The sequence below is a fragment of the Sorangium sp. So ce281 genome (assembly GCF_051527395.1).
Taxonomy (GTDB): Bacteria; Myxococcota_A; Polyangia; order Polyangiales; family Polyangiaceae; genus Sorangium; species Sorangium cellulosum_B.
In genome coordinates this window covers 3,818,871-3,876,541 of the sequence record NZ_CP150322.1, presented here as the reverse complement: position 1 = coordinate 3,876,541, position 57,671 = coordinate 3,818,871, and the positions used below count along the sequence as shown (strand labels likewise).

Here is a 57,671-nt window from a genome sequence, read left to right as displayed (position 1 = left end):
CTGCGCGGTCTGCGCCGGCTTCGCCCTGCCGTAGTTCTTGTTGAAGAGGTCGGCGTCCTTGATCGCCTGGTCCTCCTGACCGAGGCCGAGCCGCAGCACGACCGCGTCCTGGAGCGCCTCGGCGGCCTTGTCCCCCTTCGGGTTCTCGCGGGCGTAGCGCTCGTACCAGTTCGCCGCCTCGTCGTAGACCGCGATCGCCTGGTAGTTGCCGCCGATCTCGTAGATCGACGTCTTCGCCAGCTCGGTGTTGTGGAGGCCGTACCGCGGGTCGAGCAGGATCTTGCGGGCCGAGATCGACTTGGCGATGAGGCGGGCGGCCTGGAACGCCTTGGCCGCGTTGTAGAGGATCTCCTCGCTCTTCTCGCACGCGGACTGCTTCGCCTCGCAGGCAGCCTCGCCGTACTTCTTCCACATGTCCATGTAGGCGCCGGCGGCCTTCTCATAGTTCTTGAGGGCCTCGACGCCGCCGGCCGCGTCAGCAGCCTCGACGAGCTTCTGCGCGCGCAGGCGCTCGATGTCGCGCTGGATGCGGATCAGGATGCCGCACTGCTCGGCGTTCTCCTTCTCCTTGCCGCCCTTGCAGTAGAGGTCGATGAACTTGGGCACATCCGCGGCCATGTCGTCGTAACAAGACGGACGCGGCGGATCCATGTTCGCGCCGAGGACGTTGAGCGACTCGAGGTAGAGCTGAGACGCGTAGATGCCGACCTCCTTGTCGGCGTGGTTCAGCGCCACGTCGCGGAACGCGAGCGCGGCCTCCTCCCAGTGCTGCGCCTCGAAGTACGTGCGGCCGCGCGCGTACTTCACCTCGACGTACTGCTCCTGGGCCTCCTTGTCGTTGGCCGCGGGCTTGATGTAGCAGACGTACCGGTTGAAGGCGGTGATCATGCCCTTCTGGCTGTCACTGAAGTCCTTCGGCTGGAACTTCGCCTTCTCCGCCTTCTTGTCGCCCTTCTTGCCCGTCCCCCCGTCGGGGAGGTTGCCGGACCCCTTCTTGTCGGAGCCGTCCTTGTGGGTCTCGGTGTAGATGTTCTGGTAGCAGAGCACCGAGGCGTACGCGGCCTCAGCCGCCTGCGGGCCGTTCGGGTCCTCGGCCACGACCGAGTCGAACGCGGGACCGCACTTGGCCCAGTCCTTCTGGAAGTACAGAAGGTCGGCCATCGCGTACTTGATCTTGAAGATGTTCGGCCAGTCCTCCTTCAGGATGCGGGGGAACTCGAACTTGGCGAACTGCTCCTGCTTGAAGTTGTTGACGACCTTGTCGTAGAGCTGCGCGGCGAGCTGCATCGTCTTCTTGTCGCCGGTGCCGCGCACGCCGCCCGAGCCCACCGCCTCGAGGTGCCAGGCCATCGCCGTCTCGGTCAGCAGACCGGCGGTGATGTTCGAGCACTTCAGCTTGGCGTCCGCCGGGTGCCCCTCGCCCTGGAACTTGTTGTGGACGTCGAGCTGGCGCCCGAGCTCACCCATGATCTGGTCCTTGTTGCCAGACTTCATGGCGAGCGTCGCCTCCGCGATGTGCCCCTGGTAGACGCAGTACCTCGGGCCCCGATCGCGGGTCATCAGGTCGGTGTAGAGCTCGATGCCCTCCTTGTAGTGACCGGTGTCGAGGTAGTTCTGCCCGAGGTCGTCCATCATCTTGAACGTCTTCTCGGAGCTGCCGCTCGCGTCGCCGCTGAGCGGACGGAGGAAGTCGTGCGACTTGCGCGGGTCGCCCGCGAGCGCGTAGACGGGGATGATGTCGCGCCGCGCCGAGACCGCGAGCTGCGCCGCGTTCGGCATCTGCTGGAACTGCTGCCCGTACTCGATCGTCTTCTTGAACTCGCTGATGGCGCGGGCGAAGTCGCCCTTGTTCCAGTAGACGTACCCGAGCTTGTAGTGGGCGTAGCCCCAGACCTTGTTCTCGGGCGGCGGGTACTGGGTGACCTTGACGTACGACTGCTCCGCCAGGTCCCACTTGGACGGGTCGCCCTGCGCCTCGTTGAAGAAGAGCTCACCGAAGGCGAGGTACGCGTTCGGGATGTACTTCGAGTTCGGCCAGTTCTTGATGAGCTCGAAGTAGACCTTGCGGGCGTTCTCGAGCTGCTGCGCCTGCTCGTACTCGTAGGCGAGGTAGTAGAGGACCTCGTCCGTGCAGCCCGTGCTCTTCGCGGGGTCGGCCGCGTTGGTGCTCTGGCAGTACTTCGGATACTGCGTCTTCAGGTCCGTGTAGTACTTGATCGCCTGCTTCCGCGCGAGGACGAGGATCTTGTCGGCCTTGCCGATCTCGGCCCGGAGCCCGGCGACCGCCTTCGGGTTCTTCCGCTTGGCCTCGTCCGCCTTGATCTGCCCCTCGGTCTTGTCGCGGAACGCCGCCGACTCGAGCTCGACGTAGCCCTCGGCGAGGCGCCGCATCAGCTTCGGCCGGTCCGGAGCGTTCTTCGGCGTCGAGGAGTACAGTCCCTCGAGCCCCTGGATCTCCGTCACCAGCAGGCTCCTCACCTTCGGGGCGAGGCGATTTCGCCGCTCGTCGCGCTGCGCCGAGGCCTGTGAAGCCGTCGGATTGGTCGGCTTCGTCAAGTCCTCGCGCTTCTTCAGCTGGATCCCCTGCGGGGCAGACTTGAAGCTGACCTGCGGCTTCTTGCCCGCCGACACCTGGAGCTTGCCGCCCGGACAGGCGGCGATCGCATCCTTCGCCGGCTGCGTGATGCACGCGTCGGCCGCCGACGCGGGGCTCGTTGTGACCGCGCACGCCGCCACGGCCAACGTACCCGCCGCCGCGCGGAGCGCATGCAGTACACCGAACTTCGACTGCTTCATCTCCATCTCCGTCCCTCCGCCACGGACCCCCGTGAGGAAGCGCTGCCTGCCCCGCGACCTCTGGCCGCGGGGCCAACCATGATGAAATCGCTCACTTGCTGCACTTCGACGTCACGACCTGCCGGTAGAAGCCGAGCTCGTCGCGCCAGTACTCGCCGTCGAACGGCCAGAGCACGTGCTCGTCGTCGGGCTTGACGACGCCGTACGTGAGCGCGTCCTCCTTCGACAGCTGGCCGCTGACGACCTGCTGATCGAGCTTGTTCCTTTCGGCCGCGGTGATGTCGATGAGGATCTTCGACGAGTCGCGGAGGTGCTCGTTGAGCTCGTCGAGGTTGCGCTGGTAGCGCTCCCGGCCGAGCGTGCCGGCGTTCCGGACCGCGAGGCTCCTCGCGAACTCGAGCGCGTCGGTCACGTCGCTGCCGACCGGGGAGTTGCGGAAGTTGACGGGCGCCTTCTTGAACCGATCCGCCTCCTCATCGAGGATGCGCACGTACTCCATGTTGCGCCGGAGCTGGCGGTCGGAGAGCGCGTTCTCGACGATCGGCCGGACCCTCGGCGGGATGTCGCCCTTGCCGGCGCCCACGTCCTTCAGGAACTGGAAGAAGCGCTCCTCGTTCCCCTCCCCCTGGTACCGCACCAGGATCGACTCGAGGTCCTTCTTGATCGGCTCGTACTTCTTCTTCATCTTCGCGACGATCGTGGTCGCGTCGCCGTACTGGCAGATCGTGAACGAGACGACGGCCTTCAGGATGTCGGCCTCGGGATAGAACGAGTTCGGGAAGTAGGGCGACTCGATCGTGTGGATGTTGCCGAGCGCCTGCGGGTACAGCCCGGCCATGAAGTACGCCCAGGACTGCTCGAAGAGGCTGTCCAGCCAGTACTCGCTCGCGACGTCGACGCGGTTCCAGTACTTGACGGCGGCCGAGAGCTTCGCGGCGTCGATCGTCGGAACGTTGTTGTCGTCGAGGCGGACCGAGGCCGAGTAATAGGTGCGCGCCATCGAGAGGAACGCGAGGTCGCGCATGCGCGCCTCGTCCTCGAGGCCCTCGACGCCCTCGTCGATCGCCTGGACGATGCGCTGGAACGACTTGACAGCCGGCACCGACTTGCGCAGCTGCACGTACGAGATGCCGCTGAAGAACTGGGCCTGGACGTAGTACTTGCTGTTCGGGTCGACCTTGGCGAAGAGGCTGATGGCCTCCTCGTAGTTCCGGTTCCGGTACTTGTAGCGGCCGAGCAGGTAGTTGAGCTGCCAGTAGAGGTCGCGCTGCTGGGGGTTGTTGAACCGCGCGATCTGCTCGGTCTTGTACTTGCCGACGCGCTCGATGATGTCCGCCGGCTCCGGGAGCTGCGTCGCGAGCTTGGACAGCCAGAGCAGCGTCTCGTTGAACTTGAGGTGGTTCGGCTTGTCGGCGATCTGCGAGAAGATCGCGTAGCTCGCCTGGTAGAACTGCAGGCGGTAGAGCGCGATCGCGAGGTGGTACTGGGCGATCTGCTTGTTGCCATCGTCATCGCCGGTGTCGCCGTCGACGACGCGCTTCAGCTGCCGCGCGGCGTCGCTCCACCGCTCGCTGTCGAAGAGCCGCTTGCCCTGCGCCGCCTCCTCCGTCATCTGGCCCGCGGTCACGGGGCCGGCATCCTCGTCGAGGTTGACCTCTTTGCTGGGCTTCTTGTCGCCCTTGGCGTCCGCCTTTTCAGCCGCGACGGGCTTACCTTTGCCGGGCTGCGCATGCCCCACGGCGGGGGATAGCAACAGGGCAGAAGCTACAAGGCAGATACTCGCCACCCGGTTCCGCATCGTCGTTCCTCGCTTTCGGCGACGTAAAGATCGTGGCCCCTTCGCCCCGTTCGCGGCTCCACACACGGAGAACGCGCGCCGTAGACCCCCGAGGCAGCTCGGTCAGGAACCAAAAAGTTCAATGAGAATCAACGGATACTTGCGTGTGGCGGGGGATGGTAGGATTGTGGCGCGCAGCTTGTCAAGCGATGCCGGGCGAGGGGCGCCCTCTTGTATTCCCGTCCTGAGACACCGGGCGCCGGGTCGACCTTGGGGTTGCGCACCGCGTAGGAGTCGACGGTGGAATTATCGAACGGAGGCGCGCTCGCTTCCTTACAACGCGATCGTCGCGCCCTCGCCGCGCTGCTCCCTCCGCCGCCGCCCGGACGACGGTCTGACCGTCCGCTGCCAAGGGACCAGCGCGGGCAGGGTCGAACGCCTCGCACCGGCGGCACCCGCCCACCTCGGCGGCGTGGACGGGCGCGCCCCATCCGGCTGTTGACGCTCGAGGCGCGCTTCGTCTAGGGTCCAACCGCTGACGTTGTGCCTTTGAGCACCTCGACTTGAGCGTTTTCTTGCCTCCCGTCCGCGCGCCTCTGCCGAAGCGGTGGCGCGCACCGCCGCCGAAGGAGCACGTTCTGATGACCCGTTCCATTCTGTCCGGCCTGCTCGGCCTGCTCAGCGTCGTCGCAATGGCGAGCCTGCCCTCCGCGTGCGAGAGCGGCGGCGTCGGCGACCCGTGTCTGCCTGAAGACGAGTACGATTCGCAGTTCGCTGGCTTCAAGGTGACGGAAGAGAACATCGAATCGCGATCCTTCCAGTGCCAGACGCGGATCTGCCTGGTGAACCACTTCCAGGGGCGCGTGAGCTGCCCGCTCGGCCAGGAGGCGCCCGCGACGTGTACGCCCGGGCAGGGCGGGTGCACCACTTGCAAGGAGTCGGGGACGTACGCGCCCGACTGCGAACCGTCGAGCCCGGACGGCGGCGCGAGCCAGTGCCTCAGCGGCATGTGCGACCCCGCGGGCGCCTTCTGTCGCTGCGGCGTCAAGGAGGACTGCCCCGGCAACGGCTGGGAGTGCGAGGAGGGCGTCTGCAAGCTGTACCTCTGCCACGACAACTTCAAGGGCTGCCAGGACCCGACCAAGTCGGCAGCGGAGAACGAAGGCCTGTCCTGCTGCGTGCCAGGGACCGACGACCAGCCCGTCGCGTCGCCCGTGTGCGGCCAGTGCGCCGCCAACTCGAACCGGAACGCCCAGCAGGCGGTGTACTGCTCGTGCCGGTGCGGCGTGGCCGACGGCGAGCCGGACGACCCGAACTTCAACTTCTGCGAGTGCCCGCAGGGCTTCACCTGCTCGGAGATCCGGCCGAACGTCGGCCTCGGGGACCCGAACATCACCGGCAAGTACTGCATCAAGCAGAACACGGGGTTCGAGAACGAGGGGGCCTGCGGCGACGTGCAGGGCCGCGCCAACTCGGACCAGTGCGAAGGCTTCTAGGCGTCGGGTGACCGGCCGTCGCGGTTCGCGAAGCCCTCGCCCGACGGCGGCCGATCTGGCCGGCACCTCCCTCTCCCTCCCTCCCAGCGACGATTCGGGCTCACGCGACGGCCGGCCACCCGGGCGCGCCGCGACGCGCAGCGCGCCGGCGGCTTCGGCGACGAGCCGGACCGCGATCGGGCCCGCTGGCGCTCCGGCGGCCGACGCGCGGCGAGCGCTCGGTGCGCGCGCGGAGGACGCGGTGGTCGCTCACCTCGCCGCGCAGGGCGTGGAGATCGTCGCGCGCAACGCGCGGGTCGGGCGGCTGGAGATCGACGTGATCGCGCGCGACGGCCCCGTCATCGTGATCATCGAGGTGCGGACGCGCGGCGCCGGCTCGTACGTCCGCGCCCTCGACAGCATCGACGCGCGCAAGCGCGCCCGCGTGCGGCGAGCGGGCGAGCGGCTCTGGCGCGCCACGTTCTCGCGCGTGCGCGGCGTGGAGCGGATGCGCTTCGACGCCGCGTCCGTGACGTTCCTCCCGAGCGGAGAAGCGAGCGTCGAGATCATCAAGGCCGCCTTCTAGCGCGGTGCTCGCGCGCTGCGGATACGGGCCCATCTCGACGTTTTCGGTACTCGGCGTACTGAAGTACGCCTCCGTGCCGAAAACGCCGATCTGGACCCGTCTCCTGTGCGCGCGAGCACCGCGCGGCGACGGTAGGGGCCGGAGGGACCCGGAGCGCGCGGCCCGGCGTTCTCTTATTTTTGGCTTGATCTCGGGAGGGATTCGGACAGCGCGACCGTCGATCGACCGCGCGCGGGCTCGATCACGCGTCGAGCTGCTCCTGCATCTCGCTGCGCAGGCGCTTCAGCTGGGAGAGGCCCTCGGGGTCGATCTCCATCGTCCCCTTCTGGGCGCGCGCCCCCGCCTCGAGCTTCTCGAGGATCGCATCCATCGTCGCGATCTTGCCCTGCTGACGCGCCCTCAGGTCCTCGACCATCTTCTCGAACGCCTCGAAGAAGTGCTGGAGCTCGTCGCCCTTCCGGAGCTTCTCGCGCACGATCAGCTTGCCCTCGCCGACCTGACGGAGCAGCCGCTTCATCTTGAAGATCGGCCCGGCGATCCTGTGCGTGAAGACGATGCCCGCGATGCCGACGCCGAGGACGAGCAACGACAGGAGCGCGACGATGAGGCGCAGCAGCATCTGCTGGTTGTTCGCGACGTCGGCGGCCTGCCGCTCGAGCGCCTCCGCCCGCTGCTGCAGCGTGGCCGCGTCCCGCTCGAGCCGCGACTGCTCGTCCTTGAGCTTGCTCTCGTCGCGCTGCGCCGCCTCGCCGAACGTCTTCGCGAGCTCGGGGTCGTCCTTGTACTCCTTCGCGATGTTCATCGCGACGACCTCGCTGACCCGACGGCTCTGGACGAGCACCTCCTGGCCGCGCTTGACGGTCTCCTGACCCTGCCGGACGATCTCTTGCCCCTGCTGCACGGCGCTGCGGCTCTGCTCGATGATCTTCGAGCTCGCGTTCCAGAGGAGGACCCCGAGCGCCACGGAGAGCGCAAGGCTGATCCCCACGAGGAACCCCGTGTATTTCAGCTGAAAGTTCTGGTCGAGCAGGTAGTTCCGCGCGCTCCGCTGGTAGCGCGCTCTGACCTCCGGCGCGGAGGTCTGCGGGGCCGTGCTGGAAGCGTCGCTCATGGGATCCTCGAAGCTGGCTGGAGATGACAACGGTCGTGAGGCACTGGAGAAGCCAATATCGAGCGGCGAAGGTGCGTCACAACGAGGCGACGACCTTGTGGAAGGTCTCGACCGCGTTCTCGACGCACATCTTCATCAGGATGTTCTCGCTCTGGACGTCTTTCTTCGGGGTGCCGCTCTGCGTGAGCTTCGGCGCGAACTCACCCTGGAGCGACTTGGACGGATAGGTCCACATGCTGACGCGGACCACCTGCGTGAGGTTGCCGCCCTGGTACACGGCGGGCTCGACCGTGGCGAGGAGATAGAAGCCCTTCAGCTTCTTGCCGTTCAGAATCTTCTTGCCTTGCGCCGCCGTCTCGCCCTTGGGGGCGACCGCGTAGCCGGCCTTCGCGAGGAGCTTCGACTGTATCGCGGCGCGCACGAGCGGCTCGATCTCGGACTCGGGGCGGCCGCTCTTGTTCGTGATCTCGATGGCGACATAGTACTTCGTGTCCGCGCCCGGAGGCGGCGGCGCCGCCGAGCCGCCCCCGCCGCCGGCGGACAGCGCCGCGATCGACTTCTGCATCTGCGACTTGACGGCCGGCGTCTGCTCGCGGCCCTCGGCGCGCTCCAGGCACGCGAGCCCCGCGGGCTTGCCGAGCTTGCCGAGCGCCGCGGCCGCCGCGACCTTGACGGACGCGTTGCTGTCCGTGAGCGCGTCGCAGAGCGGCCTCGTGGCGGCGTCGTCTCCCGACGCGCCGAGCGCGAGCGCCGCCTGCGTGCGGACGCGATAGTCCTCGTTGGTCCTGAGCTGGTCGGCGAGGTAGCCCGTGCGCTGATCCGCGTAGAGCCTCGTGGGTATCAGCGAGAGTACAAGCGTCACAACCAGCAACACGAGCACTGAAAAGGGCCGACGCATTCCACGTTCGACGATACACGAGCGCATCGCCGCCGTGGCGATCGGATCAGCGGGTCTACGCCCGAAATTCGGTGCGCACACGCTCGCACTTTTGCCTTGCATTCGCTCGCTCCTCGCTGCGACCAGACTGGACGGTTTGACGCGGCCTGCCCGCGGCGCTTCAACGCGTGAACCATGTTGGGCTCACGGCGAACACGGCTTCACCATCCGCTTGTCTACCCACCGCTGCCGCCATCGACCCGACGCGCTGCCGCGAGCTCGCGTGCACGTCCGCTCACGTCCGCTTACGTCCGCACTCGCCGCTTGCTCGCTCGGTCGCGCCGCGGGCGCCGGGCGAGCGCGAGCTCGGCACGGCTCCGGATCGGCTTCCCCTTGCCCGTACCGCGTCGGCGTGACGGATAATGCGCGACCATGACGAGGAGCTCGCCGGAGGCCTTCGGGAGATGCGCGGACTGAGACGATGCCTGCCGTGGGCGCTCCTCGCGGCCACGGCGCTCGCGGCGGCGCCCGCGGCGCACGCGCAGACGCAAGGTGCGCCGCTCCGCATCCATGTGCGCGGAAGCGCGCAGATCGAGGCGGTCGCATGGACCGAGCCCGACGGGTTCGTCGTGCGCGGAAGCGTGGTCGACGACGCGCGGAGCGCGATCGCGGGGGCGCCCCTCTCCATCGATGCCCTCACGAGCGCCGGCGCCCCCGCGGTCCTGCCGGCGGTCGACGGGTGCGCGGCCGACGGCGCGGCGCGCGCACGCGAGCCTCGCCCCTCGCAAGGCGGCTACGTGATCGCGACGGACGAGCGCGGCGGGTTCTGCCTCCGCGGGCGCGCGCCGCTCGCGGACGCGACGCTGCGCATCCGGTTCGCAGGGGGAAAGCTCTACGACGCGGTCGAGGCGAAGATCCCGATCGAGGCGCACGCGGCCCCGCTCGCGCCGGTGATCCTCCGGTTCGATCCGCCGGTCGACGCGGTCGATCTCGATCGCCCGACGGTGAACGTCACCGTGGCGCTCCGGCTCGATCGCAGCGGCGCGCGCGGCGTCGGGAGCGGCGCGCCGCTCGAGCGCGAGCGCCAACCGATCGTGCTCGAGGACGAGCGCGGCGCGCGGCTCGCGGAGGCTCCGACCGGCGGCGACGGCCGCGCGCGCTTCGAGCTCCCGACCGAGCGCCTCGACGGCGCCGGACAGGGCGTGCTGCGCGCGCGCTTCGATGGCACCGCCGCGCTCGCGAAGGCGAGCGTCAGCCAGAGCGTCGTCCGGTACGCGCAGGTCACGCTTGCGCTGTCGCATCCTGTCGAGCCGGCGCGCGCGGAGGACGGCGTGCCGATCGACGTCGAGGTGCGCTCGTCCCGCGGCCCGGTCGAAGGCGGCGTGGTCGAGGCGCTGCGCGCGGGCGAGCCCGTCGGGGCGGCCACCGTGACCGGCGGCAAGGCGCGGGTGATCGCCGCGTTCACCGCCGAGCGAGCGGGGGCGGTCCCGATCTCGCTCCGCTACGTGCCCGCCGCTCCGTGGTGGATCCCCGGCGCGGAGCTCGCGATCGACGTGCCCGTCGCGGGCCCCGGGGCGTGGCGGCAGATCGCGCTCGGCGCCGCCGTCCTCGCCATCGCGGGCTGGGTGCTCGGCGGATGGCGGCGGGCGCCGAAGCGCGCCGCGACGGCGCGCGCGGGCGACGAGCGGCCCGTCGCGCCGCCCGGCCGCGCCGGCGTGCGCGTCATGGGTCCGCTCGAGGGCGCGACCGGCTGGCGCGGCGCCGTCGCCGACGCGCATGACGGAACGCCCATCGCGCGCGCCGAGCTCGTGATCGTCGTCCCCGCCTTCGACGGCAGCGGCGTCATCGCCCGCGCGCTGACCGACGACGTCGGCGAGTTCTCGATCGAGGCGCCGTACCGGAGCGACGCGAGGCTCGTGGTCCGCGCGCCGATGCACAGCAGCCATGAGCAGGCGCTCCCGTCGCCGAGCAAGCTGGGCATCGCGCTGGTCACGCGGCGCCGCGCCGTCCTCGATCGCCTCGTCCGCTGGGCGCGGCGCCAGGGAGCGCCCTTCGAGGGGCCGCCGGAGCCGACGCCCGGGCACGTGCGCCGGGCGGCGAGCAGGGTTCAGCAGCGCGAGGTCGAGCTCTGGGCGAGCCGGATCGAGCACGCCGCCTTCGGCCCCGATCCCGTGGACGAGCGGATCGAGCAGGACCTCGGGGCGTCGGAGCCCAAGCCGGGCGCCTCGCCGCTGGCCCCGTGAGCCAGGCGACGGGGCCCGCGGAGCGCCGGCCCCGTCGCCGCGCCGATCTGCCGTTTCGCTGGTCGGATCGCGCCCCCGCGCGACCGCACGTTGACGTATGGGGTGCGTCCCATATAGTCGGCTCCCTCGCCGGAGAACGCCAACGTGGAAATCGCCCTAATTATCGTCGGCCTCGTCGTGATGGCGGCGATCGTCTACTTCGTCACGAAGAAGGCGCCGCCACCGGAGATCGCAGCGCCCCCCGAACCGAAGAAGCTCCAGGAGAAGGCGAAGCAGCCCTCCGAGAAGCCGGCGGACAAGCCGACCGAGAAGCCGCGTGCCCCGAAGAAGCCTCCGGCGGAGGAAGCTCCTCCGGCGAAGGCGAAGGAGCCCGCGCCGCAGGAGGAGCCGCCCGCGGCGGCGCCCGCCCCTGTCGAGGCGCCCGTCGCGCCGCCGCCCGCCATCGCGCCGGCGGCGCCCGAGCCCGCCGTCGCGGAGGCGGCCGTCGCGCCCGCGATCGAGGCGCCGGCCGTCAAGCCGGCCGCCAGACCAGCGCGGGAGACCGCGCCTCCGGCCGCGCGCAAGCGAGACATCGAGGGGCTCCGCAAAGGCCTCACGAAGGTGCGGGAGAGCGAGGGGTTCTTCGGCCGGCTGAAGGCGCTGTTCGCCGGCAAGAAGGAGATCGATCCCAACGTCGTCGAGCAGATCGAAGAGGTGCTGCTCACCTCGGACGTCGGCGTGAAGACGACAGAGCTCCTCCTCGACGAGATCCGGTCGGCGCTCAGCAGGAACGAGCTCGCCGACACCGACAAGGTCTGGGACGCGCTGCGCGAGCACGCGAAGCGGATCCTGCGCGTCGGCGCGGGCGGCGGGCTGCCGCTGAAGGCGCAGCCCACCGTGGTGATGGTGGTCGGCGTGAACGGCGTGGGAAAGACGACCACGATCGGCAAGCTCGCGACGCAGCTCAAGGCCGAGGGCCGGACGGTGGTGCTCGCGGCGGGCGACACGTTCCGGGCGGCGGCGGTGCAGCAGCTCAACGTCTGGGGCAAGCGCGTCGGCTGCGAGGTCGTGCGCGGCAAGGACGGCGCGAACCCCGGCGCGGTGATCTTCGACGCGATCCAGAAGGCGAAGGACACCGGCGCCGACGTGGTGCTCGCCGACACCGCCGGCAGGCTGCACACGAAGACGAACCTCATGGAGGAGCTGTCCCGGGTCGCGCGCACCATGAACAAGGCGCTCGAGGGTGCGCCTCACGAGACGCTGCTCGTGCTCGACGCGACGAACGGCCAGAACGCCATGCAGCAGGCCGCGCTCTTCAAGGAGGCGCTGCCCATCACCGGCATCGTGCTGACGAAGCTCGACGGCACCGCCAAGGGCGGCGTCATCCTCGGCATCTGCGCCGAGCACGGGCTGCCCGTCCGGTACGTCGGCATCGGCGAGCGCGCGGAAGACCTCCGCGAGTTCGAGCCCGACGAGTTCGTCGAGGCGATGCTCGGCCGCGCCAGCGGCTCCGAAGACGCGGCCGCCTGACGCGCACTCCGCGGCGTGAGCGCCGGCGGCGCTCGATCTCTCCTCACCACCCAATCGCGCGGCTCGACACCGGTCCAACCAACGGGCGATGGCTCCGATGTCTCGGCACGCCGCGCCTTTCCCGCTGAACCCGTCAGGGGTCACCATCGTCGCGCCCTCGGCGCAAGCACACCGGCGATCCGAGCCCGCGGTGATTGTGCAGCGAGTCTGCCGCTCGCCGCGTGCCCACCCGGCGGGTCCCCTCTGCGACGCCGCCGGTCGTCCGTGGCAAAAGGATTTGGTTGTTGATCCTTTTATTTTCGACGTGATATAGTCCGTCGGGCTTGGCGGTTGACCGAATTATTTAATGAATTCGAGTAGTTAGGAAGCTGTTGTACTACCTGGGCGATCGATCGCTCGCATCGCACGGACTTCGGAAGGGATGGCGATGAACCAGGCTCGCGTGGGGATTCTCGTTGCGGCTGCGCTGGTCGCGATGCCGCTTACGGCGTTGGCTCAGCCAAAAGAGCAACCCAAGGAAATCAACCTCGACGAGCCAGAGACTCCTGCCGAGGGCACGGAGCCGGTGGAGGCGCCCGCGGCCCCTGCCGAGGGCGGCGAGACGACTGGGCTTGGGGACATCTGTGCGATCGACCCGACGGCGTGTCCTACGATCAATTTGGAGAAGGAGGCCGCGAAGGATCTCAAGAACGAGACCTACGCGGTGCAGCAGATCTACGCGCTGCGCTACCACCGCTTCGAGGTGAACCCGTACTTCGGGCTGACGATGAACGATCAGTTCGTCGGCCACAACGGGCCGGGGCTCGCGGTCAACTGGTACCTCACCAACGTCCTCGCGATCGGGGTCAACGGCAACTGGTACGGTGCCCTCAACACGCCGTCGGACTTCAACTTCCAGACGAGCAGGGCGGCGCGTGTCGGCGAGCCGATCACCGAGTATCAGTGGAACGCGAATGCGAACTTCACCTACGTCCCCGCGTACGGCAAGTTCGCCGGGTTCAGCGACTTCATCTTCCACTACGACTTCTTCGTGCTGGGCGGTGTCGGCGCGATCTCGACGAGGCCGATGGCCGTCGTCGATCCCGACAACCGCACCTTCGACTGGAAGCCGAAGCTCTCGTTCCACGTCGGCGGTGGCCTCCGCATCTTCTTCAACCGCTGGTTTGCGGCGATGTTCGAGGTCAGCGACTACATCTTCTTCGACGAGCTCGAGAACCCCAGCGTCGACACAATCAACCCTCAGGACAAGAGCACCTGGCTCGCCGAGGGGAAGAGCTTCACCAACAACGTCCAGGCGCAGGTCGGGCTGTCGGTCTTCCTGCCGTTCTCCTGGGAATATCGGCTGCCGAAGTGAGGATTTTGGACGCGGGGACGCGCAGACGCCGAGCGCGAGACATAGGATGATTCAGCCAAAGACGGGGACAGGCATGATGCGTCGATTCGTCCAGAGCCTCTGCACCGTGGTGGCAGGGCTTACCGGCTGTGCACTTCTGATGACGGCTGCGCCCGCGGAGGCGCAGGAGATTCAGCTCACGGGCCCTCTGGCCGGCGCGCCGGCCGTGCGGAAGCTCCGGCTCCACCGTGACGGGCGGTTCGAGGTGGCTCCAGGCGCATCGTTCACGCTGCTGGACGAGTACCGGCGGACGATCATGCCGGGCCTGCGGCTCACCTACCACTTCACGGACTGGCTCGGCTTCGGCGCCTGGGGCGGGTACGGGTTTCAGTACAACGCCGGGTTGACGGACGAGCTCCAGCGCGTCGCGATCGACGGGCGTAACTGCGACGCCCAACCGTTCACGAAGGCGTGCCAGCTGACCAGCGTCAACCTGACCAAGGGCGACCTGACCAAGGATCAGCTCGGACAGATCCAGTGGGTCGCAGCGCCCCAGGTCACGGTCGTTCCCTTCCGCGGAAAGCTGGCGCTGTTCGCCGAGCTCTTCGTTGACACCGACGTGAGCTTCTTCGCGGGAGCCGCGGCGATCGGCGTGAAGGAGCGCAAGGAGTGCGGCACGACCAACCAGAACGCCTGCTCGGAGACCTTCGGGCTCGAAAGCCGCATGGCCTTCGCGCCGACGTTCGGCCTCGGCTGGAACTTCTACCCATCGGACTTCATCGGCTTCGGCGCGGAGTGGCGCGCCCTGCCGTTCGCATGGAATACTTCGGGCTTCGACAACCACGGGCTCGGAACGGACGAGGCGTTCCCTGACCGCAAGGTGGACGACAAGGACCGCGAATTCCACTTCACGAGCATGGTCACCGTGAGCCTGAGTATTCAACTCCCCACCGGCATCAAGACGACGGAGTAGACGGCTGCGCCGGCTCGCGGTGACCGAGCCGGTTCGCCCGGGATAGCTCGGGCGGGAAGCACCCTCTGCAGGGAGCCACTCTAGCGGGGTGCAGGTTCGTGTGATACGGGCTCAGCCGCTAGGCAGGCGCGTGAGGCATACGAGAGGTTGCCGCTGCGAGCCGAACGACGTGGGTGAGCCGGTAGCGCACGAAGATGCGCCCCGCTATAGATCAGGCGACGTTCGCCGGGTAGCTCGGACCGGGCGGCGGGGACAGCCACCAGAGGTCAGCGTTGGGTATTTTCGATTTTCTCCGCAAAAGCAATCCCCCTGCCGGGGGCGCCCCCTCCGACAAGAAGGTGGCCGGGCCTGCGAAGGTCGTCGCGGACAAGCGCGCTCAGACGTACGACCGCCTCGACGCCATCCAGTCGCTCGCCGCGATGAAGAGCGCGGATGCGGCGGCGGCGCTCCTCAGGCGCTTCACGTTCTCGATCGACCCCTCCATCACGGATCAAGAGGAGAAGGATCTGGCCTTCCGGGGGATCGTCGATGCGGGCAAGGACGCGGTGCCGGCCGTGGTCGAGTTCTGCATCAAGGCCGAGGCGCTCACCTGGCCGCTCAAGATCCTGCGGGCGCTGCTCGACGACACCGGGTACCGGACCGAGCTCGTCCAGCTGCTCGACCGCTTCGACACGGAGTATGCGCGCAACGTCGAGCCGAAGCAGCAGCTCATCATGGCGCTGGGCGACATCAAGGGCGACGACGTGCGGGTGGGGGTCGAGCGGTTCCTCGACGATGTCAACGAGACGGTCCGCTTCCACGCCGTGCAGACCATATTTTCCCAGGGCGATGAGGCGAGCGTGCCAGCGCTGGTGAAGATGCTCGCGACCGAGGAGTCGGTCCGGGTGAAGAACAAGGTCGCCGAGGGGCTGATGACCCGGGGCTGGACGGTGCCGGCCGAGCTGCGGAGCAGCGCGAGCCAGGCGCTCCAGGACTCGAACGGCTTCAGCGTGGGCTCGGACGGCAAGCTCCGGAAGGGCGCCGGATACAGCTGACCCGGCGCGCATCGTGACAAGTCCGTTCGTCCTGCGATCGGGTTGACAGCATCACCGCGCGTGGACGAAACTCCACGCCATGCTTGTTCAGCCCTCGGCGGTAGCTGAGAGCGAAGCCGCGCAGACCGGCCCGCACAACAAGACGAAAGCGAGCGCAGTCTGTGATTGAGCACCGCTCAAGGATGGCGGAGCTTCCGTCACGACATCGTCCCCGGCGCCCCAGCGACGCGCGCCCAGGCACGCTCGTGGGGAGCGCCCGTCGCGTTCCCCTCCGTCGCCTCCCCCTGTCACGCGCGCTGGCCGCGGCGTGCCTGCTGCCTTGCGCGCTCGCCGCGCGCAGCGCGGCCGCAGCCGACTTCGAGGTCGAGTCGACGACCGGCGTCCAGGCCTACGAGGTCGCGGGCCCCTGGGGCGACACGAACATCGAGCGGCGGCGGCTCCTTCAGACGCTGGGGCTCGCCGTCTACAACCTCCAGGGCGACTCCGCCCCAGGCGGGGCCGACTACTCGGCGACCGTGCGGCTCCGGCTCGACGCGGACTTCGGGATGAATGGTCACCTCGACGGCGCGCAGCGGGGCGGCGAGACCGACTACAGCGTCGATGGCGGCTCGCGCTACATCCCGGGGCTGCGCGAGGCGCCCCTCGATCTGATGTACGCGTACGTCGAAGGGCGGAACGTCGCCAGCGGGTGGCTCGGCTTCCGGGTCGGCCGCCAGTACGTGAGCGACGTGCTCGGGTGGTGGTCGTTCGACGGCGCGCTCGTCCGGGTGACGACGCCCTACTACGTTCAGCTCGAGGCGTACGGCGGGCTCGAGCAGCGCGGCGGCCTGCCGCTCTCCACATCGCGCTTCGAGCGGCAGGGGATCTGGCGCGGCAGCCACCGGGGATTCGGTGACGACCGGACTCAACCCGGAAGCGCGGCCGATTTCCCGTCGTATCAGGAGGCCGATCTGGCGCCGGCGTTCGGCGTCGCGCTCGAGAGCGCCGGCCCGAGCTACATCCACGGTCGCCTGACCTACCGCCGCGTTTACAACCTGGGAACCTCCGTCACCCAGCAGTTCCCGGATCCGGACGGAGGCGTCCGGACGTCCGACGGGTCGCGCATCTCGCAGGATCGGCTCGGGTACGCCGCCAACATCAACAAGCCGGACCTTGGCGGCATCAAGGGCGGAGTGACGTACGACTTCTACAACCAGCTCGTCGGCTCGTTCTACGGCGGCGTGGAGGTGTACGCCGGGAGCCGCGTCACGCTGGGGGCGGACGTCGACTACTTCGTTCCGACGTTCGACGCTGACTCGATCTGGAACTGGTTCACCCACGATCCCATCACCACGATCACCGGACGGGCGGCGGTGGACATCACCCGCGAGCTCGACGTCGCGGCCTGGGGCGGCACGCGGATGTGGATCGCCGAAGGCAACCCGGAGGAGTTCGGCGCTGGCCAGTGCGAGGCGGTGGAGCGACCAGGCTGCGTCGGCGCGACGTCGCTCGATCCGAATGACGGCGATCTCCGCGACTACGCGCGCGACGAGAAGAACCGGGCCACGACGATCTCGACCGATGTGCTCGCGAACCTCGCGGGCCGCTACCGCACGCGCACGACGTCGGTCGAGCTCCGCGGGATGCTGCAGACGGGGGAGCGCGGGCGGCGGACGGGGGCCGATCTCTCGGGAGAGAAGCGGCTGAGCGGTCAGCGCTACGCGCTCGGAGCGCGGATGTCGCTGTACGACTGGGAGGATCCGCTCAGGCCGGACCGGGGCGCGACGTCGTTCGGATATGTCCTCGGGGCCGGGTATCGGCCGGGCGAGGCCGCAGATTTCAAGATCGAGTGGGAGCACGACATGAACCGGCTTGTGGGCCAGCGCTTCCGGGTCGTCGGCCTCGTGAACCTGCGGGTGGCGCCGTGAGCGAGGAACGCATGGACGCAAGACAGGACAGACGCCGCCGCGCTCGGCGAGACGAGGCGAGGTTCGTCCCTGGGTGGGTCGCGATCGTCGCATGCCTGGGCGCGCTGGCGCTCGCGATCGTGGGCCCCGAGGCGGCTGCCCAGGCGAAGCCACCGGCGGCAGCGGGAGACGACAGCGCCGAGACGGCGGATGACGACGCCGAGGAAGGCGACGCCGAGGGAGAGGCGCCCGCCAAGGCGCCGCGCGGCGCGTACACGTCGGGCCTCCACCCGATGCCCGCCGACGCGGAGGTGCCGCTGGCGTGGATGCCGCCTGGGACGAGCGCGACCCCGGTCCCGAGCGACGAGATCTACCCCCCGCAGACGCTGACGATCCGCTTCAACCACAAGAAGCACGTCAAGGGGCTCAAGCAGACGTGCAAATCGTGCCACGGCGCGGCCTACACGAGCGGCGCGGTGACGGACCGGCTGCTGCCGAAGCCGAGCGAGACGTGCGACAACTGTCATGATGTCGATCACTCCGACCTCACCCAGGTGAAGGCGGGGACGAACGAGAACGGACAGTGTGCGTACTGCCATATCGGGGAGAACGCTGGCAGCGACGGAAAGGTGGCGCCGCTCGTGCTGCCGCACGCGAACCTCCGCTTCCCTCACGCGAAGCACGTGAACCGGAACATCAAGTGCAGCCAGTGCCACGGCCGCGTCGACCGGATCGAGCTCGCTACCCGTGATCAGCTGCCTCGCATGGCCGGCTGCTTCACGTGCCACAACATGAGCGGCGCGGCCCAGGGTGAGGCGAAGAGCGACTGCGACGTCTGCCACCTGACGCGCCCCGACGGGCGGCTCGTGACGGCGTTCGCCACGGGCGATCTGCTGCCGCCCGCGTGGCTGCACAGCGCGGGGCACACGCCCGACTGGCTCGAGCGGCACAAGCAGGTCGCCGCGAACGACAGCGCCTTCTGCGGGTCATGCCACAGCGCGAACTACTGCACCGACTGCCACGACGGGAAGATCCGTCCGCGCAACGTCCACCCGAACGACTTCCTCTCGATGCACCCGCAAGCGGCCCGGCAGGACAATCCTCGCTGCGTGAGCTGCCATCAGGAGCAGACGTTCTGTGCGGACTGTCACCGGCGGACGGGCGTGGCGCGCGAGGCGCCGAGCGCAGCGCGGCCCGCGGGGCGCCGCTTCCACCCCCCGCCGGCGGAGTGGACCACGGCGCCGCGGAGCGCGAAGCACCACGCCTGGGAAGCAGAGCGAAACCTGAATGCGTGCGTTTCCTGCCACACCGAGCGGGACTGCGCGACCTGCCACGCGACGCGCGGGGCGTCAGGCGGGCAAGGGCTGAACCCGCACCCCCTCGGCTTCGAGAGCAAGTGCAAGACGGCGTTCTCCCGGAACCCGCGTCCGTGCCTGGTGTGCCATCAGTCGAGCGACAGGTTCGTGCAGCGGTGCCAATGAAAAGTCAAAATCCGTCAGTATATTCCTTGCCCTGGCCTTCCGGCGACGGGTATAGCGAAGTGCGCGCGGCTTCCCTAACGATCGCCGCGAACGCCAAGGAGAACGGGCGTGAAGGAGCTGATCAAGTACCTGATCGACAACCTCTATCTCGATTTCCAGGGGGAAATCACGCTGGAGACAGTGCGGGGCTTCCTCCGCGAAGACGACGGACGGGAGGCACGCCAACTTTTGTCGAAGCTCATCGAGGAGAAAGGGGTAGACGACATGCTGATCACGCTGGCCGACTGTCTCAAGGAGCACATCCAGTCCGGGGTGAACGAGAAGGTCGTCCGCGAGCAGCTCTCGCTCTACTCAGAGAGCTGAGCACGCTGGCTCGCGCCACACGCCTTGCCCCCCTCCCCCTCTGTCTGCAGGCGGCCCTCGTTACGGCCGGCTGCGACGTGGGGGAGGCCACGCTCCAGCCGATCGACGCCCCTCCTGTCCAGCTGATCGAGGCGCGCGCCACGACCAGCCTCGACCAGAACTACCAGCCCGTCCGCACCGCGCTCGATCCCACCGGCACGACCGAGGTCCTGTCGACCGCGAGCTTCGTGCTGAAGTTCGATCGTTACCTGCTGCCGAGCTCGGTGAGCGCCACGGTCGGCGCCGAATCCGTGTGCGTCTCGGGCGATCTGGCCACGGTCCAGACCTACGCGGACTGCATCAATCCGATCGCCCTGGCGCCCACGTACAACCCAGTCCAGCGGGAGGTCATCTTCCGCCAGATCGAGGGCATGCCGGGTCTGGTTCCCGGGACCCGGTATGCGCTGACGGTCTTCAAGCCGGCGGACGAGGCTGCGCCGTCCGGCGTCCGCGCGTTCGACGGCGCGCCCCTCGGCGGCAACACGCGCATCGAGTTCTCCGTCGCGGCGACGAACCCGCCTCAGGCGATGCCGGAGCGCCCGCCGAGCGGCGACTTCTTCTGCCAGCGAGACCTCGAGTGCGTCGCGGCCACGGCAGCTTGCCAGGGCGACGCTCCCACGGATCCGACGTGCGTCGCCTGCGTGAGGGGCGCCGCGTACTACCTCTTCTACGGCTGCTTCGGGTGCCACAACGGCGGGAGCGCCGCCGCAGGGCTCGACCTGAACCTGGGCACGGCGTTCAACCAGCTCGATCCGCTGTTCAAGACCGCGATCGGGCGCACCGCGCACCAGACCCAGATAGGCGAGAAGGCGCACGTGGCGGAGGCATCCCCGGAGCGCTTCGGCAGGGCCATGCCGCTCATCGACCCGGGAAACCCGGGGAACAGCTACCTGCTCTACAAGCTCCTCATCGGGCAGAGCGCGCTCGACCCCTCCTTGCCCGCCGATGCGGCGGAGAAGCTCCGCCAGGAGACCGAGCGGCTGCAGGCGGCGTTCGTGGTGGGGATGCCGATGCCGCCCCCGCCTTCAAACCCCATATTCTGGTTCCACCCCCAGACGCCGGAGGATCAGGACACAACGCCCTACGTGGACGGTATGGACATCCTGTCCGCGTGGATCCTCAACGGCGCCGCGCCGCGAGACTGCTCCGCCCCGGCTGCCTCGCCCTGACGGCGCTTGCGCGGCGTCACATCACGCGATTCCGCCCGGCCTTCTTCGCATGATAGAGCCGCTCGTCGGCGCGGCGGTAGAGCTCCATCGGCGAGACCGGCGCGTCCGGGGTGACGCCGGCGACCCCGAAGCTCGCGGTGACGGCGACCTCACCCTCCTCGAAGCGGAACGGCGTGCGCTCCACGAGCGCGCGCAGCTTCTCGGCCACCAGGCGGGCGCCGTCGACGGCGATCTCCGGCACGAGCAGGGCGAACTCCTCCCCGCCGACGCGCGCGAGGATGTCGTCGCGGCGGACGTTCGCAGCGGCGAGCGCGGCCATCTGGCGGAGCACGGCGTCGCCCGTGAGGTGCCCGCGGGTGTCGTTGATGTTCTTGAAGTGATCGATGTCGAACATGATGAGCGCGAGGTGGCGATGGTAGCGGCAGGCCCGCGACACCTCGCGCTCCAGCGCGACCTCGAAGGAGCGCTTGTTGTGGACCTGCGTCAGACCGTCGAAGGTCATCAGCCGGTAGATCTCCTCGTGATACGAGAGCTCGACGTTCCCACCCTGGATGAACTTGAAGATCGTCCGGCCGATCTTCACCTGGTCACCGTCCTTGAGGGCGCGCTCATCGACGGAGACGTCGTTCACGTAGGTGCCATTGGTCGAGCCGAGATCGCGGACAACGTAGCTCATCCCCGTCCAGGAGATGCGCGCATGACGCCGGCTCACCGCGTCGTCGTCGAGCGGGATATCGGTCTGTATGGCGCGCCCACACTCGATCGCCCCGGTCCCCAGCGCGATGCGGCGCCCGAGCTCGGTGCCGTAGATCACCACCAGGCACGCGGTGCCCGGCGCCACCGGCAGCACCGGCGGGGCGATCGCGGTGCAGGTGACGAGCGTCTGCCGATGATCGTTCTCGTGCTTCGCCACGCTAGGGGACCCAAGTACACCAGAGCCGACGTGCCAGGGCAACGCGCGTCGCGCGTCGGACATGGTAGGCTTCGGCCATGAAACACTGCGGTTTCGCGCAGATGTGTGTCGTTGCCACGATGGTCGCCGGGCTCGCCGTTCCTCTGAGCGGGTGTGGCACGAGCGCGCCCCCGATCGACGAGGGCGACGCCGCGCCCGCGCCGCAACAACCCGAGACCGTCACGAGCTTTCCGGACGCGCCGCCGCTCCCGGGCGAGACCGAGTGCAAGGTCGTCGTCAGGACGGGGATCCCCGTCAGTTCGGCGCAACACGTGGCCACGTGCGCGCCTGTCCAGTACGCGACCAACCCGCCGAGCGGCGGAGATCACTGGGGCCTGTGGGCCGAGTACAAGCGCTTCGAGGCGGAGGTCCCGCGCGAGATGTACGTCCACAACCTCGAGCACGGCGCGATCGTCCTCGCGTACCGGTGCGCCTCGTCCGGCTGCGCAGAGGTGAAGGCGGTGCTCGACGAGGTGCGCGCCGAGGCCACCTCCGATCCGAAGTGCCTCCTGGTGCCGGGAGGGCCGGAGGCGCGGCTCGTGATGACGCCCGACAGCGCGCTGGACACCCCGGTCGCGGCCGCGGCCTGGGGCGCGACGTACACCGCGACGTGCCTCGACAAAGCGTCGCTCGCGCGCTTCGTGGCGGACCACTACGGCAAGGGCCCGGAAGACACATGCAGCGACGCGGGGGCCGTCGATATCGATCTGCCAGACGGCGGCGCGCCGATCTGCGGCGAGGGATCAGGCGGAGGCGGCGGCGGAGGCGGCGGGGCAGGCGCGGCGGGGGGCGCTCCGCCGGATCCGTAACCAGGTTGACAGGTGGCTCCTCGCCCGGGAGCATTCTGGGATGAGCGAGCCGTCGACCGTGCCACCTCGGTTGGCAGAGCGCTTCCGGCTGCTGGACGTCGCGGGGTCCGGCGGGTCGGCCGAGGTCTGGAGGGCCGTCGATCAGGAGCGCGGCGGCATGGTGGCGCTCAAGCTCGAGCCGCGCGAGCGCGGAGCGTCCGCGGCGCAGCGCGCCTCCGCGCGGCGGGCGCTCGGCCGCGAGGCGCTGCACGCGGCGCTGGCGCTCTCGCCGCGGCTGCCGGAGCTCGTCGACGTCGGATGGCTCGCGGCGGCGTCTGGCGTCGCGCGCGTCGCGCGCGCCGAGGGCGCCCTTGGCGAGGAGGGGCGCGCGTTCGTCGCGATGCGCTGGATCGAAGGGAGAGCCGTCGCCGACGCCCTGCGCGGGCTGCCCGCTGGCGAGCGCACGGCGCTCGCGCTCGCCGCCGCGCGCGACGCGGGCGAGGCGCTCGCCGACCTGCACGGCATCGGCCTGGCGCACGGAGATCTCAAGCCGGAGAACCTGATCCTGACGCCGGAGGGGCGGATCGCGGTGATCGACCTGGGGCTCGCCTGCTCGATCCACGAGACGTCCGTGGACGGGGCGACGCTGCGGTACATCGCGCGCGGGGACGCCGAGCTCGGAGACGCGCGGGCGAGGGATCTGCTCGCGCTGGGGACGCTGCTCGCCGAGATCGCCTTCCCCGGCGTGGCGGACGCGGACGATCCCATCGGCGCGGCGCGGGCCGCGGCGGCCGCGGAGCGCGCGGCCTGGCCGCCGCTCGACGCGATCTGCCGGGCGCTCCTCTCGCCCTCCCCCGCGGCGCGCCCGTCGTCCGCGTGGGTCACCGAGTCGGCCCGCGCCGCGATCGCCGGCGCGCAGCGCGCGCGGCCCCCGTTCGCCGCCCCCGCCGCGGGGCGCGCCGGCCGCGATGCGGGGGCGCCCGGCGCAGCGCGCGATCGACAGGACCGCGACGCGCGCCGCGTGCGCGCCGCTTACCTGCGCCTGCGGCGACACGAGCTCGAGGCGGCGCTCGGGGTGCGCGACGATGTCGCCCCCTGGCTCGTGGACGCGTTCGCGGTGGTCGAGCGGGTGCGCGCGCTCTCCGGCGCGTCGCTCCGCGCGGGCGACGGCGCGGCGCGCGTGGGTCCGCCGCAGAGCGACGCGGCGTGGCTGGGGCGGCTCGGGCCGGACCGCGTCGCGCGGTGGCTCACCGCGCTCGCGGGGACGAGCGCGGCGGCGTGGCCGATGGGGCCGCTCGCGTCTGCGCCGGAGAGGGCGCTCGCGGACGCGCTCGTCGCGCTCGCGCGGCAGGTCCCGCCGCGCGCCTGGACGTTCGCGGACGTCGAGGCGGCCGTGCTGGGAACCCCGGGGAGCGGCGCGCGGCGGAGGGCGAGCGCGGCGCCGGAGGACCGCGGAGCGGCGGAGGGCGCCGCCGACGCGCACGCCATCGGCGCGGCGGAGGCGGCGGCGCTGGCGCTCGCGATCGCGCGGGTGCCGCCGGATCCGCTCGCGCTCGAGGCGATCGAGCAGCGCGACGACGCGCCGGCCTGCCTGGTCGTCGCGGCGGCCAACGCGCTCCGGCTGCACGGCGACGCCGGGCGCGCGCGGAGCTTGATGCTGCGCTCGTGCGTTCGAGGCGCGACGGAGGCCGCGGCGCTCGCGGCGGAGGTGCTGCGGCGCGCCGGCGATCGCGCCCTCGCGGAGGAGCGCGCGCGCGCCGCGATCGACGCCGGCGCGGACCCGGAGGGGCGCGCGCGCGCGGTGCTCGCGCGCGTCGCGATCGACGCGGGGGCGCTGGAGGCGGCCGACGCGCTCGCCGGGGAGGCGGCCACGGCGCCGCTCTGCGAGGTGCGCGCGCTGCTCGCCGTGCTGCGCGGCGACACCGCGCGGGCGCTGTCGGAGGTGGCGCGGGGCGAGGCGCTCGCGAGCTCCGTCGAGGAGCTGGCGCGGATGGCCGCCGTGCGCGGCTACGCGTGGCACGCGAGCGATCCGGAGCGCGCGCACGCGTCGTTCAGCGCCGCGGTCGACTACGCCGTCCGCGCCGGCGCGGTGGTCGAGGAGGCGACCTACCGGACCGGCGAGGCGGCGGCGGCGGTGGATCTCGGCGATCTCGACGGCGCGATCGCGACCTCGACCCGCGCGGCGCTGCTCTGGGAGCACCTCGGCCGGCCGGCGCAGGGCGCCCGGGCGCTGCTCGCCTGCGCCGCCGCCTACGCCACCGCGGGCCTGGTGCACGAGACCTGCCGGAGCGCCGAGGACGCCATCGCGCGGGCCCGCGACGCGGGCGACGCGAAGGCGGAAGCGTACGCGCTCTGGGCCATCGCCGACGTGGTCGCCGCGCGAGGCGACGGCGTCGTGAGCGCGGACGTCGGATCGCACGTCGACCCGCGCGCGGCGGCGGCGCGCGCGGCGGCGGCGCGCGCGGCGGCGCTCCTCGCCGGAGGCTCCGCGGACGACACGCTGCGGGCGGCCGCGCGGCTCCTCCGCCACGGCGCGGGCGAGCTCGATGGAGCCCGCGTCGAGGAGCTCGACGAGCTCGCGAACGGCCCGGAGCCCGCGGCGGCCTCGCGGCTCGACTGGTGGGGAGCGCGCGCCGCGATCGCGCTCGCCGCGGACGACGTCGGCGCCGTGACCGCGCTCGCCGCGGACGACGTCGGCGCCGTGACCGCGCTCGCCGCGGACGGCGTCGGCGCCGCGACCGCGCTCGCCGCGGACGACGCGCCGCTCGGCCCGGCGGGCGCGTCGGCGTGGCGCGGCCGCAGCGACCGCATCCTCGCCGCGATCGCCGCGCTCGCGGGCGCCCGCGCCCCGATCGCGGCGCGCGGTCCGGCGCTGGCCGCGGCGCACGCGCTGGCCGTCAGGGCCGGGCAGACGGACGTCGCGCACCGGGTGCTCGCGGCGCTCGCCGACGCCGCGCGCGAGCTCTGCGGGCGCACCGCGGGCGCAGGCTCGGCGGGCGCCTCCGCTGCCTCGCCAGGGGCGTCGGCGCTCTCCGGCGCGGTGCGGTCGCTCCCGTGGGTCGTCCGCGCGCGGGCGCTGCCGGAGAGCGGGCTTCGGCCCGAGCAGGCGCGCGATCTGGAGGCCCTCGTCGGCGCGCTCGGCGAGCGCGAGCGGCTCGCGCCGCTGCTCGACCGGGTCGTCGACGCGCTCGTGCTCTGGACGGGGGTCGAGCGGGGGCTCCTGCTCCTGCGCGCCCCGAACGGGCGCCTCGTCCCGCGGGCCGCGCGCAACCTGGCGCGCTCGCGCCTCGGCGCGGAGCAGCTCGCGCTGTCGGAGACGCTCGCGCGCCGCGCCTTGGAGGCGCGCGAGCCGGTGGTCGCGGTCGACGCGGCGGGGGAGCTGCCGAGCGTGCACCACAGCGTGCACGCGCTGAAGCTGCGGAGCGTGCTGGCCGTCCCGCTCGTGGCGCGCGGCGAGGCGCTCGGCGTCGTCTACCTCGACGACCGCGTGCGCCGCGGCGCGTTCGGCGCGCAGGAGCTGCGGTGGGCGCGCGCCATCGCGTCGGTCGCGGCGCTGGCGATCTCCGACGCGCGCGCGCAGGTCGAGCTGCGCCGCGCCGCGCGCCGCGCGGAGCGCGCCTCGTCGCGCCTCGCCGAGGAGCTCGCGCGGCGCGAGGCCGAGCTCGACGCCGCGGCGCTCGAGCTCGCCAGGGCGCGCGGCGGCCGCGACACCCGCTACCGGTACGACGCCATCATCGGCGAGAGCGAGCCTCTGCGCGCGATGCTGCGCCTCGTCGATCGGGTGACCGCCTCCGAGGTGCCGGTGCTCGTGTGCGGCGAGTCCGGCAGCGGCAAGGAGCTCGTGGCGCGGGCCATCCACCACAACGGCCCGCGCGCCGCGCACGCCTTCGTGAGCGAGAACTGCGGCGCGATCCCCGAAGGGCTCCTCGAGTCGGCGCTCTTCGGGCACGTGCGCGGCGCGTTCACGGGCGCGGATCGCCCGCGCGCCGGGCTCTTCGAGGTGGCCGATCGGGGCACGCTGTTCCTCGACGAGATCGGCGAGATGAGCCTCGCGATGCAGACGAAGCTGCTGCGGGTCATCGAGGACGGCCTCGTGAGGCCGATCGGCTCGGAGCGGGCGCGCAAGGTCGACGTGCGCGTCATCGCCGCGACCCACCGGGATCTGGAGGCGCTCGTCCGGGCCCGCGCATTCCGGGAGGATCTGCTCTACAGGCTGAACATCATCACGATCCGGGTGCCGCCGCTGCGCGAGCGCGCGACGGACGTGCCGCTCATCGTCCAGCACTTCGTCGAGAAGCACAGCCGCGGCCCGGTCCGGATCACGCGCGGGGCGATGGAGCGGCTCTCGGCCTGCGCGTGGCCGGGCAACGTGCGCCAGCTGGAGAACGAGATCCGGCGGGCGATCGTCCTCTGCGACGGGACCATCGATCGGGAGCACCTTTCACCGGAGATCGCGCACGGCGGCAACGCGGCGCCCCTCGAGCTCGGCCTCAACGTCCGGGCGAGGATCGACGCGCTGGAGACGGAGCTCGTGCGCGACGCGCTCGAGCGCACGCGCGGGAACCAGACGCAGGCCGCCAAGCTGCTGGGCCTGTCCAGGTTCGGCCTTCAGAAGATGATCAAGCGGCTCTCCATCGAGGCGTGAGGCGGGCCCGAGCGGGTCACCTCGACTTCACGAGGGCGCCCGCGTCGCGCAGGATCGCGTCGATCCCGTCGTCGTTCGCCTCGTAGTAGCCGCGGATCACGCCCTGCTGGTCGACCAGCACGAGGCGCTCGCCATGGAAGATGCTGAAGAGGCCAGGGCTCGACTCCTTCTTGCCCATGGCGATCTTGAAGCCGTCGAGGATCGTCGATTCTATCTGATCGAGGGGGCCTGTCAGGAACGTCCAGCGCTCGAGCGGGAGCCGCTGCGACGCCGCGTAGGCCGCGAGCACCGCCGGGGTGTCGTTCTCCGGATCGACGGTGAATGTCACGAGGTGGAGCGCGTCACCGAGATCGCGGCCTCGGCGCTCAATCTCGCTCATGCGCTGCGTGAGCTTGGGACAGACGGTCGGGCAGGTCGTGAAGATGAAGTCCGCGATCCACACGCGGCCCCGGAGTTGCTCCAGCCCGAACCGCGCGCCCCGCTGATCCGTGAGCTCGAAGGCGGGCAGAGGGATGCGGATCGCGGGCGTCTCCGCGGCCTGGCCGTGGAGCGCGCGCCCGGCGACCCCGATGGTGACGAGCGCCACGAGCCCGACCAGCGCGAGGAGCGCGGCCCAGAACACCGGCGTGCCCACGAGCCCGCCGCGCCGGGGCCTCCCCGCGTCGCCGCGATCGGACGGAAGTGATTGGCCGGTCGGCTCCGCAGGCGGCAGAGCGCCGCTCGCGTGGCGCGTGGGCTCCGTTGAGACCATCCGGTGACGCTTAAGGGCCTGTCGCCAGTGAGTCAAGGCGACGAGGCGCCGCTCAGGCGCCGATCATCAGCGCAGCGAAGAGGAGCACCAGGTACACCATGGAGGCGAAGAAGACCTGACGCGCCCAGCGAGCGCCGGTGCCCGCGCGGAGACCGTAGACGCCGAGCCCGAAGAACGCGCCGCCGAGGAGGACCGCGGCGCCGAGGTAGACAGGGCCCGCCACGCCGAGCGGGACGAACAGCACCGAGGACGCCACGAGCAGCGCGAGGTAGCCGACGATGTGGCGCCGGGTCGTGAGATCGCCCTTCTCGAGCGGCAGCACCTTGAGCCCCGCGCGCTGGTACTCGTCCTGACGGAAGAGCGAAATCGCGAGGAAATGCGGGATCTGCCACAGGAACATGACAGCGAAGAGCAGGAAGCCGGGCGCGTCGATCTGCCCTGTGACGCTCGTCCACCCGAGCAGCGGCGGGATGGCGCCGGGGATCGCGCCGATCGGCAGCGACAGCGTCGTCCTGCGCTTGAGCGGGGTATAGACGAGGACGTAGCTGAGCAGCGCCGCCGCGGCGAGCACGCCCGTGATCGCGTTCACCCCGACGAACAGCACCGGAATCGAGGCCGCCGAGAGCGCGATCCCGAACCAGAGCGCCAGATCCGGCGAAAGCCGCCGCGCCGGCAAGGGACGGCTCCGCGTCCGCTCCATCAGCAGATCGGTGTCGCGCTCGATGTACATGTTGAGCGCGTTGGCGCCGGACACGACGAGGACCGTCCCCAGCAACGCCAGCGCAAGCTGCGCCGGCGGCACCGCCGCGCGCTCGATCGCGGCCTCTCCCGCCAGCCCGGCGCGGAGATAACGGCTCGCGACCCACATGCCGCCAAGCATCGTCGCGACCACCATCCTCGTGATGCGCGGCTTGGTGAGGCTCACGAGATCGGCCGCTCCCTTGAGCAGCGGGCGCGCGCTCGTGGGGACAGCACAGCCGCCGCCCTCGGACGGCTCGGCCTGGCGAACGTAAGGGACCGGGGCGCGCTCGGCGGCCTGCTCGACGCTCATGGTCACGCGCTCACCTCGCTGTTGTGCCCGGCGCCCGCGCCGCGCGCTCGCGCGACATCCCCGAAGATCCCTCGTCTCGGGACAGCCACACTGAAAAACTGCGTCATCACCGGAGCGCGGGAGGCGGGAGAAAACAGCATCGGGGCCGGGAGACTAGCGCGCACAACACGTCTCGGGGAGTCGAGTTCGTCAGTTGTCGCCCGCCTCCCTTTAGGGCACGAGTCGCCTTGCGGCAACCGTCGTGGCGTGCTCATCCGTTCTTTGCGCGTCGAGCGAGCCTGGAAAGGTCGCTCCCCCGCGCCGCTCGCCGCCAGCCGGGCGGCCCGGGGCGGGGCGACGCCTGCCGCAGGCGCTGCCATGGACCTCACCAAAGGCCCTTGAGCTCGTCCCTGTTTTCCGCCGGCTCAGGCTCGGTGCCGGCGTACGTGAACGTGACCTGGGCGGGCTTGTCGTCCGCGACCGTGACGTCGGCCGTCTTCAGGCCATGGTGGGGGTGCCACGCCTCGAGCTTGTACTTGCCGGCAGGGACCTTCTCGATCGTGAACGAGCCGTCATCGCCGCTCACGGCGAAGAACGGGTGATCCGTCACCACGACAAAGCCGCGCATCCACGGGTGGACGTCGCAGGTGAGCTTGATGATACCGTCCTTCCACGCCTTCGTGAGCGGCGCGGCGCCGCCCGGCTGCGCCTGGTTGAACAGCGTCTCAGAGCCCTTGTAGGTGTGCACGTTGTGCAGCGTCCGGTCGCTGTTCTTGATGTCGACCTGCTGCTCGGAGACCACGCCCTGGATGCGCGGCACATACATGCAGTCCTGCTGGTCGACCACCGCGTGCGCGTCGGGCGCCTTCCAGCTGCCCGGCACGCCCCCGACCGCGATGCGGACGAAGGTGTCCTTGAGCTTGCCATCGTTGACGACAACAGCGTTGTACAGGACATCTTTGTCCTGGCAGACCGGGGCGTCCTTGCGCGCGGTGGGGACCTTCATCTCGACCGGCTTGCCGGTGAACCTGACGACCCCCTTGATGATCCCCTTGCCCGCGGGGGCAGCCGGGGCGGCCTCCTGCGCTGTGGCCTTGGGCGCTTCGGACCCCTGCGGGGCCGCGGCGGGCTTCTCGACCGAGGCCACCGGGGGCGCCGCCGTGGTGGCGGTCGCGGCCGTACCGCCGCTGGGCCTCGAGGGCTCCTCGGGGCACCCTGCGAGCGCCAGCGCGGTGAGCGCGAGAGCAGAGAGCGAGGCGAGATCGCGACGATGCATGAGGACTCTCCCGCGCCCGCGGCGCGCCACGCGAGCCTGGTTCGCGCCCCTCCGAGCCTGACCTGGCCTTTTAAGGAGGGACCGTCTGGACCGGGCGGCGGCTCCCCCCGCGTCCTTCTGGCGAGCAGCGGGTGGAATGCCGCGCGCTGTTCTTCCGCACAGCGAGGGCGTGCTTAACGAGTGTCGTCGCTCGCGTCAACCTGACGCGCCGCCGGTGGTGTCCGGTTTCCCGGCGCCCGGGAGCGAGCTCGATGTGCGCTCGCGCTCGTTCGCGAGCATGGCCGCCCAGAGGCCGCGCTCGTCGCGGGCCGCGAGCGCGATGCAGAGCGCCGCGATCACCAGCGACAGCGCGCCGAGCGGCACCTCCGGGGCGCTGCCCGCGACGAGCAGCAGCGCGAGCGCGCCGCCCAGCGCCGGCAGCCGCGGCGGGGCGACGAGCGCGAGCGCGACGATCACCACCGAGAGCGCGGCGACGAAGAGCTGTATCGAGAGCGGCACGACCGGAGCGGGGCGGGTGAGCAGCCGGTCGAGCGCGCGGCGGACGAGCGCCTCGACCATGGATGCGTCGTCGGCGGCGCCCGCGAGCGCCGCCCGCGTGGCGAACAGCGCCGACGCGAGCGCCACCAGCGAGAACGGGCTCACGAGGCGCGGCCGCGGCGGCTCGGCGTCACGCGGCCGCGCCTCGCGGCCGGCGCCGAGCGCGACCGTCGCCGCGAGGACGGCCAGCGCATCGAGGGCGAACGCGGCGGTCGCAACAGAGCTCGTCGCGCCGGCGAGCGCCTTCGACCCGCGGTCGTTCGCCCAGACGGCCAGGAGGACGCCGGCGAGCCGCACGAGCGCGGAGGCGCCGACGAGCCCGAGCGCGGCCGCGACCGGCCGCACGAACGGGACGCGGAGCGCCTCCCACGCGCTGCCGAGCGCGAGGATCGCGGCGCTCACGCCGATGAGCGCGGCGGACAGATCGGGCACGCGCTGCACGGTCGCGTGCAGCACGACCAGGATGACGAAGCTGCCCGCGACGATCGCGCCGATCCGCAGCGCGTACGGGACGCGGCTCCGCACGACCGCGCTGATCAGCGCCATCGCGACGACGATGGCGCCGATCGCGAAGAGCTGCGAGGCGCCCGCGCCGGCGAGCTCGATCGTGTGGACAGCGCGCTCGATGCCCACCGCCAGGCCGACCATCGCCGGCGCGACCATGCGGCCGAGGATCATCGCGAGCAGGGCGAGGACGGCGAGCGGCCGGATCAGCGCGAGCACTGGCAGGCCGGCGAGCGGAGGCCGCCCGGCGCCGGAGGACCGGCGCTCTGCGGGTGGAGGCCCGCCGCCCTCCTCGCGACGAGGCGAGGCAGCGGTGTCCGGCGCGGCGGAGGGAGGAGGGCCTTCGGGTGGGAGATCGATGGTGAGGAGCATGAAAGAAGAGCGCCCGTCGCTCAGCCCTTGTCCCAGGCGCGGGGGGCGTCGAGATCCGTGAAGACCGCGGCGGTCGCCGAGGCGTCGATCAGGTCCTGCATCCGCTGGCCGCCCGCCTCCTCGACGATGCGATCGTCGTACTCGTCGGCGAGCACGGACAGATCCCGGAGGGCGACCAGGATCTCGTCGGCGTCGAGCGTCTCGCCGCCGAGGAGCGTGTGGACGATGACCACACACGAGCCTTGCGCGACGTAACCGAAGGCGCCGAAGCGGATGCGCGCGTTCAGGCGGAGCAGCTTCATCGCGAGGTCCGGCGTCATCTCGACGCCGCGGGCGAGCTGCGCGACGAGCCGCACGAGCGCGCGATCGGGCGCCCAGGGAAGGACATGAAGGTAGACGTACGCGGTCCCCTGGCGAACGACGTAGAACTGCGGCTCGACTCGGGTGAACGCCGGGGAATCCGCGAGCGCCGCCTCGATGCGCGCGTTGGTCACTCGAACGGCCTCGTCGGAATCCTTCGGCATGACGCGGAGGATACATCGCCGCGGTCCCGGTGCAGAGCCGGGACCTAACGCCTGAGCGGAAGCAGCGGACCTGGCGGCGCCCGCGCCCCCTCGTCGCCCGGGACGGGCCGCGGCCCCTTGCGCACAGGCGCCGGCTCGATCGGGGCGGCGCCCGAGGGCGCCTTCAGCAGAAACGGGCGGGCGTTGCGGGTCGAGCACGCGTCGTACGGATCCCGGTGGAACTCCCAGTGCAAGTACACGTTGCCGTCCGGCGAGACGATCGCGTCCGGCGCCTTGCCGAACGGCGACGCGCGGTGCACCGAGTTCAGCGCGACGATGTCGAAGGCCGTCATCCCGCTCGGCCTCGTGACCCCGAGGCGCACGACGCTGCCGCTGTCCTTGTTCAGGACGATCTCCACGTGCGTGATCCGGTTCTGGTTGAACGCGTGCCCGGAGGGCAAGCTGTCGAGCGACGCCAGGAACTCCTCCGCGAAGATCGGGTGGAGCCGGTTGTGGATCATGTTGATGTACGTCGCGAACGGCACCCGCGCGGCGTTGAGCGAGGTCTGGTTGCCGGGCTTGACCGAGGGATCGTAGTTCTCGATCGCGGCACGCCATTTCTTCCACTTGTCCGTCGTCTCCCACGAGCCCCGGTGCGCGCTCTTGCGGGAGGCGCCGTCCGAGGCCCGCTCCGCCCTGAGCTTCTCGTTGCCGACGGCCGCCTGCACGCCGGCCATGTCCAGGTTGAGGTTGGGCCCCCTGGGGAGCCCCGGCGCGCCGAGGCCGATCGAGCCGACACGGACCGGGCTCTGGTAGGGCTGCGGCGTCGCCTTCTTGCCGGCCACGCGGCTCTTGCCGTCGCCGCCCGGGTTCGCCGGATTGAGGGTGTAGCCGCCGCGCGCGCCGTCGATCACCTCGGGCGACGCAGGGCCGGAGCCGCCCGCGGCGCCCTTCTCCGGCGGCGGAAGCGCGGGAGATACCTGCGCGACGCGAGCGCCGCCGCTCGCGCCCGGCACGCTCGGGGGGGGCGCCGCCCGGGAGGCCTGCGCGGCCTGCGCCGGCGACGCCGGGCTGTGGTGCTCCGCGCTCTCGCTCTCGGGGTTCCCCTCGCCGGGCGCGTGCTTCTCGTTGCCGGCGCGCTCCTCGCTGTGGCCGCTGTGATCGTGGTCGCTGTCGCCGACCCTGTCCGTCGGCGCCTTCGGCCCCGACGGCGTCCCGGGCGTCGGCTCGGGATCGTCCTGATCCTTCGAGCGGATCTGCGCCATGGTCTCCTCGTCGACCTTGTTGGCGTCGTCCGCGATCCGGTTCGCCTCGGGGTTGTCCTGCTGGTCCTTCTGGACGTGCTGGCGGACGGCGATCCGTCGATCCGCCGGCGGCAGCGGCGGCGGCGGCGCCGGCTGGACCGGTACGATCTTGGCCACCTCTTCCTTGGGCGGCTCGGGCTTTGGCGGCGCGGGCGGCGGCGCCTTCGCCTGGCGCGGCGGCTCGACCTTCGGCGGCTTCCGCGGCGGGATCGCCGCCGCCTTGGTCGGCTCGGGCTTCGGCCGCTGCGGATCGGGCGTGCCGTCCTTGGCCGGCTCGCTGTCCGACGGCAGCTCGGGCGGCGCGAGCGGGGCGGGGGGCGGCGTGAGCGTCGCGCCGTCGGTCAAGATCTCGAACGTCGTGTCGCCCGGCCGGAGGCCATCCCTCACCGCGTGGATCATCTGGCGGAGCTGGGCGCGATCCTCGATGACCTGCGCCACCTCGACGGCGCCGCCGCCGCCCGCCATGTGCGCCACGATCGCCGCGCAGATCCACAGGGCGAGCGGGATGTGGGCGTCACGCGACACGGCGCTCAACGCCTCCGCGCTGCAGAGGCCGCACCGCGCGACATGGCGCAGGCGTAACAGCAGCGAAAGACGGTCACCGGTGGCACCTCCAGACTCCGCGTGAACGACCTGCTCGAACAGTGCGCCGATGCGCCAAACGTACCCCGGAAGCGGTTCGAACCTAGCATCCAGGGATCAGCGCAGCAACGGTCGGCTCGCGCGCCGGCGCCCCGGCCGCGCCCGCCCTCGGCGAGGCGCCCTGCGCCGTCGCGCCGGCGCCGCGATCAGAGCTTGATGATCGCGTCCCAGTGATCCGCGATCTCCTGCGCCGTCCAGACGCCGCCCTCGTCCTTGAACTTCCCGGGGCTCTGGACGACCTTGTAAATGTACATCTGCGCACCGGCGACGGCGAGGACGTTGCCGGTCTTGTCGGCGCACAGGTCGGACGCGAGGAACAGCGCCGCAGGCGCCACGTGCGCCGGGGTGAGCGTGTCACCCGCCGATTGGAACATGGGCAGATCCTCCGTCAACCGGGTCTTGGCGATGGGCGCGATCGCGTTGACGGTGATCCGTTGCTTCTGCAGCTCGATCGCGGCGGTGCGGGTGAGGCCGTAGATGCCGGCCTTGGCAGCCGCGTAGTTGGCCTGCCCGAAGTTGCCGAGCATCCCGGAGACGCTCGTGGTGTTGACGATCCGCCCTCCCCCGCCCTGCGCGACCATCTGCTTCGCGGCGGCCTGCGTGCAAAGGAACGTCCCCTTCAGGTGAACGGCGATGACGGCGTCCCACATGCCCTCATCCATCTTGAGGAGCGTCTTGTCGCGGACGATTCCCGCGTTGTTCACCAGGATGTCGACCCGGCCGAACGCGTCGACAGCGGTCTTCACGATCTTCGCCGCGCCCTCGGGGGTCGCCACGCTGTCGAAGCTCGGCGCGGCCTGCCCGCCCGCGGCCTTGATCTCCTCCGCGACCTGCGCCGCCATCGCGTCGCTCGAGCCCGACCCGTCGCGCGTCCCGCCGAGGTCGTTGACGACGACCTTCGCGCCCTCCCGGGCGAAGAGCAGCGCTTCCTCGCGGCCGATCCCGCCGCCGGCTCCCGTGATGATCGCGACCTTTCCGTCGAGCAAGCCCATCGCAGATTCCTCCTGATCCGCGCGCCGGCGCGGTGCGCCGTGCCGTTTTCGCGCGGAGCTTCGCACGGCGGGCCTCGGCCCGGGCACACATTCGTGCGCGCAGGCGCGCGCAACGCAATCGAGCGAGGGCCGAGCGAGGGCCGAGCGAGGGCCGAGCGCGCGCCGAGCGACGGCGCGCGCGAGCGGGCCCGTCCGGCGAGGGCGACGGCCGCGCGCCCGAGCGCCCGCGCCGCTTCCTTGGCCGATCGAGCGCGGCAGTGATAACGCCGCCTTCGATGCAACTGCCCAGCCGCCTTTCCACGTCGACCCTGGGAGACCTGCTCGGCGCGCTGCACCGCGAGAAGACCACCGGGCTCCTGGAGCTCTGCGAGCTCCGGACGCCGAGCGGCTCGACGGTGCCGGGCCGCCAGCACCGGATTCAGCTCTTCTCCGGCCTCGTGACGGCCGTCGAGACGCCGCTCCGGGTGCCCCGCCTCGGCGAGATCCTCGCGAACGAGGGCTCCGCGCCCGAGCCGTCGATCCAGCGGCTCGCCGCGCTCGTCGCCGCGCACCGGGGGCGCCGGACCGGCGAGGTGCTCGTGGCGGCGGGGCTCATCCCGGCGAGCGCGGTCGAGCGCGCGCTCCGGATCCAGCTCCGCGCGCGCCTCGAGGCGCTGTTCCGCATCGAGGAGGCGACCATCTGCTTCCACACGGCGAGGCCCCTCGCCGGGTCGCTGCGGCAGACCGGCCCGCTCCCGCCGAGCGACTTCCTCCACGGCCGCCCGCGCGCGCGGGATCGGCAGCGGCGCGCCGGCTCGTCGTCGCGCGCCGCGGACAGCGGGCCGGCGGGCGCGCCGCCGCGGAGCGCGCCGCCGCGCGCCGCGCGCGTGGACGAGCCGCGCCGCCGGGCGCTCGAGGTGCTGGGCCTGCGCGAGGGCGCGACCGAGGCCGAGATCCGCCGCGCCTTCCGCCGCCTGGCCGCGACCCTGCACCCCGACCGCGCCGCCGCGCTGGCCGGCGACGGCGCCCTGCGCACCGCGCGGTTCGCCGAGCTCTCGGCCGCGTACCACCTGCTCGTCGCCTGACCGCCTACGCTCGGCCCACGAGGCGCTCGATCAGGAACGACGCCACGGTGATCGGCTTGGTTCCCGGGCCGAAGCCGGCGTCGAAGCCGAGCTCGACGGCCAGGTTGTGATCGATGCGCGGGCCGCCGAGCAGCAGGATCACCTTGTCCCGGAAGCCCTGGCGCGTCGCCAGGTCGACGAGCGCCGCCGCGTTCTCCTTGTGGCAGTTCCGCTGGGTGATCACCTGCGAGACCAGGATCGCGTCCGCGCCGAGGGCCTTGGCCTTCTCGCAGAGCTCGGCGTTCTCGACCTGCGCGCCGAGGTTGTGGGCGTCGAAGCACTTGAAGCTCTCGAGCCCCTTCTCGCCGGCGAACCCCTTGTAGTTCAGGATCGCGTCGATGCCGACCGTGTGCGCGTCGCTGCCGGTGCACGCCCCGACGACCACGATCTTCCGGCCGAGCTTCTTCGCCTGCGCCTCGATGTCGTCCCGCGTGAGCGGCTGGGCGGCGAGCTCCTGGACCTCGATGTCCGAGAGGTCGACCCCGTGCTGGGAGTGCCCGTAAACGACGAAATACGTGTGCTCCCGGCTGGCCTGCTCCATCGCCGTGACCAGCGGCTCGCGCAGGCCGTGCGACTCGGCAAAGCGCTTCGCCGCCTCGCGCGCGCGGTCGCCCGGCAGGACGCGGAGCGTGAACGACATCTGGACCATCCCGTCCCCCTCGCGGTCGCCATACGCACGCAGGATGTTTCGCGGTGTCATGCTCGCCTCCGACTGCAAGGGGGGCGGACTGCGCCGATCCCTCGTTGACAGTAGCGCCTGGCGGCCTTGCGCGGCTAGGGCGATCGCGCGGCCGAGAGCGAGCAAAGCGGCCACGCCAGGTCAGGAAGCATGTCTTTTGAAGACTCGAGTGACATGGCTCTCCAGAGCGTCCCCCCTCCGGCTCTGGGCCTGGCCGCCGCGCAGGCGCGGTGCCCGGACGAGAAGGGATTGAGCCGCAAGGACGCCAGAGACGCCAGGAAGAGAGATCCCTGGTGTTGCTGGCGTCCCTGGTGCCCTGGAGGTTCCTTTTCCGTTCCCCTCGATCTGCCCGTCAGCGCTGGAAGCGGAGGGGCTCGTAGCAGCGCGGACATCGGCCCGACCAGTACCGCTCGTGGTGGCTCGGCTCGCTGGGGTCCGGGCGTCGGAGCCGGCGCGCGCAGCGGGCGCAGTGGCCCCGGTCGACGAGCTCCTCGATGGCGGCGTGCGACGGGTGCTCGTCGACCAGCTTGCGCAGCTCGGCGAACACCTCGGAGGAGGGACGGTGCTCCGCGCGGCGCAGGAGGTCCTCGGCCGCGCGGTGGACGTCGTCTCTCCTGGGCTGCTTGCCCTGCGCGGGGAGCGCCAGCGCCGGGAGGTGAGCGAGCTGAGCGCGGACGCGCTCGAGCTCTTCCCTGAGCTCGTCGATCGCGCGCTGCTGCCTGTCGAGCGCCTGCCGTTGCTCCTCGACCCGGTCCTCGAGGATCTCGATCCGCACCGCGTCGGTCGCGTCGCTCCGGTAAGGTGAACCGCCGCGCCGCGTCCCCTCAGGCGTCTTCCTGCTCACGCGGCCATGGTCGCAGATTCCAGCCTGGTCAGGGTCGTCGGGGCAAGGGAAGCGCACAGCCGCGCCTCTCCCCCGATCGTCGGGGGGGCCCGGCCTGCGGAGCCCACGCCGCCGGCGCCCTACGACCGCTCCAGGACCTCGAGGATCGGATTGAGGTACTCCGGGTGCCGTTCGACGACCCCCGAGTACCCCTTCCCTCCGGTGCGCGTGCGCTTGACGTCGCCGAACGCGCCGCGCCCGATGGCGTCCCAGACGGTCTCCTGCTCGACCTCCCGCAACAGCCCGTGCGCCTTGTCGAGGACCTCGCGGGCGCGCCGCTCGACGATGCCGCCCGGCTTCCACTGGATCTCGTCGCCGAGGTGCCGCGCCGCCGTGAAGATGTAGCGGGCGCTCTTCAGCGAGAGATATCGGTCCATGAGGAGCGGTGTGTGGACCGCCTCGCTGAACATCCCGAGCAGCTCGATCGACTGGCCGGTCGTGATCCCGACCAGGTTGAACATCGCGTCGTGGACGTGGCTGTGGAAGATGTCGCCTGTCTTGAACTTGGTGGGCGGCATCCACTTGATCGGGTGCCGGTCGAAGATCTGCCGGACGAGCTGGGCCTGGGCGAGCTCGAAGAGGAGGCTGTCCTCGAGCCAGGGGTCGATCTCGAAGGCGTGGCCGAGGCCCATCTGCTCCTCGCGGAGGCCGGCGCGCCGCGCGAACGCCTCGTTGATGAACTGCGACGCGAGCACCGTATGGGCCTTCTCGACCGCGTCGGCGGTCGTGAGGTAGTTGTCCTCTCCCGTGTTGATGACGATGCCGCTCCTCGCGATGACCCTGCGGGAGAAATACTGATCGATGAACGTCCGCTGCATGTTGATGTCGCGGAACAGGATCCCGTACATCGCGTCGTTGAGCAGCATGTCGAGCCGCTCCACCGCCGCCATCCAGGCGATCTCGCTCATGCAGAGGCCGGACGAGTAGTTCGTCTGCGCGAGGTAGGTGCCGGTGTCGCGGGTCGCCTCGTCGGCGGCCCGGCGGATGATCCTGAAGTTCTCCTGGGTCGCGTACGTGCCGCCGTATCCCTCGGTGGTCGGCCCCTCCGGGACGTAGTCGAGGAGCGACTGGGCGGTCGCGCGGATCACGGCGACGATGTCGGCGCCAGCGAACCCGGCGGCCTTGGCCTGCACGGCGTCGTCGTAGATGTTGCCCGTCGCGACGATGACGTACTTGAGCGGCGCGACGCCGACCCGGTGCGCCGCCTTGTTGGCCTCGCGCTCGTCGCGGGCCCGGTCGATCCTGGCGATCGCCTCCCGCGTCGCGGCCTCGAGCGCGCCGCGCGCCTCGGCCGCGGAGGGCCCCGCGCCGAGGTCGGCCGCCTCGCTGAACGCCAGCATCTCCGCGGCCTCCTGCACCGAGCCGGCGCCCTCGCAGAGCGCCCGGCCGAGGTGGTACGCGACGCCGCGGCCGGCTTGCCCCGCCCGGTGGATGCGATCGACCAGCGCGTTCACGAGCGGCGTCCCCTCGGCGTCGGCGCCGACCACGCCGTAGGCGCGGGCGACGGTGCGCTCGACGCCGACCGTGGTGTGGCGGTCGATGAAGCGCTGCACCTCGTCGGCGATGTCGGCGGCGAACGCGCGGCACGCCTCCACCTTTTCCTGCTCCACGGGGACAGTCGTCATGAATTTCTCCGGGGCAAACGCTCTTAGCGCACTCTCACCGCGGCCGGTACTCCGGCGCAGGATCCATGGCGGAGCATGGAACAGCCGGCCTCGCGGGACTCGGCGGCGGCCGATGACGGCGCGGCGCGGGACGACGGCGCTCCGTGGCGACGCCGGCGGCGGGCGGCCTCACGCGTGCGCGGCGCGGCGGGCGGCGCTAGACGACGGGGGTCATGGGTAAGCTCATCCTGCTCTTCACGGCGCTCCCGATCCTGGAGCTCTGGCTCCTCCTGTCGATCGGCGACGTCATCGGCTTCTGGCCTACCGTGGCGATCGCGCTCGGGACGGCGGTCCTCGGCGCAGCGCTCGCGAAGCGCGCGGGGCTCAAGGTGCTCGCCTCCTGGCGCGGCGCGATGGCCGCGGGGCGCGTCCCGGACGAGGGGCTCACGGGAGGGCTCCTCGTGCTCCTCGGGGCGGCGCTGCTCGTCACGCCGGGGGTGCTGACCGACGTGGCAGGGCTCCTGCTCCTGCTCCCGCCGGTGCGCCGCCGCATCGCGGCGGTGGTGCGGGAGCGGTTCGAACGGCGGGTGGCCGCGGCGAGCGCCGCCGGCATCGGCGTTGGCGGCCCCGGCAACGGCGCGTTCTTCAGCATGAGGGTCATCGACCTGGGCGGCGGACCGTTCGGTCCGCGCGCCGAGGGGCGCGCCGGCGCGTCCCGCGGGCAACCGGCGTCATGGCAGGTCATCGACGTCGATGCGGAGGTGACCGAGGGCGCCGGGGAGGATGAAGCCGGCGGGCCCGCGCGGACGACGCGACGACTGCCCGGCTGACACCCCGATGTCACCGGATGCCCCGGGGAACGCATGCGCGCTCGCGCTGCCCGGAGCACCAGCGACTCTCACCCACGACACCCGAACACCGGCGCCTGGAGCTCGGCGAGACACGCGAGCAACGACGCAGGACAACGATTCACGTCCGAGCTGCACGACTGAAACGACAAAGAAACAGAGCGCATTGTAGGCTCATCAACGTCGTCGGCGCAGCCCGGCATCCCAGGAGAAACGACATGAAGATCTGAACCTGCCCAACATGACGCAACAACGCACAACGACACCAACGCAGCAACCTCTATGAAAGATCCAACTCGAACCTCGATCCCATCGACCCGGCCGCGCCGCCCCGGCGGCAGCGCGAAGAACGACCCTGGCGCGTCGTCCAGCCCCGAACAGCGCCAACGCGCTCGCCTGAACGCCCGGCGGGCGGTGCTCCAGCGGCCCCGCCGCACGCCCTCGCGGAGGGTGCCGAGATGAGCCGCATCAAGTCGATGGCCGGCTGGCTCCTCGGGTACGTCGATCCACGGGAGCCGCTCGGCAGCTCGCTCATCAACGCTCTTTCCCGGCTCCCCATCCACCTCGCCGCGGACGCCGTATGCCTCCGGAGGAACGCGGACTCCGGCGCCCTCGAAGTGCTCCTGACGCGGCGCGAAGCGTCGGCGGCGGGCCCTGGAGAGTGGTGCTGCCCTGGCAGCGTCCTCTCGCCGGGCGAGCAGCCCGAGCACGTCCTCCACCGGGTCGGGATGACGATCTCCGACTTCACGTTCGTCGGCGACTACTTCTCGGCCGCCGCGCGCGGCTGGATGCTCTCCCGGGTCCATCAGGCGAAGCTCGCCGAGGTCCCGGCGACGGGCACCTGGTGGCCAGTCGAGCAGCTGCCGAACAACCTGGTACCCAAGCACCGGGAGCAGGTCATCCCGATGGCGATCAAGGCCTTCCACGCCCAGCGCGCGAAGCGCTCGCAGAAGGTCGCCAGCGCGCCCCTCATGTGAGGCGCCGCGCGGGCCCCGCGCCGCCGCGGCGCAGTCGACGGCGCCCCGCTCAAGGCACATCTCGCACGCTCGCGTGGAGAGGCGCCCGCAAGATCACAGAGATGTGCGATCATCCCCCTTCAGGGTACGGCCATCTCCAGAGCCAGCAGCTCGATGGAGCGCTGCGGTCGTCCGTCTATGCTGCTCCGGGCGAGCGCGGCGCGTGACCGGCGCCTGACTGTCCGAGGACAGAGCATGTAGCGCCCGGACACACCAGGAAAGGAAGCGTGGGGGGGCCGCGCCGTCGGTCCGCTCGCTCCCTGCACGGCCGGCCGCTATGGTTCGCGCGCCGCTTGCGTTACGCTGCGTGGTACGGCTGTGGATCCCCGCGGCGGCGCTCTCCGCGGGTGATTCCGCACGGACATGGAAGACATGACGGTCGACAAGACAGCTCTCATCGTGGGAGGAACGGGCCTCGTCGGCGGCCACTGCCTGCGCCTCCTCCTGCAACAGCCAGCGTACACGAAGGTCGTCGCCCTGCTCCGCCGCCCGGCCCCGATCGACGATGCGCGGCTCTCCCAGCGCATCGTCGACTTCGACCGGCTCGAAGGCGCGGACTTCGCCGGCGTGAGCGACGTGTTCTGTGCGCTCGGGACGACGATCGCCAAGGCCGGCTCCGAAGAGGCCTTCTACGAGATCGATTATCGCTACCCCATCACCGTCGCCAGGCTCGCCGAGAAGGCCGGGGTGAAGCAGTTCGTCCTGGTCTCCTCCGTGGGCGCAGACCCGCGCTCGACCAGCTTCTACCTGCGCGTGAAGGGCGAGCTCGAGCAGGAGCTCTCGGCGGCGAGCTTCGCGGCGGTCCACGTGCTCAGGCCGAGCCTGCTCCTCGGCGAGCGGGGCGAGGTCAGGAAGGGCGAGGCCATCGGCGTCGCGGCGGCGCAGACGCTCCGGTTCACGATGAAGGGCGGCCTGCGCAGGTACCGGCCCATCGACGCGAGGACCGTCGCCGGCGCGATGGTCGCCGCCGCGCTCGACGGGCGCAGCGGTCGCCACGTCTATCACTTCGACGACATGGAAGGGCTCGCCAAGGGCATCGGCGTCGTCCAGGCCTGATCACCGCCATGGCGCCGCCACCCACCGGGCGACGCAAGCGCGCGAAAATGCTAGGGCTCGCGGCAGGCACGGCGCTCGCTCGACGACGCCGCCATGGTCCTCGCTGAACGCCCCTCGCCGATCGTGACCGAGCGCCTCGCCCCCTCCCCGCTGCGCCCGCCGGAGAGCCCGCCGCCGTCGCTCGACGCCGTGCTCGCGGAGCGGTTCGGCATCGCCGCGTTCCGGCCGTGGCAGCGCGAGGCGATCGAGGCCCTGCTCGGGGGCGCGGGCCGCGTCCTCGTGGTCGCCCCGACCGGCGGCGGCAAGTCGCTCTGCTACCAGCTCCCGGCCGTCGCCCTGCCCGGCACGGCGCTCGTCCTGAGCCCGCTCATCTCCCTGATGGAAGACCAGGTCCGCGCCCTCGAGGCGCGCGGCATCCCGGCGACGTTCATCGCGTCCAGCCTCGCGCGCGAGGAGAACGGCCGCCGCCTCGCCGCCCTCCGCCGCGGCGAGTACAAGCTCGTCTACGCCGCGCCCGAGCGCCTCGCCCTCGACGGGTTCCTCGAGGCGCTCGCCGCGAGCCGCCTCTCGCTCGTCGCCGTCGACGAGGCGCACTGCATCGTCCAGTGGGGGCACGACTTCCGGCCCGACTACCTGCGCATCGGCGCCGCGCTCGCGCGGCTCCGGCCGCCCCGGGTCCTCGCTTGCACCGCGACGGCGACCCCCGGCGCGCGCGACGAGATCATCCGCCGGCTCGGCTGGCCGCTGCCCGCGCCCGACGGCGCGGGCGACGGCGTCGGCGATGCGGCGAGCGGGCGCGGGCGGGGCCCCGAGGAGCCGCCGCCCACGGTGATCCTGCGCGGCTTCGCCCGGCCCAACCTCCACCTGCAGGTCTCCGCGGTCGACGGCCCGCGCGAGGCGGGGCGCCGCACGGCGCGCGCGCTGCTGGAGGCCCTCGGCGATCCCGGGCGGCCCCGCGGGGCGGGCATCGTCTACGCGGCCACCCGCAAGGGAGCGGAGCGCCTCGCCGAGGCGCTCCGCGACGCCGGCTGGAACGCGGAAGCGTACCACGCCGGGCTCGCCCCCGAGTCCCGCGCCCGCCTCTCGGCGGGCTTCGCCGATCGCAGCCTCTCCGTGGTCGTGGCCACGAACGCCTTCGGCATGGGGATCGACCGCCCCGACGTCCGCCTCGTCGTGCACGCCCAGCCGCCGTCGTCGATCGAGGCGTACTACCAGGAGGTCGGCCGCGCCGGGCGGGACGGCGCCCCGGCCCGCGGCCTCCTCCTGTTCGCGCCCGCGGACATCGCGCTGCGCCGCCGGCTCTGCCAGCTCGGCGAGGGGGGCGTCGAGGCGAGCGCCGACGACGCCGCGCGCGCCTGGGGGCTGTTCCGCGAGCTGCTCCGCTACGTCGACGCCGCGACGTGCCGGCACGACTTCATCCTCCGCTACTTCGGCGACGAGGCCGAGTCGCTCGGCGGCTGCGGCCATTGCGACGTCTGCCTGGAGGTCGACGCCCTCGAGGCGAGCGACCCGGCCGCGCTCGCCCGCGACAACGACCTCGTGCGCCGCGCGCTCGCCGGCGTCGCGCGGGTGAAGGGCGGCGCCGGGATGCAGGCGGTCGCGTCGATGCTCGTCGGCGAGTCGAACGAGCGCGTCCGCCGCATGGGGCTCGACCGGCTCTCGACGTTCGGCGTCCTCGAGGGCAAGAGCCACGACGAGGCGATGTCGATCCTTCGCGCGCTGCTCGCCAACGCGTGGATCGATCTCACGACCGGCGACTTCCCCGTCCCCCTCATCACGCCGGCGGGCTGGCGCGTGATGCGCGGAGACGTGCCCGCGCGGGTGCGGCTCCCGGCCCCCGCCGCGCGCCGGCGGCCGCGCCGCGGGGCGCCGGGCCCGTCGCCCGCACCGCGCCCGCCGGCGGCCGCGCCCTCCGCGCGGGCGCGCGCGCAGCCGGCCCCGCAGGCGTTCTCGTCCGCAGCGATCCGCGACGACGCGGCGCGCCCCGCGCCGGGCGCCCCCCTCCCCGCCTCGCGCGCGCAAGAGGAGCCCGGCGTCGAGCTCGAGGAGCGCGACGTGCCGCTGTTCGAGGCGCTCCGCGCCCACAGGGCCGCGCTCGCCAAGGAGAAGTCGCTGCCCGCCTACGTCATCGCGCACGACCGGACGCTCCGGGAAATCGCGCGGATCCGGCCCGCGTCGCTCGACGATCTCGCGCTCGCGCGCGGCATGGGGCAGGCGAAGATCTCGAGCTACGGGGAGGGCATCCTCCGCGTCGTCCGGGAGTTCTCGGGCCCCTGATCGGCCCGGGACCTCAGGCGAGACCCGCGACGCGGAGCTCCGCGATGAGCTGGCCATCCAGGCTGACGAAGGTCGTCAGGCGGCCCTCGACGTTGATGAACACGTCGAGCATCAGGCCCGCGCCGAGCTCCAGGACATGGAGGTCACCCTTGAGGACCACCGTCGGGGCCTCGCCACCCCTCGGCGGCCGCCTGGGTTCCCTCTCCATGGCCTTCTTCGAGTTCATGCCCGCCTCCGCCCACCGGCCCGTCCGCTCCCAGGACCGCCGCCGCACGCCGCGCGGTCGACCCGGAGGCGACCGCACGGGCGAGGCAGCCCGCCCCCCGGCCACCACGTCAAGCGCGTTCCATGCCGCGCTCGCATGGCTGGAGTGATCCTTCCCTTCACGCAGCCCCCTTTCTCGCCCGCTCCTCACCCGACTCACCCGACTCACCCGACCGGCGATGCCTTCATTTCATGGGATCGGTCTCACAGGAAGGCACGAAGTTCAGCGAGGATCGGACTTTTCTTCCCGGCTTCCCGTCCTCCCGATCGAGCCGGGCAACCCCGGTCGAGCTGGGGAGCCACGATCCATCACCTCTCCCTGGCCCAGGACGAAAGCGACGCTGCTGCGCCCACCGAGACCCGGCCCGAGGCGAGCACCGGCCCCAGCGCTGGCTGCTCCACGAGCAGCGCCTCGACCCGCAGCAGCGCCGGCAGGTAGACGACCTCCCGCGCGAGGCCGCCGCCCCGGTGGACACGCGCCGCGATGCGCAGGGCGTCCCCCGTGGAGCGCGCGCCGCGCGCCTCGAGCAGCCGCGCGGTCTCGACGAAGCCCGCGCCGCGCTCGACGCTCCGCGCGGCGAGGTGGCGCAGCCCGAGCTCGATCCGGCGGGCGCCGACCAGGTACCCCGCGGCGCGCTCGAGCGCGAGCGCCCAGCCCTCCTGATCGTCGCCCCCGTTCGCGGTCCCGATGGCGAAGATCCCGAGCGGGAGCGCCGCGGCGCGCACGCTGGGCGCCGCGTGCCCCTCGATCTCGTGGAGCACCGTGCGCTCGACGTCGTCGCGCGTGAGCATGCGCCCCCGCGCGACCTGGATCACCCCGTCGCCCGTCGCGGCGAGCGGCGCGATGTCGGCGATCACGACCCGGAGGGGCAGGCGCCACGCCCCGATCTCGCGGCGCATCCGCGACACGAGCGACCGGGGCGAGCGCGCGTCATCGCTCCGCACCCGCTCCCTGTCGCTCGACGCGGCGCCCGCCTCCTGCTCGACCCAGGCCGCGGCGAGCGCGTCCGCCTGCTCGTCGAACGCGTCGCGCGCGGCGTAGCGGCGGCGCGCGGCGGCCCAGCACCCGGCCCCGCCCGCGGCCTCGCAGATCGCGGCCTCCGCGGCGAGCTCGCTCGCGCGGCCGGCGTAGACCGCGCCGAGCTCCCCTTGCCCCGCGAGCCGCTCGGCCGCCGCCTCCATCGCCTTCCGGAGATCGCCGTGGTCCTGCGCGGGCGCGTAGGCGAACCGCGGGAGCTCCCCGCCGCTCCGAGCCCAGGAGGAGGCGAGCCGCGCGAGCTCCTCGACGAGGTTCACCGGCGTGCTCGACCCGACGACGCGGATCCGCCGCGCCGCGGCGCCGAGGAGCCGATCCGCGTCCGGCACCCACGCCGGAGGTGCCGGCCGCTCGGCCGATCTAGCTCGAGGACGCCGCTTCACGGCCCGCCGCTCCTTCCAAGTACGCCCCCGTCCCGCACGCCCCCGCCCCGCACGCCCCCGTCCCGTACGCCCCCGCCCCGCGAGCGCGCCGCCCGCCCGGCGCCGCCCGCCTCAGAGCAGGTTCGCCGCGAGCTCCGCGAGCTCGCTGCGCTCGCCCTTGGCGAGCACCACGTGACCCGCGATGCGCTCGCGCTTGAACCGCTCCGCCACCACGAGCAGGCCGTTCGACGCGTGGTCCACGTACGGGTTGTCGATCTGCTGAGGGTCGCCGGTCAGCACGATCTTCGTCCCCTCGCCGCACCGCGTGATGATCGTCTTCACCTCGTGCGGGGTGAGGTTCTGGGCCTCGTCCACGATGAGGTACTGGTGCGGCAGGCTGCGCCCCCGGATGTAGGTCAGCGGCTCGACCTGGATCTGCCCGCTCTCCAGGAGCTCCACGAAGCCGCGCGCGTCGCGCCCCGGCTTCGAGCCGCCGTTCGAGAACAGGAACTCGAGGTTGTCGAAGATCGGCTGCATCCACGGGTTCAGCTTCTCGTCCACGTCGCCCGGAAGGAAGCCCAGATCGCGCCCGAGCGGCATGATCGGCCGGCTCACGAGCAGCCGGCTGTAGGCGTTGTCCTCGGTCGTCCGCTTGAGCGCCGCCGCGAGCGCAAGGAGCGTCTTGCCCGTCCCGGCCTTGCCGATCAGCGTGATCAGCCGGACCGAATCGTCGAGCAGGAGGTCCAGCGCAAACGCCTGCTCCTTGTTGCGCGGCCGGACCCCCATCACCCCCTCCCGCCCGACGCGGAGCGCGACGATCTGCCCGCGCGCCGCGTCGAACCGGCCGAGCGCCGTGTGGCTCGGCGCCCCCGCGTCGCGGAGCAGCACCGCAGAATTCGGCAACAAATCCGCGAGGTTGGCGCCGGCGAGAATGCCGCTCTGGAAGAACGCGTCGACCTCGGCGCCGGGCACCTCGAGCTCCACCACCGACTGCTCGATGGCCGGGTCGTGCACCCGCTGGTTCTCGTACGTCTCCGCCGGGATCCCGAGCGCGTCGGCGCGGATCCGGAGGTTCGTGTCCATCGTCACGAAGATGGTCGGCCGATCCTTGTGCCGATCGCGGATGTCGATCGCCGTCTGCAGGATGGCGCTGTCCTGCGATCCGGACTCCAGCCCCACGAGCAGCTCCGGCCGCCGCTCCGGGATCGCGATCCGCAGCGTGCCGCCGCTCTCGAGCAGCACCCCGGTCGCGAGCGTCCCGGCGCCGCGGACCTCGTCGAGCAGCCGGGCGATCGTCCTCGCGTTGCGCCCGCGCTCGGAGCCCTCCCGCTTGAACTGATCGATCTCCTCGATCGCGTAGATCGGGATGATGACGTCGTTGTCTTCGAACTTGAAGATCGCGTGGGGATCGTGGAGCACGATGTTCGCGTCGAGAACGTAGTTCTTCTTCATGGGGGGAGCGCGACGGCGTAGCCGCCTGCGGCGACGGGCGCAAGGGAGTGTTGAGTCGCCCGCCCGAGGATGCCGTCACCCGCTGATCGGCAGGAGCCCGGACATCGGGAGAGATACCGAGCTTCAACTCGGCCGGATCGGAAACATCGCCCACGTCGTCCGCGCTTTGTTCCAGGCGGCCCGCCGCGATCACAGATCGATCCGGTAGTCCTTGATCTTGTAGAGCAGCGCCCGGTGGCTGATCTCCAGCACCTCGGCCGCCTTGGTCCGGTTGCCCTTCGTCTTCTGGAGCGCGCGCCGGATGAGGATCTCCTCGATGACGCGGGACGTCTTCTTGATCGACAGCTCGCCGCTCGTCAGCTGCATCTGGATCGGATCGCGCGCCTCGCGGATCCGCTCGGGCAGGTCGGCCTCGCCGATGCGCTCGCCCTCGCAGAGCACCATGGCGCGCTCGACGGTGTTCTCCAGCTCCCGCACGTTGCCCGGCCAGCGGTACTCCAGGAGCAGCCGCCGCGCCTCGGGCTCGAAGCCGCGGATGTTGATGCCGAACCGCGCGTTGTTCCTCGCGAGGAAGTGATCCATGAGGATCGGGATGTCCTCCCGGCGCTCGCGGAGCGGAGGGATCGCGATCGGGAGCACGTTGATCCGGTAGAAGAGGTCCTCGCGGAACCGGCCGGCCTGCGTCTCGGCCATCAGGTCGCGGTGGGTCGCCGCGAGGATGCGGACGTCGATCTTGATGTCCTTGCTGTCCCCCAGCCGGCGGAGCGTCTCCTCCTGGAGCACCCGGAGCAGCTTCACCTGCAGCGCGAGCGGCAGCTCGCCGATCTCGTCGAGCAGCAGCGTGCCGTGGTTCGCCTGCTCGAACAGCCCCGCCCTGTCGTTCACCGCGTCGGTGAACGCGCCCCGCTTGTACCCGAAGAGCTCGCTCTCCAGCAGGTTCTCCGGGATGGCGCCGCAGTTGACCGCGACGAACGGACCGCCGCGGCGGCTCGACCGCCGGTGGATCGCCCGGGCCACGAGCTCCTTGCCGACGCCGCTCTCGCCCGTGATGAGCGCCGTGGTCTTGTAGTCGGCGACCTTCGCGATCGTCTTGAAGATCACCTGCATCGGCGGGCTCTTCGCGAGGATCTCCTCGAAGAGGTTCTCCCGCCGGATCTCCTGGCGCAGGACGCGGTTCTCCCGGCGGAGCGCCTCCCGCTCCTCGGCCTTGCGGAGCGTCAGCAGCACCTCCTCGGCCTTGAACGGCTTCTGGAGGTAATCGTAGGCGCCCGCCTTCATCGCCTCGATCGCCAGGTCGACGTTGCCGTAGGCGCTCATCACGATGACCGTGGCCTCGTTGCCCTTGGCCTTCAGCGTCGCCAGCAGATCGAGCCCGCCCATCCTGGGCATCCGGACGTCGGTCAGGATGACGTCGGGCCCGAACGTCTCGACCATCGCGAGCGCTTCCTCGCCGCTCGAGACCGCCTCGACCTCGTAGCCATCCCGCTTGAGGAAGGTGCGCACCACGAGGCGCAGGTTTTCTTCGTCGTCAACGACTAGGACACGGCGCATACACCCTGAAAACTTTTCCTACACCGGCGCGCAGCACTCCGCAACGAGTTGCGTCTTTGCCCCTGCCGCAGCCTGTCATCCGCAGTGTTTGGGAGTCGGGCGCAGCGCGCGCGGGCCCCCGGCGGGCGAGCTCTGCGAACGTCGCCGCGCACCACGCGAACGCCCCTGCGCGACGCGGAACGCGCGTGCGCGGCGACGGCGCTCCGCGGCGCTCGCGGCACGCCAGGACGACGCGGAGGTGGCAGTTGACGCGGCCCGCGCAGGCTGCTCTTTAGCGGCGACACGCGCAGGGAACCAGCTGGGGCCCGAGAGGCCTCGATCCTGCACGCCGGAGCGGCTTTCGCGGACAGAACCGCGCCCCCTTATTTCGATCGCGTGAGGAGCCAGGGCATGAGGATGAAGGATCGTCTGGTCGACCAAGCAAAGAAGCTCACCTCGTCGGGCGTGGTCGTCCGTGTCGTCAGCAACGATCGCGTGATGCGGCTCGCCACGGGGGTCATGGACGCGAAGAACCGCCTGCGCGCCGCCCGGGAGCGGGCCGCGGAGGCCTGGGACATCCTGCTCAACGGGCACGCGCTCCCGAACATCGATCCCGCGCTCGACGACGAGGCCGGCGTCCACGTGGCGACGCCGTCCCGCGCGGCGGCCCGGCAGCCCGCCGCGGGCGGCGCGGGCGGCGCGGGGCTGTCGGTCGTGGAGGAGACGGCGAGCAGCGACGCGCCGCGCGAGCGCGGCGGGCTGGCGAGCCGCCCGCACGTGAACGGCGTGGGCGCGAACGGCGCGGGCACCTACGTGGCCGCGGCGGCCGAGCAGAAGCTCGCGACCCAGATGGCGGCGCGGACGTCGCTGTCGCGGATCGGCGGGCGCGACGTGTTCGAGAAGGCGTACAAGTTCATGACCGCGGACAACGCCCGCGCCATGGGCGTCTACCCCTTCTTCCGCCCGCTCGACTTCAACAACGGCCCCGAGGCGCAGCTCGAGGGCCGGACCGTGGTCATGCTCGGCTCGAACAACTACCTCGGGCTGACGACCCACCCGAAGGTGCGGGAAGCCGCGCGGAACGCCATCGACAAATACGGCACCAGCATGACCGGCTCGCGGCTCGTGAACGGGTCGATGCGCCTCCACAACGAGCTCGAGCAGAAGCTCGCCGCCTTCCACGGCAAGGAGGCGGGGCTCGTGTTCACGACGGGCTATCAGGTGAACATCGCGACCATCTCGGCGCTCCTCAGCAACAAGCGGAGCGTCGCGATGATCGACAAGGACGATCACGCATCCATCTACGACGGCGTGCGGCTCGCGCAGGCGGCCGGCGCCCGGATGGTGCGCTACAAGCACAGCGATCCCGCCGCCCTCGACAGCGCGCTCTCCGAGATCGCCGACACCGAGGGCGCCCTCGTGATCACCGACGGCGTCTTCAGCGCCCAGGGCGAGATCGCGAGTCTGCCCGGGATCGTCGAGGTGGTGAAGAAGCACAAGGCGCGGCTCCTCGTCGACGACGCGCACGCGCTCGGCGTCATCGGCCCGGGGGGCCGCGGCACCGCCGCGCACTTCGGCCTCGAGAAGGAGGTCGACCTCATCGGCGGCACCTTCTCGAAGTCGCTCGCCTCGATCGGCGGCTGGCTCGTCGGTGAGCGGAAGGTGCTCGATTATATTCAGCATTTTGCCTACAGCTTCCTCTTCGCGGCGAGCGCCGCGCCGCCCTGCGTGGCCGCCGCCATGGCCTCGCTCGAGGTCATGCAGGAGGAGCCCTGGCGCCAGGAGAAGCTCCGCGAGAACTTCACGTACATGCGCACGGAGCTGCAGCGGCTCGGCTTCGAGCTCGGCAAGACCGAGACGGCCGTCATCCCCATCTACATCCGCGACGATCTCAAGACCGTGATGATGTGGAAGTCGCTCCTCGACGACTACTCGCTCTACGTGAACCCGTTCATCACGCCGGGCGTCCCGCCCAAGCAGCAGGTCCTGCGCACGAGCTACATGGCGACCCACGAGCGCAAGCACCTCGATCACGCGCTCGAGGCGTTCGAGAAGGTCGGCAAGAAGTTCGGCGTCATCTGAGCCGGTGAGCCGGTGAGCCGGGAGGAGCGCCCTCCGGGCCCGCTCCCGCGCTCGACGCGGATCGACGCGCGCCCGCCAAGTTCGGCATTTTCGCCGCGCGGCGGGCGTGGTCAGCTGAGCGGTCATGGATCTTCGACCGTTCATGCAAGGTGTCGCCGGGGCGCTGGGACCTGCGCTCCGCTCTTTCTTCCTGACCGCCGCGGCCATGTCGCTCCTGGCCCTCGTCCTCGCGGCCTCGTCGTACGCCATCGCGGCCGACGGCTCGGCGCTGCGCGGGGGGCTGGCGGCCGTCGCGGCGCTCGCGCTCTCCGCCGTGATCGGCTTCACGCTGTCGTGGAAGCGGGCGCTCGGCACGGGCATCCTGCAGATCGTGCGGGCGAAGCGCCTCGGCGGGACGCTCGTGACCGCCGTGTTCGAGCGGCTGCTCGGCGTCTCCGAGCAGGCCGAGGCGGGCGCCCGCGGCGGGCGGGTGGCGCAGGCGGTGGAGCGCGTCCCGCTCAACGAGGCGGTGAAGCGCCTGCGCCTCGCCGTGATCCACAGGCTGCAGGCGACGCCGGCAGGGGGCGGCGTGCGGGGGTTCCTGCGGCGCAGGATCGAGGCGAAGCTGCTCGGGACCATCGAGACGCTGACGCTGGCGCGCTTCCGCAACGAGGCCAACCAGGGAGGCGGCATCGACCTGCTGAAGGTGCGGGACGAGCTCGCCCAGGGCGTCGACGGCCTCGTCACGGACCAGATCGAGGGGACGCTGCTGAAGATGACGCTGCTCCTCGTCGGGGCCGCCGCGCTGGCGTCGCTCGGGGCGGCCGCGGGCATCCAGCACATCCCCTTGTGATCCTCCTCTCAAACCAGGTGGCGTCTTTTCAACCGCCAAGCGCGCCGAGGGCGGGCCACGCCGCCGCGCGCCGCTCGGGGGCCTTCCGTGCACATCGGCTTTGCCTAATTGCTCTCCATTACGCTAGTGTCAGCCGACTGCCGTTACGTTTCATGTTGCTCTCACGTTTCATGTTGCTCTCACGTTTCATGTTGCTTTCACCTCATGCTGTGCAGAGGAGGCAATTCGATGATGGAGAACGATATGGGGAGATGTTGCTCGGCGCTCGCTTGCGTCGTGGGGTTGCTCGCGTCGCCGGCCGCCTGGGCTCAGGATCCCGCGCCGCCCCCGGCTGATCCGGGCGCAGCGGCCGCGGCCGGGGCCACGGCCGCGGCGGAGCCCGCCGCGCCGGCGCCGCAGGAGAGCCAGATCCCGAGCTGGTTCCGCTTCGACGCAGACAACGTCGGTCTCCAGCTCTGGGCCGGCGCCGCGCACCAGGTCGGCCCCATCAGCCTCTCGAGCGACATCTACCTCACCACGGGGGGAACCGCGGAGTTCGACATCGGCCCCGCCTTCACGATGGGTCCTGTCACCATCAACCCGATGGTGGGCTTCTCGTTCAACTTCATGACGATGGAGCCGGCGTCGCTGGTCGCCCCGCAGCTGTTCACCTTCGTCGACTCGAAGCCCGTTTACTTCGAGTCGTGGATCCTGGGGTCGTTCTCCAGCATGTTCAACGAGGGCGTCCAGAACTACGTCTACACGCGGGACTTCCTGCTCTACTACCCCATCGACGACTTCGGCATCGGCCCGCACTTCGAGGCCACGCTCGACCTCAACGAGGTCACGCTCGAGGACGATCCATTGACCGCCGGTGCGGACGTCGACGCGAGCGGCCTCGCCAGCCTGCAGGTCGGCGGCGTGATCGGGCTGAACTACGGCACGGGAAACAAGCTGCTCCTGTACCTCGGCTACGAGACGCAGGAGGAGAGCCAGATCGGCGGGAACAAGCTCGCTGGCCGGTTCACGTTCGTCCACAACTTCTGACGACGCGCGGCGCGCGGCGACGACCGCCGGCGCGGTGGGGGCGCACGCCCTCGCCGCCTTCCTCGTTCCGGTCGAGCTTCCCGCCGGCCTCGGGCGCTGGTACCGCAGCGCCATGGCCAGACCGATCTCGTTCTTCACGACCGCGCTGTGCACGTTGCTGGGGCTCGGGTGTCAGGCCCGGGACGGCGCCCCGCCGGCCGCGCCGGCCCCGAGCGCGTCCGTGTGCCTGCCCGCCGACTGCGGCCCCCTCGCGGGGAACCTCTGCGACGATGGCTCCACCGGCGCCCCGCAGTGCGTGCGCGCCCAGGACGGGGCGTGCCGGTGGGTGCGTGTCTGTCAGGGCCCGGAGCCGGCCGCCGGGACGGCGACCCCTGGGCCGAGCGAGCCCGCCACGCCGGACGCTCAGCAGGCCGACCCGCCGCCGCCCACGGCGCTCGCCGACGCGAACGCCGCGTTCGCGCAGCGCCTCTACGGCAAGCTCGCCGCCACGAAAGACAAGCTCTTCTTCTCGCCGGCGAGCATCTCGACCGCGCTGGCCATGACCTACGCCGGCGCCCGCGGCGAGACCGCGGCCCAGATGGCGAAGACGCTCGAGTTCACCCTCCCGCCCGAGGCGCTCCACCCCGCGTTCGCCGGGCTCCTCAAGGAGCTGGCGCTGGCGACCGGGCCCAAGGGGCCCGAGCTCCGGATCGCCAACCGGCTGTGGGGCCAGGCCGGGCTGCCGATCGAGCCCGCGTTCCAGAGCACCACCCAGCAGCACTACGGGGCCGGGATCGAGCTCGTCGACTTCAAGGGCGGGAGCGAGCCGGCGCGGGGGCGCATCAATCAATGGGTCGAACAACAGACGAGCGGGAAGATCAAGGACCTGATGCCCGCCGGCAGCATCACCGGTCTCACGCGGCTCGTGCTCACGAACGCCGTCTACTTCAAGGGGAAGTGGGCGACGCCGTTCGACAAGCAGGCCACCAAGAGCGAGCCGTTCACGGTCAAGCCCGGGACGGCGCCGGCCGTGCCGATGATGCGCAAGACGCTCCTGGCGGGCTTTGGAAAGGCCGCTGACGCGTCGGTGCTGGAGCTCGCGTACGAGGCGCAGAGCCCCGAGCGCCGGCTGGCCATGGTCGTCGTCCTGCCCGCGCAGGTGGACGGGCTGGCGAAGGTGGAGCAGCGCCTGGCCGCGGGGGAGCTCAAGGCGTACGTGGAGGCGCTCCATCCGGCGCGGGTCGACGTGGCGCTCCCGCGCTTCAAGATGACCGCCGAGCTCGAGCTGTCGTCGACGCTGAGCGCGCTGGGCATGCCGCTCGCGTTCGACGAGAAGAAGGCCGACTTCACCGGGATCACGAGGGCAGAGCCGCTGTTCATCTCCCAGGTGCGCCACAAGGCGTTCGTGGAGGTCAACGAGGAAGGGACCGAAGCCGCCGCGGCCACGGGCGTCGTCGTGGCGACACGGTCGGCCCCGGCGCAGCCCCAGGTGTTCCGCGCGGATCACCCGTTCGTGTTCCTGATCCGCGACGTGGCGACTGGCGCCGTGCTGTTCATGGGCCGCGTGACCGACCCGCGATGACGTTCCTCCCGGCGGAGGGGGCCGAAAGTCCGCGCGGAGCCCCAGAACCGCCGTACGATGAGCCGTTTTGCCGGGCCTTCACGGGCTCCGCGACCCCCCCAAACCTCAAGGAGCGAGCGATGAAGAACGAAGACGCCGCGAAGGTGCTGCATGCCGTCCGTGACCTGACCCCCGCGATCGCCTCACGGAGCGCGGAGATCGAGGAGGCGCGGCGCCTCCCGGCGGATCTCCTCGGCCAGCTCAAGGCGGCGGGTTGCTTCCGGATGTTCCTGCCGAGGAGCCACGGCGGCCACGAGGTCGATCTGCGCACGGGGATGGACGTCCTCGAGGCGCTCGCCAGGGCGGACGGGGCCACCGGCTGGACCGTGATGATCGGCTCGGAGAGCCCGCACCTCTTCGCGCTCCTGACGCGCGAGCGCTTCGACGCCATCTACGCCGGCGGGCCGGACGTGATCATCGGCGGCGGCTTCAACGCGCAGGGGGAAGCCCACGCGACGGACGGCGGCTACCGGGTCACCGGGCGCTGGAGCTTCGCGAGCGGCTGCGAGCACGCCAGCTGGCTGTTCGGGAACTGCGTGATCATGGACGGCGGCCGCCCGCGGATGGGCCAGGCGGGCGAGGCGGGCGAGGCGCGCGAGGCGCCAGAGATGCGGGGCATGCTGTTCCCGGCGAGCGAGGCGCGCATCATCGACACCTGGTCCGTGCTCGGCCTGCGCGGCACGGGGAGCCACGACATCGCGCTGGAAGGGGCCTTCTGCCCCGAGGCGAACGCCTTCGATATCTTCCGGGGCCAGCCGTCGGTGGCCGGGCCGGGCTTCGTCGCGCCGGTCCTGCACTTCGTGCTCCACATGGGGGCCGTGGCCGTGGGGATCGCCCAGGGGGCGCTCGACGACGTCGTGACGCTCGCGAGCTCGGGCAAGAAGCGGCTGTATGCGCGCGCCCAGCTGGCGGACTCCCCGCTGTTCCAGGTGAACCTCGGCCGCGCCGAGACGAGCGTCCGCGCGGCGCGCGCCCTGCTGCGCGACACGGGGGACGAGCTCTGGGACGCGTGCGTGAACAACCCTGGCGCCGCCCTCGCGATGGCGCCGCGGATCTCGGGCGCCCTGGCCTGGGTGACGGAGGTGACGGCCCGGGCCGTGGACGCCTGCTATCAGGCGGGCGGAGGCGGCGTCGCCCGGAACGCCTCGCCCGTGCAACGGCGGTTCCGGGACATTCACACCTTCTCGCAGCACGCCGCCGCCGCAGAGGGCTGGTTCGGCCAGGTCGGCGCCGCGCTCCTGGGGCAGCCGACGGGCTTCTGGACCTGAACCTGAGATGGGCGTTCCGGGGCGTTCCCGCCCCGGGCCGCGGTGCGCGACCTGGTCGCGTCGCGGCGCGCCGCCGCGGTATACGTGATCGTGGTGCGCCCCGCCCCGCTCGCCCCGCTGGTCCTCGCCGCCGTCTCGTTCGTCGCCTGCGCCGGTGCCCCGCGTCAGGCGGACGCTCCCGCGCCGCCGCGGCCCCGGGCGGGCGCCTGCCCGGCCCGTCCGGCCTGCGACGCGCCGCCGCCGGCCGCCCTGCCGCGCGGGTTCAGGCACACGCGCTCGCGCCTCGTCGCGGCCGGGTGGCCGCGCCACCGCGGGCGCGACCTCTTCGCCCGCGCCGACGGGCCCCAGTGGGCCATCGCGAAGCTCGCTTACGGGCCGCAGGACGACGATCTCGAGGACGAGGACGTCGAGGCCTACCTGCTCCGCGGCTGCAGCGGCGCCTGGGAGCGGCTCGGCACCTTCCGGACGAGCGACGACGACCACCCGCACCCGACCACGGAGGGGATCCCGGACACCGGCGGGCGCGTCTACATCGACCTCGCCGCGGGGCGGCGCCTCGAGGTCGGCCGGCACCGCGTCCACCTCGCCGTGGCCGGCGACGCCACGAGCGCGGATCTGTTCATCGAGGTCCTCCCGTCCGGCGCGCAGGTGGCCGTGACCGACGTCGACGGGACGCTCACGTCGAGCGAGGTGGCGGTCGTGGGCGAGCTCGTCGGCGGCGGCCCGCCGGCCGCCCACCCCGGCGCGGCGGAGGCGATGCGCGCCCTCGCCGACAGCGGGATCTACCTTTTCTATGTGACCGCGCGCCCCGAGTGGCTCGTGGGCAGCACGAGGGTCTGGCTGCGAGAGCAGGGCTTCCCGCCGGGCATCCTCCACACCACCATCGGCGTCACCGGCGCGTTCGGCGGCGCGGCGGCCGAGTACAAGACGATCGAGCTCGGATGGCTCAAGGCGCGCACGGGCATCGTGCCCTCCTTCGGCTTCGGCAACATGCCGAGCGACGTGGCGACGTACACGGCCGCCGGGATCCCCGCCTCGCGGTGCTACTATTACGAGCTCGGCGGCGATCTCCGCGGCGGCGTGCCCCACGACGACTACCGGGGCCTCGCCCCGGCGCTCTTCAGCCCACAGGCCGCCTGCGCGCCCTGAGGGAAGCGCCCGCGACGCGGGCCGGCGCGCCACGCGCCCGCCAGCGGCGGGCGCGCCCGGATGAGGGAGCGCCCCCGCCGCCGATCACTGCGGGATGTCGAGCACGTCCTCGCAGGTGAAGTCGACGCCCAGGGACGCCTCGGGATCGGACTGAATCGCGCCGCACACGCTCTCGCAGAGCTCGATCTGCGTCGGGTTCGACGGATTGTCGTAGCGCCAGGCGTCGGCGCTCGCGCACGCCTGATCGTACGCGACGGCCTTCGGCTGGCCCCCTCCGCTCGTGTACGTCACGCGCACCCGCTGCTTGTCGAACGTCCGCCCGTCGGGAGCGGCCGGAATCGCGACCGTGCACGACACCGCGGCGCCGCGGATCTCGTCGATCGCCGCCCTGAACGCGGTCGCGGTCGCGTCGGGGTTGCCGGTCTCGATGATGAACGCCTTCCCCGTGCCGCCCGCCACCGCAATGTCGCGCAGGTTGTCGACGTTCCCCGGCTCGTCGTCTGGCGGGTTCGCCACCCCGATCACGTAGGTCGGGACGTTGTCCTGGCGCGCCCCCTCGACGCGCTCGACGACGGCCTCGACGCTGTCCGCGTCTCCGCCGCAGCGCTGCGGGTAGCCGTCGGTCACGAGCACGAGCGCGTACTTCCCGGGGTTCT

The 57,671-nt window shown here is 71.5% G+C and carries 44 protein-coding genes (2 of these 44 cut by a window edge); 24 read left to right on the top strand and 20 right to left on the bottom strand.

What is annotated here, in order from left to right; genetic code table 11:
- Together WMF27_RS14810 and WMF27_RS14805 are read right to left on the bottom strand one after the other, a co-directional pair.
- On the bottom strand, nucleotides 1-2,796 hold the 5' portion of the coding sequence (locus WMF27_RS14810; RefSeq protein ID WP_437768232.1) for a tetratricopeptide repeat protein. Its footprint begins 1,056 nt before the window's first position; 2,796 of the gene's 3,852 nt are visible here — the first part of the coding sequence; its start codon is at nucleotides 2,794-2,796; its stop codon lies beyond the left edge, outside the window.
- A 91-nt stretch (nucleotides 2,797-2,887) separates the two neighbouring features.
- Nucleotides 2,888-4,534, bottom strand: a complete 1,647-nt coding sequence (locus WMF27_RS14805) for a tetratricopeptide repeat protein (RefSeq protein WP_437768233.1) — start codon at nucleotides 4,532-4,534, stop codon at nucleotides 2,888-2,890.
- A 680-nt stretch (nucleotides 4,535-5,214) separates the two neighbouring features.
- Between WMF27_RS14805 and WMF27_RS14800 the strand changes: the two genes are divergently transcribed.
- Together WMF27_RS14800 and WMF27_RS14795 are read left to right on the top strand one after the other, a co-directional pair.
- On the top strand, nucleotides 5,215-6,069 hold the full coding sequence (locus tag WMF27_RS14800) for a hypothetical protein (protein WP_437768234.1): 855 nt from the start codon (nucleotides 5,215-5,217) through the stop codon (nucleotides 6,067-6,069).
- A gap of 241 nt (nucleotides 6,070-6,310) precedes the next feature.
- Nucleotides 6,311-6,634 (top strand): YraN family protein, encoded by a 324-nt coding sequence (locus tag WMF27_RS14795; RefSeq protein WP_437768235.1) that lies wholly within the window; start codon nucleotides 6,311-6,313, stop codon nucleotides 6,632-6,634.
- Between the two features lie 241 nt (nucleotides 6,635-6,875).
- On the opposite strand, the gene WMF27_RS14790 is transcribed toward WMF27_RS14795, so the two are convergent.
- Nucleotides 6,876-7,745, bottom strand: coding sequence for a HAMP domain-containing protein (locus WMF27_RS14790; RefSeq protein ID WP_437768236.1), 870 nt, complete (start codon nucleotides 7,743-7,745; stop codon nucleotides 6,876-6,878).
- A 76-nt stretch (nucleotides 7,746-7,821) separates the two neighbouring features.
- Complete coding sequence (locus tag WMF27_RS14785; RefSeq protein ID WP_437768237.1) at nucleotides 7,822-8,607, bottom strand: HEAT repeat domain-containing protein; 786 nt, start codon at nucleotides 8,605-8,607, stop codon at nucleotides 7,822-7,824.
- 479 nt (nucleotides 8,608-9,086) lie between these two features.
- On the opposite strand from WMF27_RS14785, the gene WMF27_RS14780 reads away from it, so the two are divergent.
- From WMF27_RS14780 to WMF27_RS14740, 9 genes are all read left to right on the top strand, one after another.
- Nucleotides 9,087-10,865, top strand: coding sequence for a carboxypeptidase regulatory-like domain-containing protein (locus WMF27_RS14780; protein ID WP_437768238.1), 1,779 nt, complete (start codon nucleotides 9,087-9,089; stop codon nucleotides 10,863-10,865).
- Between the two features lie 144 nt (nucleotides 10,866-11,009).
- On the top strand, nucleotides 11,010-12,374 hold the full coding sequence (gene ftsY, locus WMF27_RS14775) for a signal recognition particle-docking protein FtsY (protein ID WP_437768239.1): 1,365 nt from the start codon (nucleotides 11,010-11,012) through the stop codon (nucleotides 12,372-12,374).
- Between the two features lie 658 nt (nucleotides 12,375-13,032).
- A complete protein-coding gene (locus WMF27_RS14770; RefSeq protein WP_437768240.1) occupies nucleotides 13,033-13,728 on the top strand; it encodes an outer membrane beta-barrel domain-containing protein in 696 nt (231 codons plus the stop codon).
- Between the two features lie 73 nt (nucleotides 13,729-13,801).
- The gene (locus WMF27_RS14765) at nucleotides 13,802-14,680 is read left to right on the top strand and encodes a hypothetical protein (RefSeq protein WP_437768241.1); all 879 of its coding nucleotides are present in this window, start codon (nucleotides 13,802-13,804) and stop codon (nucleotides 14,678-14,680) included.
- 272 nt (nucleotides 14,681-14,952) lie between these two features.
- A complete protein-coding gene (locus tag WMF27_RS14760; protein WP_437768242.1) occupies nucleotides 14,953-15,714 on the top strand; it encodes a HEAT repeat domain-containing protein in 762 nt (253 codons plus the stop codon).
- Nucleotides 15,715-15,959: 245 nt separating this feature from the next.
- Nucleotides 15,960-17,621 (top strand): hypothetical protein, encoded by a 1,662-nt coding sequence (locus tag WMF27_RS14755; RefSeq protein WP_437768243.1) that lies wholly within the window; start codon nucleotides 15,960-15,962, stop codon nucleotides 17,619-17,621.
- A gap of 11 nt (nucleotides 17,622-17,632) precedes the next feature.
- Nucleotides 17,633-19,081, top strand: a complete 1,449-nt coding sequence (locus WMF27_RS14750) for a cytochrome c3 family protein (protein WP_437768244.1) — start codon at nucleotides 17,633-17,635, stop codon at nucleotides 19,079-19,081.
- Nucleotides 19,082-19,189: 108 nt separating this feature from the next.
- Nucleotides 19,190-19,444: a hypothetical protein gene (locus tag WMF27_RS14745; RefSeq protein ID WP_044964942.1), complete on the top strand. Its 255-nt coding sequence runs from the start codon at nucleotides 19,190-19,192 to the stop codon at nucleotides 19,442-19,444.
- A gap of 77 nt (nucleotides 19,445-19,521) precedes the next feature.
- Entirely contained in the window at nucleotides 19,522-20,652 is a 1,131-nt protein-coding gene (locus tag WMF27_RS14740) for a hypothetical protein (RefSeq protein ID WP_437768245.1), read from the top strand.
- A 16-nt stretch (nucleotides 20,653-20,668) separates the two neighbouring features.
- Here WMF27_RS14740 and WMF27_RS14735 read toward each other — a convergent pair whose 3' ends face one another.
- A complete protein-coding gene (locus tag WMF27_RS14735) occupies nucleotides 20,669-21,565 on the bottom strand; it encodes a diguanylate cyclase (protein WP_437944211.1) in 897 nt (298 codons plus the stop codon).
- Between the two features lie 77 nt (nucleotides 21,566-21,642).
- On the opposite strand from WMF27_RS14735, the gene WMF27_RS14730 reads away from it, so the two are divergent.
- Together WMF27_RS14730 and WMF27_RS14725 are read left to right on the top strand one after the other, a co-directional pair.
- On the top strand, nucleotides 21,643-22,413 hold the full coding sequence (locus WMF27_RS14730) for a DUF3105 domain-containing protein (RefSeq protein ID WP_437944210.1): 771 nt from the start codon (nucleotides 21,643-21,645) through the stop codon (nucleotides 22,411-22,413).
- A gap of 40 nt (nucleotides 22,414-22,453) precedes the next feature.
- Nucleotides 22,454-27,037 carry a sigma 54-interacting transcriptional regulator gene (locus WMF27_RS14725; protein WP_437944209.1) on the top strand — a complete coding sequence of 1,528 codons (4,584 nt, stop codon included), beginning with the start codon at nucleotides 22,454-22,456 and terminating at the stop codon, nucleotides 27,035-27,037.
- Nucleotides 27,038-27,053: 16 nt separating this feature from the next.
- Here the strand turns inward: WMF27_RS14725 and WMF27_RS14720 are convergent, their stop codons facing one another.
- From WMF27_RS14720 to WMF27_RS14690, 7 genes are all read right to left on the bottom strand, one after another.
- A complete protein-coding gene (locus tag WMF27_RS14720) occupies nucleotides 27,054-27,788 on the bottom strand; it encodes an SCO family protein (RefSeq protein WP_437944208.1) in 735 nt (244 codons plus the stop codon).
- A gap of 52 nt (nucleotides 27,789-27,840) precedes the next feature.
- Nucleotides 27,841-28,839, bottom strand: coding sequence for a heme o synthase (gene cyoE, locus WMF27_RS14715; protein ID WP_437944207.1), 999 nt, complete (start codon nucleotides 28,837-28,839; stop codon nucleotides 27,841-27,843).
- Between the two features lie 364 nt (nucleotides 28,840-29,203).
- The gene (locus tag WMF27_RS14710; protein WP_437768251.1) at nucleotides 29,204-30,094 is read right to left on the bottom strand and encodes a carboxypeptidase regulatory-like domain-containing protein; all 891 of its coding nucleotides are present in this window, start codon (nucleotides 30,092-30,094) and stop codon (nucleotides 29,204-29,206) included.
- Between the two features lie 195 nt (nucleotides 30,095-30,289).
- Complete coding sequence (locus tag WMF27_RS14705; protein ID WP_437768252.1) at nucleotides 30,290-31,507, bottom strand: hypothetical protein; 1,218 nt, start codon at nucleotides 31,505-31,507, stop codon at nucleotides 30,290-30,292.
- Between the two features lie 20 nt (nucleotides 31,508-31,527).
- On the bottom strand, nucleotides 31,528-32,031 hold the full coding sequence (locus WMF27_RS14700) for a T3SS (YopN, CesT) and YbjN peptide-binding chaperone 1 (protein WP_272098114.1): 504 nt from the start codon (nucleotides 32,029-32,031) through the stop codon (nucleotides 31,528-31,530).
- 44 nt (nucleotides 32,032-32,075) lie between these two features.
- A complete protein-coding gene (locus WMF27_RS14695; protein WP_437944206.1) occupies nucleotides 32,076-33,839 on the bottom strand; it encodes a hypothetical protein in 1,764 nt (587 codons plus the stop codon).
- Nucleotides 33,840-34,102: 263 nt separating this feature from the next.
- A complete protein-coding gene (locus tag WMF27_RS14690; RefSeq protein ID WP_437768254.1) occupies nucleotides 34,103-34,948 on the bottom strand; it encodes an SDR family NAD(P)-dependent oxidoreductase in 846 nt (281 codons plus the stop codon).
- 275 nt (nucleotides 34,949-35,223) lie between these two features.
- Here WMF27_RS14690 and WMF27_RS14685 point away from each other — a divergent pair, with 275 nt between their 5' ends.
- Entirely contained in the window at nucleotides 35,224-36,012 is a 789-nt protein-coding gene (locus tag WMF27_RS14685; protein ID WP_437768255.1) for a J domain-containing protein, read from the top strand.
- A gap of 4 nt (nucleotides 36,013-36,016) precedes the next feature.
- On the opposite strand, the gene WMF27_RS14680 is transcribed toward WMF27_RS14685, so the two are convergent.
- The 3 genes from WMF27_RS14680 to WMF27_RS14670 all read right to left on the bottom strand — a co-directional run bounded on the left by WMF27_RS14680 (nucleotide 36,017) and on the right by WMF27_RS14670 (nucleotide 39,238).
- Complete coding sequence (locus tag WMF27_RS14680; protein ID WP_437552751.1) at nucleotides 36,017-36,751, bottom strand: OAM dimerization domain-containing protein; 735 nt, start codon at nucleotides 36,749-36,751, stop codon at nucleotides 36,017-36,019.
- A 331-nt stretch (nucleotides 36,752-37,082) separates the two neighbouring features.
- On the bottom strand, nucleotides 37,083-37,574 hold the full coding sequence (locus WMF27_RS14675) for a hypothetical protein (protein ID WP_437768256.1): 492 nt from the start codon (nucleotides 37,572-37,574) through the stop codon (nucleotides 37,083-37,085).
- 119 nt (nucleotides 37,575-37,693) lie between these two features.
- Nucleotides 37,694-39,238, bottom strand: a complete 1,545-nt coding sequence (locus WMF27_RS14670) for a lysine 5,6-aminomutase subunit alpha (protein WP_437768257.1) — start codon at nucleotides 39,236-39,238, stop codon at nucleotides 37,694-37,696.
- Between the two features lie 212 nt (nucleotides 39,239-39,450).
- Here WMF27_RS14670 and WMF27_RS14665 point away from each other — a divergent pair, with 212 nt between their 5' ends.
- The 4 genes from WMF27_RS14665 (at nucleotide 39,451) to WMF27_RS14650 (ending at nucleotide 44,414) form a co-directional block, all read left to right on the top strand.
- A complete protein-coding gene (locus tag WMF27_RS14665; RefSeq protein ID WP_437768258.1) occupies nucleotides 39,451-40,047 on the top strand; it encodes an FxsA family protein in 597 nt (198 codons plus the stop codon).
- A 476-nt stretch (nucleotides 40,048-40,523) separates the two neighbouring features.
- Nucleotides 40,524-41,042 carry an NUDIX hydrolase gene (locus WMF27_RS14660; protein ID WP_437768259.1) on the top strand — a complete coding sequence of 173 codons (519 nt, stop codon included), beginning with the start codon at nucleotides 40,524-40,526 and terminating at the stop codon, nucleotides 41,040-41,042.
- A 402-nt stretch (nucleotides 41,043-41,444) separates the two neighbouring features.
- Complete coding sequence (locus tag WMF27_RS14655; RefSeq protein ID WP_437768260.1) at nucleotides 41,445-42,137, top strand: oxidoreductase; 693 nt, start codon at nucleotides 41,445-41,447, stop codon at nucleotides 42,135-42,137.
- Nucleotides 42,138-42,230: 93 nt separating this feature from the next.
- Complete coding sequence (locus tag WMF27_RS14650) at nucleotides 42,231-44,414, top strand: RecQ family ATP-dependent DNA helicase (protein WP_437944205.1); 2,184 nt, start codon at nucleotides 42,231-42,233, stop codon at nucleotides 44,412-44,414.
- 13 nt (nucleotides 44,415-44,427) lie between these two features.
- Here the strand turns inward: WMF27_RS14650 and WMF27_RS14645 are convergent, their stop codons facing one another.
- The 4 genes from WMF27_RS14645 to WMF27_RS14630 all read right to left on the bottom strand — a co-directional run bounded on the left by WMF27_RS14645 (nucleotide 44,428) and on the right by WMF27_RS14630 (nucleotide 49,079).
- Nucleotides 44,428-44,640 (bottom strand): hypothetical protein, encoded by a 213-nt coding sequence (locus tag WMF27_RS14645; RefSeq protein ID WP_012235515.1) that lies wholly within the window; start codon nucleotides 44,638-44,640, stop codon nucleotides 44,428-44,430.
- Between the two features lie 347 nt (nucleotides 44,641-44,987).
- Nucleotides 44,988-46,097 (bottom strand): tyrosine/phenylalanine carboxypeptidase domain-containing protein, encoded by a 1,110-nt coding sequence (locus tag WMF27_RS14640; protein ID WP_437944204.1) that lies wholly within the window; start codon nucleotides 46,095-46,097, stop codon nucleotides 44,988-44,990.
- A 111-nt stretch (nucleotides 46,098-46,208) separates the two neighbouring features.
- A complete protein-coding gene (locus WMF27_RS14635) occupies nucleotides 46,209-47,528 on the bottom strand; it encodes a PhoH family protein (RefSeq protein ID WP_437944203.1) in 1,320 nt (439 codons plus the stop codon).
- Between the two features lie 189 nt (nucleotides 47,529-47,717).
- On the bottom strand, nucleotides 47,718-49,079 hold the full coding sequence (locus WMF27_RS14630) for a sigma-54-dependent transcriptional regulator (RefSeq protein WP_437944202.1): 1,362 nt from the start codon (nucleotides 49,077-49,079) through the stop codon (nucleotides 47,718-47,720).
- 390 nt (nucleotides 49,080-49,469) lie between these two features.
- On the opposite strand from WMF27_RS14630, the gene WMF27_RS14625 reads away from it, so the two are divergent.
- The 6 genes from WMF27_RS14625 to WMF27_RS14600 all read left to right on the top strand — a co-directional run bounded on the left by WMF27_RS14625 (nucleotide 49,470) and on the right by WMF27_RS14600 (nucleotide 57,015).
- The gene (locus WMF27_RS14625; protein WP_437944201.1) at nucleotides 49,470-51,140 is read left to right on the top strand and encodes an aminotransferase class I/II-fold pyridoxal phosphate-dependent enzyme; all 1,671 of its coding nucleotides are present in this window, start codon (nucleotides 49,470-49,472) and stop codon (nucleotides 51,138-51,140) included.
- Between the two features lie 124 nt (nucleotides 51,141-51,264).
- Nucleotides 51,265-51,972 carry a hypothetical protein gene (locus tag WMF27_RS14620; RefSeq protein WP_437944200.1) on the top strand — a complete coding sequence of 236 codons (708 nt, stop codon included), beginning with the start codon at nucleotides 51,265-51,267 and terminating at the stop codon, nucleotides 51,970-51,972.
- A 228-nt stretch (nucleotides 51,973-52,200) separates the two neighbouring features.
- Complete coding sequence (locus WMF27_RS14615; protein WP_437944199.1) at nucleotides 52,201-52,998, top strand: hypothetical protein; 798 nt, start codon at nucleotides 52,201-52,203, stop codon at nucleotides 52,996-52,998.
- Between the two features lie 112 nt (nucleotides 52,999-53,110).
- Complete coding sequence (locus WMF27_RS14610; protein ID WP_437944198.1) at nucleotides 53,111-54,559, top strand: serpin family protein; 1,449 nt, start codon at nucleotides 53,111-53,113, stop codon at nucleotides 54,557-54,559.
- A 119-nt stretch (nucleotides 54,560-54,678) separates the two neighbouring features.
- Nucleotides 54,679-55,866 carry an acyl-CoA dehydrogenase family protein gene (locus WMF27_RS14605; RefSeq protein WP_437944197.1) on the top strand — a complete coding sequence of 396 codons (1,188 nt, stop codon included), beginning with the start codon at nucleotides 54,679-54,681 and terminating at the stop codon, nucleotides 55,864-55,866.
- A gap of 42 nt (nucleotides 55,867-55,908) precedes the next feature.
- A complete protein-coding gene (locus WMF27_RS14600; RefSeq protein WP_437768270.1) occupies nucleotides 55,909-57,015 on the top strand; it encodes an LNS2 domain-containing protein in 1,107 nt (368 codons plus the stop codon).
- A gap of 84 nt (nucleotides 57,016-57,099) precedes the next feature.
- Here the strand turns inward: WMF27_RS14600 and WMF27_RS14595 are convergent, their stop codons facing one another.
- Nucleotides 57,100-57,671, bottom strand: partial view of a vWA domain-containing protein gene (locus WMF27_RS14595; RefSeq protein ID WP_437768271.1) — the final stretch only. 625 nt of this gene lie beyond the right edge of the window; 572 of the gene's 1,197 nt are visible here — the last part of the coding sequence; its start codon lies off the right edge, out of view; the stop codon is at nucleotides 57,100-57,102.

Coding starts and splice junctions, on each gene's coding strand:
- WMF27_RS14800 (WP_437768234.1), top strand. CDS start 5,215: ATGACCCGTTCCATTCTGTCCGGCCTGCTCGGCCTGCTCAGCGTCGTC.
- WMF27_RS14790 (WP_437768236.1), bottom strand. CDS start 7,745: ATGAGCGACGCTTCCAGCACGGCCCCGCAGACCTCCGCGCCGGAGGTC.
- WMF27_RS14780 (WP_437768238.1), top strand. CDS start 9,087: ATGCGCGGACTGAGACGATGCCTGCCGTGGGCGCTCCTCGCGGCCACG.
- WMF27_RS14765 (WP_437768241.1), top strand. CDS start 13,802: ATGATGCGTCGATTCGTCCAGAGCCTCTGCACCGTGGTGGCAGGGCTT.
- WMF27_RS14750 (WP_437768244.1), top strand. CDS start 17,633: ATGGACGCAAGACAGGACAGACGCCGCCGCGCTCGGCGAGACGAGGCG.
- WMF27_RS14730 (WP_437944210.1), top strand. CDS start 21,643: ATGAAACACTGCGGTTTCGCGCAGATGTGTGTCGTTGCCACGATGGTC.
- WMF27_RS14725 (WP_437944209.1), top strand. CDS start 22,454: ATGAGCGAGCCGTCGACCGTGCCACCTCGGTTGGCAGAGCGCTTCCGG.
- WMF27_RS14720 (WP_437944208.1), bottom strand. CDS start 27,788: ATGGTCTCAACGGAGCCCACGCGCCACGCGAGCGGCGCTCTGCCGCCT.
- cyoE (WP_437944207.1), bottom strand. CDS start 28,839: ATGAGCGTCGAGCAGGCCGCCGAGCGCGCCCCGGTCCCTTACGTTCGC.
- WMF27_RS14710 (WP_437768251.1), bottom strand. CDS start 30,094: ATGCATCGTCGCGATCTCGCCTCGCTCTCTGCTCTCGCGCTCACCGCG.
- WMF27_RS14705 (WP_437768252.1), bottom strand. CDS start 31,507: ATGCTCCTCACCATCGATCTCCCACCCGAAGGCCCTCCTCCCTCCGCC.
- WMF27_RS14700 (WP_272098114.1), bottom strand. CDS start 32,031: ATGCCGAAGGATTCCGACGAGGCCGTTCGAGTGACCAACGCGCGCATC.
- WMF27_RS14690 (WP_437768254.1), bottom strand. CDS start 34,948: ATGGGCTTGCTCGACGGAAAGGTCGCGATCATCACGGGAGCCGGCGGC.
- WMF27_RS14685 (WP_437768255.1), top strand. CDS start 35,224: ATGCAACTGCCCAGCCGCCTTTCCACGTCGACCCTGGGAGACCTGCTC.
- WMF27_RS14680 (WP_437552751.1), bottom strand. CDS start 36,751: ATGACACCGCGAAACATCCTGCGTGCGTATGGCGACCGCGAGGGGGAC.
- WMF27_RS14670 (WP_437768257.1), bottom strand. CDS start 39,238: ATGACGACTGTCCCCGTGGAGCAGGAAAAGGTGGAGGCGTGCCGCGCG.
- WMF27_RS14665 (WP_437768258.1), top strand. CDS start 39,451: ATGGGTAAGCTCATCCTGCTCTTCACGGCGCTCCCGATCCTGGAGCTC.
- WMF27_RS14660 (WP_437768259.1), top strand. CDS start 40,524: ATGAGCCGCATCAAGTCGATGGCCGGCTGGCTCCTCGGGTACGTCGAT.
- WMF27_RS14655 (WP_437768260.1), top strand. CDS start 41,445: ATGGAAGACATGACGGTCGACAAGACAGCTCTCATCGTGGGAGGAACG.
- WMF27_RS14650 (WP_437944205.1), top strand. CDS start 42,231: ATGGTCCTCGCTGAACGCCCCTCGCCGATCGTGACCGAGCGCCTCGCC.
- WMF27_RS14645 (WP_012235515.1), bottom strand. CDS start 44,640: ATGAACTCGAAGAAGGCCATGGAGAGGGAACCCAGGCGGCCGCCGAGG.
- WMF27_RS14635 (WP_437944203.1), bottom strand. CDS start 47,528: ATGAAGAAGAACTACGTTCTCGACGCGAACATCGTGCTCCACGATCCC.
- WMF27_RS14630 (WP_437944202.1), bottom strand. CDS start 49,079: ATGCGCCGTGTCCTAGTCGTTGACGACGAAGAAAACCTGCGCCTCGTG.
- WMF27_RS14625 (WP_437944201.1), top strand. CDS start 49,470: ATGAGGATGAAGGATCGTCTGGTCGACCAAGCAAAGAAGCTCACCTCG.
- WMF27_RS14620 (WP_437944200.1), top strand. CDS start 51,265: ATGGATCTTCGACCGTTCATGCAAGGTGTCGCCGGGGCGCTGGGACCT.
- WMF27_RS14615 (WP_437944199.1), top strand. CDS start 52,201: ATGATGGAGAACGATATGGGGAGATGTTGCTCGGCGCTCGCTTGCGTC.
- WMF27_RS14610 (WP_437944198.1), top strand. CDS start 53,111: ATGGCCAGACCGATCTCGTTCTTCACGACCGCGCTGTGCACGTTGCTG.
- WMF27_RS14605 (WP_437944197.1), top strand. CDS start 54,679: ATGAAGAACGAAGACGCCGCGAAGGTGCTGCATGCCGTCCGTGACCTG.